General features: G+C 66.2%; 55 protein-coding genes (2 of these 55 running past the window's edge). 39 read left to right on the top strand and 16 right to left on the bottom strand.

Annotated features, from left to right (window positions below; genetic code table 11):
* Positions 1 to 243, bottom strand: partial view of a hypothetical protein gene (locus tag METLW4_RS0119405; protein ID WP_026191644.1) — the 5' portion only. Its footprint begins 348 nt before the window's first position; only the first 243 of its 591 coding nucleotides appear in the window; its start codon is at positions 241 to 243; its stop codon lies off the left edge, out of view.
* A complete protein-coding gene (locus tag METLW4_RS0119400) occupies positions 227 to 646 on the bottom strand; it encodes a group II truncated hemoglobin (RefSeq protein ID WP_018267900.1) in 420 nt (139 codons plus the stop codon). The genes METLW4_RS0119405 and METLW4_RS0119400 overlap by 17 nt, the downstream gene beginning before the upstream one ends.
* A 326-nt stretch (positions 647 to 972) precedes the next feature.
* On the opposite strand from METLW4_RS0119400, the gene groES reads away from it, so the two are divergent.
* From groES to METLW4_RS0119360, 8 genes are all read left to right on the top strand, one after another.
* Entirely contained in the window at positions 973 to 1,260 is a 288-nt protein-coding gene (gene groES / locus METLW4_RS0119395) for a co-chaperone GroES (RefSeq protein ID WP_018267899.1), read from the top strand.
* Positions 1,261 to 1,307: 47 nt separating this feature from the next.
* Positions 1,308 to 2,945: a chaperonin GroEL gene (gene groL, locus METLW4_RS0119390; protein ID WP_018267898.1), complete on the top strand. Its 1,638-nt coding sequence runs from the start codon at positions 1,308 to 1,310 to the stop codon at positions 2,943 to 2,945.
* A 187-nt stretch (positions 2,946 to 3,132) separates the two neighbouring features.
* On the top strand, positions 3,133 to 3,432 hold the full coding sequence (locus METLW4_RS0119385; protein WP_157235258.1) for a hypothetical protein: 300 nt from the start codon (positions 3,133 to 3,135) through the stop codon (positions 3,430 to 3,432).
* A 55-nt stretch (positions 3,433 to 3,487) separates the two neighbouring features.
* A complete protein-coding gene (locus METLW4_RS26650) occupies positions 3,488 to 4,315 on the top strand; it encodes an ADYC domain-containing protein (protein WP_018267896.1) in 828 nt (275 codons plus the stop codon).
* A gap of 142 nt (positions 4,316 to 4,457) precedes the next feature.
* A complete protein-coding gene (locus METLW4_RS0119375) occupies positions 4,458 to 4,595 on the top strand; it encodes an aa3-type cytochrome c oxidase subunit IV (RefSeq protein ID WP_018267895.1) in 138 nt (45 codons plus the stop codon).
* A gap of 127 nt (positions 4,596 to 4,722) precedes the next feature.
* Positions 4,723 to 5,853: a Re/Si-specific NAD(P)(+) transhydrogenase subunit alpha gene (locus METLW4_RS0119370; protein WP_018267894.1), complete on the top strand. Its 1,131-nt coding sequence runs from the start codon at positions 4,723 to 4,725 to the stop codon at positions 5,851 to 5,853.
* Between the two features lie 45 nt (positions 5,854 to 5,898).
* The gene (locus tag METLW4_RS0119365) at positions 5,899 to 6,348 is read left to right on the top strand and encodes an NAD(P) transhydrogenase subunit alpha (protein WP_018267893.1); all 450 of its coding nucleotides are present in this window, start codon (positions 5,899 to 5,901) and stop codon (positions 6,346 to 6,348) included.
* A 3-nt stretch (positions 6,349 to 6,351) separates the two neighbouring features.
* The gene (locus METLW4_RS0119360; RefSeq protein ID WP_018267892.1) at positions 6,352 to 7,749 is read left to right on the top strand and encodes an NAD(P)(+) transhydrogenase (Re/Si-specific) subunit beta; all 1,398 of its coding nucleotides are present in this window, start codon (positions 6,352 to 6,354) and stop codon (positions 7,747 to 7,749) included.
* A gap of 92 nt (positions 7,750 to 7,841) precedes the next feature.
* Here the strand turns inward: METLW4_RS0119360 and METLW4_RS0119355 are convergent, their stop codons facing one another.
* From METLW4_RS0119355 to METLW4_RS0119340, 4 genes are all read right to left on the bottom strand, one after another.
* A complete protein-coding gene (locus METLW4_RS0119355; protein WP_018267891.1) occupies positions 7,842 to 9,173 on the bottom strand; it encodes a DUF3422 family protein in 1,332 nt (443 codons plus the stop codon).
* 148 nt (positions 9,174 to 9,321) lie between these two features.
* Positions 9,322 to 9,924 carry a hypothetical protein gene (locus tag METLW4_RS27420; protein WP_018267890.1) on the bottom strand — a complete coding sequence of 201 codons (603 nt, stop codon included), beginning with the start codon at positions 9,922 to 9,924 and terminating at the stop codon, positions 9,322 to 9,324.
* Between the two features lie 71 nt (positions 9,925 to 9,995).
* Positions 9,996 to 10,433 carry a cyclic nucleotide-binding domain-containing protein gene (locus METLW4_RS0119345; protein WP_018267889.1) on the bottom strand — a complete coding sequence of 146 codons (438 nt, stop codon included), beginning with the start codon at positions 10,431 to 10,433 and terminating at the stop codon, positions 9,996 to 9,998.
* A gap of 32 nt (positions 10,434 to 10,465) precedes the next feature.
* Complete coding sequence (locus tag METLW4_RS0119340; RefSeq protein WP_018267888.1) at positions 10,466 to 11,116, bottom strand: response regulator transcription factor; 651 nt, start codon at positions 11,114 to 11,116, stop codon at positions 10,466 to 10,468.
* Between the two features lie 89 nt (positions 11,117 to 11,205).
* Here METLW4_RS0119340 and METLW4_RS0119335 point away from each other — a divergent pair, with 89 nt between their 5' ends.
* Positions 11,206 to 11,754, top strand: coding sequence for a L,D-transpeptidase family protein (locus METLW4_RS0119335; protein WP_018267887.1), 549 nt, complete (start codon positions 11,206 to 11,208; stop codon positions 11,752 to 11,754).
* Here the strand turns inward: METLW4_RS0119335 and METLW4_RS0119330 are convergent.
* Together METLW4_RS0119330 and METLW4_RS25425 are read right to left on the bottom strand one after the other, a co-directional pair.
* Positions 11,751 to 12,425, bottom strand: a complete 675-nt coding sequence (locus tag METLW4_RS0119330) for a YggS family pyridoxal phosphate-dependent enzyme (protein ID WP_018267886.1) — start codon at positions 12,423 to 12,425, stop codon at positions 11,751 to 11,753. The two genes, METLW4_RS0119335 and METLW4_RS0119330, sit on opposite strands and share 4 nt — an antisense overlap.
* A gap of 13 nt (positions 12,426 to 12,438) precedes the next feature.
* Positions 12,439 to 12,780 carry a hypothetical protein gene (locus tag METLW4_RS25425; protein WP_018267885.1) on the bottom strand — a complete coding sequence of 114 codons (342 nt, stop codon included), beginning with the start codon at positions 12,778 to 12,780 and terminating at the stop codon, positions 12,439 to 12,441.
* 112 nt (positions 12,781 to 12,892) lie between these two features.
* On the opposite strand from METLW4_RS25425, the gene leuS reads away from it, so the two are divergent.
* From leuS to holA, 3 genes are all read left to right on the top strand, one after another.
* Positions 12,893 to 15,508: a leucine--tRNA ligase gene (gene leuS / locus METLW4_RS0119320; protein WP_018267884.1), complete on the top strand. Its 2,616-nt coding sequence runs from the start codon at positions 12,893 to 12,895 to the stop codon at positions 15,506 to 15,508.
* A complete protein-coding gene (locus METLW4_RS0119315) occupies positions 15,495 to 16,064 on the top strand; it encodes an LPS assembly lipoprotein LptE (RefSeq protein WP_018267883.1) in 570 nt (189 codons plus the stop codon). The genes leuS and METLW4_RS0119315 overlap by 14 nt, the downstream gene beginning before the upstream one ends.
* 73 nt (positions 16,065 to 16,137) lie before the next feature.
* Complete coding sequence (gene holA / locus METLW4_RS0119310) at positions 16,138 to 17,166, top strand: DNA polymerase III subunit delta (RefSeq protein ID WP_018267882.1); 1,029 nt, start codon at positions 16,138 to 16,140, stop codon at positions 17,164 to 17,166.
* A gap of 35 nt (positions 17,167 to 17,201) precedes the next feature.
* Here the strand turns inward: holA and METLW4_RS0119305 are convergent, their stop codons facing one another.
* Together METLW4_RS0119305 and METLW4_RS0119300 are read right to left on the bottom strand one after the other, a co-directional pair.
* A complete protein-coding gene (locus METLW4_RS0119305; protein WP_018267881.1) occupies positions 17,202 to 17,663 on the bottom strand; it encodes an META domain-containing protein in 462 nt (153 codons plus the stop codon).
* A gap of 133 nt (positions 17,664 to 17,796) precedes the next feature.
* Positions 17,797 to 18,792, bottom strand: a complete 996-nt coding sequence (locus METLW4_RS0119300) for a 2-hydroxyacid dehydrogenase (protein ID WP_018267880.1) — start codon at positions 18,790 to 18,792, stop codon at positions 17,797 to 17,799.
* Between the two features lie 244 nt (positions 18,793 to 19,036).
* Here METLW4_RS0119300 and METLW4_RS0119295 point away from each other — a divergent pair, with 244 nt between their 5' ends.
* Positions 19,037 to 19,588, top strand: coding sequence for an SH3 domain-containing protein (locus METLW4_RS0119295; RefSeq protein WP_018267879.1), 552 nt, complete (start codon positions 19,037 to 19,039; stop codon positions 19,586 to 19,588).
* 183 nt (positions 19,589 to 19,771) lie between these two features.
* Here the strand turns inward: METLW4_RS0119295 and irrA are convergent, their stop codons facing one another.
* Positions 19,772 to 20,173: an iron response transcriptional regulator IrrA gene (irrA, locus tag METLW4_RS0119290; protein WP_036295536.1), complete on the bottom strand. Its 402-nt coding sequence runs from the start codon at positions 20,171 to 20,173 to the stop codon at positions 19,772 to 19,774.
* A 273-nt stretch (positions 20,174 to 20,446) separates the two neighbouring features.
* Between irrA and fabA the strand changes: the two genes are divergently transcribed.
* From fabA to fabI, 3 genes are all read left to right on the top strand, one after another.
* The gene (gene fabA / locus METLW4_RS0119285) at positions 20,447 to 20,962 is read left to right on the top strand and encodes a 3-hydroxyacyl-[acyl-carrier-protein] dehydratase FabA (RefSeq protein WP_018267877.1); all 516 of its coding nucleotides are present in this window, start codon (positions 20,447 to 20,449) and stop codon (positions 20,960 to 20,962) included.
* 91 nt (positions 20,963 to 21,053) lie between these two features.
* Positions 21,054 to 22,277 carry a beta-ketoacyl-ACP synthase I gene (fabB, locus tag METLW4_RS0119280; protein ID WP_026191640.1) on the top strand — a complete coding sequence of 408 codons (1,224 nt, stop codon included), beginning with the start codon at positions 21,054 to 21,056 and terminating at the stop codon, positions 22,275 to 22,277.
* A gap of 21 nt (positions 22,278 to 22,298) precedes the next feature.
* Positions 22,299 to 23,120: an enoyl-ACP reductase FabI gene (gene fabI, locus METLW4_RS0119275; protein ID WP_018267875.1), complete on the top strand. Its 822-nt coding sequence runs from the start codon at positions 22,299 to 22,301 to the stop codon at positions 23,118 to 23,120.
* Here the strand turns inward: fabI and METLW4_RS0119270 are convergent.
* On the bottom strand, positions 23,065 to 23,751 hold the full coding sequence (locus tag METLW4_RS0119270) for a response regulator transcription factor (RefSeq protein ID WP_018267874.1): 687 nt from the start codon (positions 23,749 to 23,751) through the stop codon (positions 23,065 to 23,067). The two genes, fabI and METLW4_RS0119270, sit on opposite strands and share 56 nt — an antisense overlap.
* Entirely contained in the window at positions 23,748 to 24,803 is a 1,056-nt protein-coding gene (locus METLW4_RS0119265; protein ID WP_245258474.1) for a sensor histidine kinase, read from the bottom strand. Before METLW4_RS0119265 ends, METLW4_RS0119270 begins: the two co-directional genes overlap by 4 nt.
* A 279-nt stretch (positions 24,804 to 25,082) precedes the next feature.
* Between METLW4_RS0119265 and addB the strand changes: the two genes are divergently transcribed.
* The 6 genes from addB to METLW4_RS0119235 all read left to right on the top strand — a co-directional run bounded on the left by addB (position 25,083) and on the right by METLW4_RS0119235 (position 36,588).
* Positions 25,083 to 28,199 carry a double-strand break repair protein AddB gene (addB, locus tag METLW4_RS0119260; protein WP_018267872.1) on the top strand — a complete coding sequence of 1,039 codons (3,117 nt, stop codon included), beginning with the start codon at positions 25,083 to 25,085 and terminating at the stop codon, positions 28,197 to 28,199.
* Between the two features lie 899 nt (positions 28,200 to 29,098).
* Positions 29,099 to 30,187 (top strand): MerR family transcriptional regulator, encoded by a 1,089-nt coding sequence (locus METLW4_RS0119250; protein WP_026191639.1) that lies wholly within the window; start codon positions 29,099 to 29,101, stop codon positions 30,185 to 30,187.
* Between the two features lie 249 nt (positions 30,188 to 30,436).
* Positions 30,437 to 30,775, top strand: a complete 339-nt coding sequence (locus tag METLW4_RS27935; protein WP_157235256.1) for a hypothetical protein — start codon at positions 30,437 to 30,439, stop codon at positions 30,773 to 30,775.
* Entirely contained in the window at positions 30,753 to 32,153 is a 1,401-nt protein-coding gene (locus tag METLW4_RS0119245; RefSeq protein ID WP_018267869.1) for an MFS transporter, read from the top strand. The genes METLW4_RS27935 and METLW4_RS0119245 overlap by 23 nt, the downstream gene beginning before the upstream one ends.
* Before the next feature lie 31 nt (positions 32,154 to 32,184).
* A complete protein-coding gene (addA, locus tag METLW4_RS0119240; protein WP_018267868.1) occupies positions 32,185 to 35,685 on the top strand; it encodes a double-strand break repair helicase AddA in 3,501 nt (1,166 codons plus the stop codon).
* A gap of 87 nt (positions 35,686 to 35,772) precedes the next feature.
* A complete protein-coding gene (locus METLW4_RS0119235) occupies positions 35,773 to 36,588 on the top strand; it encodes a tetratricopeptide repeat protein (protein ID WP_018267867.1) in 816 nt (271 codons plus the stop codon).
* 171 nt (positions 36,589 to 36,759) lie between these two features.
* Here METLW4_RS0119235 and METLW4_RS25420 read toward each other — a convergent pair whose 3' ends face one another.
* Positions 36,760 to 37,755: a DUF2778 domain-containing protein gene (locus tag METLW4_RS25420; RefSeq protein ID WP_018267866.1), complete on the bottom strand. Its 996-nt coding sequence runs from the start codon at positions 37,753 to 37,755 to the stop codon at positions 36,760 to 36,762.
* Positions 37,756 to 38,173: 418 nt separating this feature from the next.
* Here METLW4_RS25420 and METLW4_RS0119225 point away from each other — a divergent pair, with 418 nt between their 5' ends.
* The 3 genes from METLW4_RS0119225 (at position 38,174) to METLW4_RS0119215 (ending at position 41,300) form a co-directional block, all read left to right on the top strand.
* The gene (locus METLW4_RS0119225; RefSeq protein ID WP_018267865.1) at positions 38,174 to 39,184 is read left to right on the top strand and encodes a helix-turn-helix domain-containing protein; all 1,011 of its coding nucleotides are present in this window, start codon (positions 38,174 to 38,176) and stop codon (positions 39,182 to 39,184) included.
* Positions 39,185 to 39,319: 135 nt separating this feature from the next.
* Complete coding sequence (gene adh / locus METLW4_RS0119220) at positions 39,320 to 40,837, top strand: aldehyde dehydrogenase (RefSeq protein WP_018267864.1); 1,518 nt, start codon at positions 39,320 to 39,322, stop codon at positions 40,835 to 40,837.
* Between the two features lie 256 nt (positions 40,838 to 41,093).
* A complete protein-coding gene (locus tag METLW4_RS0119215) occupies positions 41,094 to 41,300 on the top strand; it encodes a type II toxin-antitoxin system HicA family toxin (RefSeq protein ID WP_018267863.1) in 207 nt (68 codons plus the stop codon).
* On the opposite strand, the gene METLW4_RS0119210 is transcribed toward METLW4_RS0119215, so the two are convergent.
* Positions 41,301 to 41,597 (bottom strand): type II toxin-antitoxin system HicB family antitoxin, encoded by a 297-nt coding sequence (locus tag METLW4_RS0119210; RefSeq protein WP_018267862.1) that lies wholly within the window; start codon positions 41,595 to 41,597, stop codon positions 41,301 to 41,303.
* A gap of 185 nt (positions 41,598 to 41,782) precedes the next feature.
* Here METLW4_RS0119210 and METLW4_RS0119200 point away from each other — a divergent pair, with 185 nt between their 5' ends.
* The 6 genes from METLW4_RS0119200 (at position 41,783) to METLW4_RS0119175 (ending at position 46,069) form a co-directional block, all read left to right on the top strand.
* Positions 41,783 to 42,763, top strand: a complete 981-nt coding sequence (locus METLW4_RS0119200; RefSeq protein WP_018267860.1) for an HlyD family secretion protein — start codon at positions 41,783 to 41,785, stop codon at positions 42,761 to 42,763.
* Positions 42,760 to 43,686: an ABC transporter ATP-binding protein gene (locus METLW4_RS0119195; protein WP_018267859.1), complete on the top strand. Its 927-nt coding sequence runs from the start codon at positions 42,760 to 42,762 to the stop codon at positions 43,684 to 43,686. The genes METLW4_RS0119200 and METLW4_RS0119195 overlap by 4 nt, the downstream gene beginning before the upstream one ends.
* Positions 43,683 to 44,831, top strand: a complete 1,149-nt coding sequence (locus tag METLW4_RS0119190; protein WP_018267858.1) for an ABC transporter permease — start codon at positions 43,683 to 43,685, stop codon at positions 44,829 to 44,831. Before METLW4_RS0119195 ends, METLW4_RS0119190 begins: the two co-directional genes overlap by 4 nt.
* Positions 44,832 to 45,004: 173 nt before the next feature.
* A complete protein-coding gene (locus METLW4_RS27930; protein ID WP_157235254.1) occupies positions 45,005 to 45,184 on the top strand; it encodes a hypothetical protein in 180 nt (59 codons plus the stop codon).
* A 35-nt stretch (positions 45,185 to 45,219) separates the two neighbouring features.
* Positions 45,220 to 45,645, top strand: a complete 426-nt coding sequence (locus METLW4_RS0119180) for a hypothetical protein (protein WP_018267856.1) — start codon at positions 45,220 to 45,222, stop codon at positions 45,643 to 45,645.
* A 124-nt stretch (positions 45,646 to 45,769) separates the two neighbouring features.
* A complete protein-coding gene (locus METLW4_RS0119175) occupies positions 45,770 to 46,069 on the top strand; it encodes a zinc ribbon domain-containing protein YjdM (RefSeq protein ID WP_018267855.1) in 300 nt (99 codons plus the stop codon).
* A 21-nt stretch (positions 46,070 to 46,090) separates the two neighbouring features.
* Here METLW4_RS0119175 and METLW4_RS0119170 read toward each other — a convergent pair whose 3' ends face one another.
* Positions 46,091 to 46,609 (bottom strand): TIGR00645 family protein, encoded by a 519-nt coding sequence (locus METLW4_RS0119170; protein ID WP_018267854.1) that lies wholly within the window; start codon positions 46,607 to 46,609, stop codon positions 46,091 to 46,093.
* Positions 46,610 to 46,949: 340 nt separating this feature from the next.
* Here METLW4_RS0119170 and METLW4_RS0119165 point away from each other — a divergent pair, with 340 nt between their 5' ends.
* The 8 genes from METLW4_RS0119165 to aroB form a co-directional block, all read left to right on the top strand.
* A complete protein-coding gene (locus METLW4_RS0119165; RefSeq protein WP_018267853.1) occupies positions 46,950 to 48,722 on the top strand; it encodes an acetolactate synthase 3 large subunit in 1,773 nt (590 codons plus the stop codon).
* Positions 48,723 to 48,803: 81 nt separating this feature from the next.
* Complete coding sequence (ilvN, locus tag METLW4_RS0119160; protein WP_026191637.1) at positions 48,804 to 49,355, top strand: acetolactate synthase small subunit; 552 nt, start codon at positions 48,804 to 48,806, stop codon at positions 49,353 to 49,355.
* Positions 49,356 to 49,562: 207 nt separating this feature from the next.
* Positions 49,563 to 50,582, top strand: coding sequence for a ketol-acid reductoisomerase (ilvC, locus tag METLW4_RS0119155; RefSeq protein WP_018267851.1), 1,020 nt, complete (start codon positions 49,563 to 49,565; stop codon positions 50,580 to 50,582).
* Positions 50,583 to 50,824: 242 nt separating this feature from the next.
* A complete protein-coding gene (locus METLW4_RS0119150) occupies positions 50,825 to 51,244 on the top strand; it encodes a nuclear transport factor 2 family protein (RefSeq protein WP_245258473.1) in 420 nt (139 codons plus the stop codon).
* 25 nt (positions 51,245 to 51,269) lie between these two features.
* A complete protein-coding gene (locus METLW4_RS0119145; RefSeq protein ID WP_018267849.1) occupies positions 51,270 to 51,590 on the top strand; it encodes a hypothetical protein in 321 nt (106 codons plus the stop codon).
* A 188-nt stretch (positions 51,591 to 51,778) separates the two neighbouring features.
* On the top strand, positions 51,779 to 52,684 hold the full coding sequence (locus METLW4_RS0119135; RefSeq protein WP_018267847.1) for a PhzF family phenazine biosynthesis protein: 906 nt from the start codon (positions 51,779 to 51,781) through the stop codon (positions 52,682 to 52,684).
* Complete coding sequence (locus METLW4_RS0119130; RefSeq protein WP_018267846.1) at positions 52,681 to 53,391, top strand: NUDIX hydrolase; 711 nt, start codon at positions 52,681 to 52,683, stop codon at positions 53,389 to 53,391. The genes METLW4_RS0119135 and METLW4_RS0119130 overlap by 4 nt, the downstream gene beginning before the upstream one ends.
* A 47-nt stretch (positions 53,392 to 53,438) precedes the next feature.
* Positions 53,439 to 54,886, top strand: the 5' portion of a protein-coding gene (aroB, locus tag METLW4_RS27125; protein ID WP_018267845.1) for a 3-dehydroquinate synthase. Its footprint extends 346 nt past the window's final position; 1,448 of the gene's 1,794 nt are visible here — the first part of the coding sequence; it begins with the start codon at positions 53,439 to 53,441; its stop codon lies off the right edge, out of view.

Genomic DNA, 54,886 nt, shown 5'->3' with positions numbered 1-54,886 from the left:
AGAGAGGATCCACTGCGCGAAGAAGTCGAAGGTGGGCTTGCCGGCTTCCGCCACCGCGATGACCTGATCGGAGCACAGCTCCGGCGGGCGCGCCTCATCGGCGAACTGTTGGGCGAATTTCAGGGCGAGCTTGCCGCGGAAGCCGAAGCGCCCGGCCTTCTCCGTCGGTCCCTTGTGAACCGGGCTGAGCAGCCGCTTCTGCTCTTCCAAAGTCGCAAACGCCGTTTCAGTGATGCTTGTCATGTTGATTATCCGGATCGTTACGTAGCCAATCCGCCAGTTTGGCGAAGTTCTGCTTCAGGGAGTCACGCAGTCTCACATCATCGACCACCTCATCGAGCGCGCCAGTCATGCAGGCCATCCACGCGTCGCGCTCGGCGGGTCCGATCGCGAAGCCCATGTGACGCATGCGCAGACGGGGATGTCCCCGCTGTTCCGAATAGCTCTTCGGTCCGCCCAGCCATTCGGCCAGGTAGAGCTTCAGAACCGCCTTGGTGGGGCCGAGATCGATCGCATGCATGGCGCGAATGCCCCGCGCCTGCGGCAGCTCGTCCATATTGCGGTAGAACGTCTCGACCAGACGGTCGATCGCCTCCTGGCCTCCGATGACGTCGAATGCGGTCTTTGTCGATTGCACGGCGTCCATTGTCATGCCTCGCGAACTAGCAATTCATATGCCGAAGCATGGGCCTACCACAGGGCGCGAGAGGGCGCGACGCCCCTGAGGGACAGCGCGAAAGGGCCGCCCGATTTCGGCCGCCTCCCGAGAATAAAGAGGCACGGCAAGGCGCAATTTTATGCATTCGCGCAGCCGGCGCCCGAATTTCAGTAGGACGCGCCCTTGACAGGGCCGGGGGCTGCTTCCTATGTCATCGCCAGCCTGCTGGCACTCACCCTTCACGAGTGCTAATAGGCATTTTATTCAATCTTTCGCCCGCGCGCTCCGGCCGGGCAGCAACGAAGGAAGACGAAATGGCGTTCCGTCCCCTCCACGACCGCGTCGTGGTCAAGCGCCTCGAAGGCGAAGACAAGACCAAAGGCGGCATCATCATTCCCGACACCGCGAAAGAGAAGCCCGCCGAGGGCAAGATCATCGCCGTCGGGCCGGGCGCCCGCGACGAGAGCGGCAAGCTCGTCGCCCTCGACGTGAAGGAAGGCGACCGCGTGCTGTTCGGCAAATGGTCCGGCACCGAGGTCAAGATCGACGGGGAAGACCTCCTCATCATGAAGGAAAGCGACATTCTGGGCGTGATCGCCTGAGCCGCTAGACCCTCGCACCTTTTTCTCTTCAACGGAGCCGAACGAAAATGGCAGCCAAGGACATTCGTTTTTCCTCCGACGCGCGCGACCGTATCCTGCGCGGCGTCGAAATCCTCGCCAATGCGGTGAAGGTCACTCTCGGCCCCAAGGGCCGCAACGTCGTCATCGAGAAGAGCTTCGGCGCTCCCCGCATCACGAAGGACGGCGTCACCGTCGCCAAGGAGATCGAGCTCGCCGACAAGTTCGAGAATCTCGGCGCGCAGCTCGTTCGTGAGGTCGCCTCCAAGCAGAACGACCTCGCCGGCGACGGCACCACGACGGCGACCGTGCTCGCCGCCGCCATCGCCAAGGAAGGCGCCAAGGCCGTCGCGGCCGGCCTCAACCCGCAGGATCTCAAGCGCGGCATCGACCTCGCGGTCGAGGCGGTCGTCGCCGATCTGAAGAAGAACTCCAAGAAGGTCACCTCCAACGACGAGATCGCCCAGGTCGGCACCATTTCGGCCAATGGCGACTCGTTCATCGGCCAGGAGATCGCCAAGGCGGTGCAGAAGGTCGGCAATGAGGGCGTGATCACGGTGGAAGAGGCCAAGAGCCTCGACTCCGAGACCGTCATCGTCGAGGGCCTGCAGTTCGACCGCGGCTATCTCTCCCCCTATTTCATCACCAACGCCGAGCGTCTCGTCGCGGAGCTCGAGGATCCCTACATCCTCATCCACGAGAAGAAGCTGTCGACGCTGCAGCCGCTGCTGCCGATCCTCGAGGCCGTTGTGCAGACCGGCAAGCCGCTGCTCATCATCGCCGAGGACGTCGAGGGCGAGGCTCTGGCCACGCTCGTCGTCAACAAGCTGCGCGGCGGCCTGAAGATCGCGGCCGTGAAGGCCCCGGGCTTCGGCGATCGTCGCAAGGCTCAGCTCGAGGACATCGCCATCCTCACCGGCGGCCAGGTGGTCTCCGAGGATCTCGGCATCAAGCTCGAGAACGTCACGCTTCCCTTGCTCGGCCGCGCCAAGCGCATCCGCATCGACAAGGAGAACACGACGATCATCGACGGCGCCGGCGAGAAGAAGGACATCGAGGCCCGCGTCCAGCAGATCAAGGCTCAGGTCGAGGAAGTCACCTCCGACTATGACCGCGAGAAGCTGCAGGAGCGTCTCGCCAAGCTCGCGGGCGGCGTCGCGGTGATCCGCGTCGGCGGCGCGACCGAGGTCGAGGTGAAGGAGAAGAAGGACCGCGTGGACGACGCGCTGAACGCCACCCGCGCCGCAGTGCAGGAAGGCATCTCGCCCGGCGGCGGCGTCGCCCTGCTGCGCGCCATCGCCGTGCTCGGCGACGTCAAGGTCGCCAACTCCGACCAGAAGACCGGCGTCGAGATCGTCCGCAAGGCGATCCAGGCTCCGGCCCGTCAGATCGTCGACAACGCCGGCGGCGACGGCGCGGTCGTGGTCGGCAAGCTGCTCGAGGCCAAGGACTACAGCTTCGGCTATGACGCCCAGTCCGGCGAGTATGGCGATCTGGTGAAGCTCGGCATCATCGACCCGACCAAGGTCGTGCGCACCGCTCTGCAGGATGCGGCTTCCGTCGCGGCGCTCATCGTCACCACCGAAGCGACGATCACCGAGCAGCCGAAGAAGGACTCCGGCCCGGCTCTGCCGCCCGGCGGCGGCATGGGCGGCATGGATTTCTGATCCTCGCCACCCTCGGAAGAAACAAAGAAGGCCCCGGAGAAATCCGGGGCCTTTTTCATTGCCCGAGCGCGACGTGCGCCGCCGCACGGCGAAGGGAATGCGAAAGAGCGACAAGGGCGATGTTCCGACGCTGATGCGGAACGTCAGGCGGCGGATCCCCGCCGTCGCTCATGAAAGGTTCGAGACAATGTTCCAACGCTCGATTTTCGCCCTCGGCCTCATTCTGGCGGCGGGCTCGGCCTCCGCCGAAACCGCGACCAACGGCGTTTCCCTGAATGGTCTGTCCACCAATGCGTTGAGCGAGAATGCGTTGACGCAGAACGCCGTGCAGCTGAACGGGCTCTCTCAGAATGCGCTGGTCGAGAACGCGCTCACGCAGAATTCGCTCACGCAGAATGCGATCACCATCAATGGCGCGACGATCGAGGGCGCTCAGTCGGCCCGCGGCGGCCTGCGCGCCTCATCGCTCGAGCTTCCGCAGAAGTGAAAATGAAGAAGGCGGCCGAGACTCGGCCGCCTTTCGCATTCGGAAGGAGCGCGACATGGCGAACCGCAATCTCTTTTCTCTCGCGCTCTGCGTCTTTGTCTCGCTAGCGGCGAGCGCACAGGTCCGAGCGGCGCAAATGGTCTCGCTCGACGTCGAGGGAACGCAGTTCAAGGCGACGCTCTCCGACGGACGCGTGCTCTATTCGCCCGATCTCGTCGGGGCGACGCTGACGATCGCCGGCGCTGGCGGCGAGACGAAAATCCGTATCGAAGCGGTCGAGCCGGACCCCGGCGACGCCGCCCGCGCGGCGGCCCCCTCCTCCGAGGTTCTGCTTCATACTTTCTCCTATCGGACGGCCGAAGGAGAATGGAAGAACCTGTGCGACCCCGGCCCGGACGGCCGCCGCCAGGGCTTTCCCCTCGCCGGCCGCGCGCGCGGCGACGGCACGATCGCGCCGGCCGAGCCCGGCGTCTTCGAGCTGACCTGCACCGGCGGCGCGCAGGGCAAATGCGTGCGCTTCGGCTATCATCCGTGGAAGACGCGCGACGGCGCGCCGACGGCCCGCGCGCTCTATGACGCCTGCGTGCGCCTCGTGCGCGCCGATTACGCGGGCGACGGCAGGGGCACGACGCGCAACGGCCAGCCGATCGACATTTACGATCTCGTCGGCGTGCAATCGCCGGGCAATGATCCCGCACATGAGTTCGAGGCCGGCTTCTCGCCCGAGGGCGCCGTCTGCGTGCGCCATGTCCGCGTCAGGGAAAACGCCAGCCTCGAGGCGCTGGCCGGCGGCCTGCGGCTGAAAGGGCGAACCGGCGCCATCTGCACGGAAGAATTCGCCCGCGCCAATGGCGCCATCCTCTTCGTCCGCTCGCCGCCCTGATTCCCGTCGCGCCCCGCCCGCGCCGTCGCCCCGCAGACCGCGACGATTGCGACATTGCAGGACGGCGCGCGCTCGTCTAGCATGATTCTGCTTCGCCCCTCGACGGACGGAGCGCAAACGCAAGAGCACGCGGGGGAGAGCAATGGCCAATCATCACGAGACTTCGTCAGACATTGCGGAGCATCTCGCCACCTATAACGGCTTTCTGACGCTGCTGAAGGTGGGAACGGCGGCCAGCGTCGTCACCCTGCTGCTGCTGTATTTCTTCCTCGCGCGCTAAAAAGACCCGGCGCGTCGATCGCCGATGCGCCGCTCCACAGGTTCCCTCCACAGTTTCTGACCGAATGCGAAACCGCGCGGCCATCCGGCCACGCGGACCCGACGCTCCGCAAAATGGAGTTTCGTCAATGCGCATTGCTGTTCAAGCCGAGACCGACAAGAACGAGACGCGCGTCGCCGCGACGCCGGAAACCGTTAAAAAGTTCAAGAATCTCGGCGCAGAAGTCGTGGTCCAATCGGGCGCTGGATCGCTGTCCGGCTTCTCCGACGCCGATTACGCCGCCGCCGGCGCGGCGATCGCGCCGAGCGCCGCAGCCGCCTCCGATAATGCCGAGGTGGTGCTGCGCGTGCGCCGACCGGCGCCGGGCGAGCTGTCCGGCATAGCGCGCGGCGCGGCGGTCGTCGCCATCGCCGATCCTTTCGGACATGAGAAAGAGCTCGCCGCCCTCGCCCAGACCGGCGCGACGCTCTTCGCCATGGAATTCATGCCGCGCATCACCCGCGCGCAGGTGATGGACGTCCTCTCCTCTCAGGCCAATATCGCCGGCTATCGCGCCGTCATCGACGCGGCGGCGGAATATAGCCGCGCCATTCCGATGATGATGACGGCGGCGGGCACCGTCCCGGCCGCGAAAATCTTCATCATGGGCGTCGGCGTCGCCGGATTGCAGGCGATCGCCACGGCGCGCCGGCTCGGCGGCATCGTCTCGGCGACCGACGTGCGGCCCGCGACCAAGGAGCAGGTGGAATCGCTCGGCGCGAAATTCATCGCGGTCGAGAATGACGAGTTCCGCCAGGCCGAGACTTCCGGCGGCTACGCCAAGGAAATGTCGCCGGAATATCAGGCCGCACAGGCGGAGCTGGTGGCGGCGCATATCGCCAAGCAGGATATTGTCGTGACGACGGCGCTGATCCCCGGCCGGCCGGCGCCCAAGCTCATTTCGGCGGCGGCGGCGCGCTCCATGCGCGCCGGCTCTGTCATCATCGATCTCGCCGCCGAGCGCGGCGGCAATTGCGAGCTGACCAAGCCGGGCGAAACGATCGTCGACAATGGCGTGAAAATCGTCGGCGCGGTCAATCTCGCCGGCCGCCTGCCGGCGACGGCCTCCAGCCTCTACGCAAAAAACCTGCTCGCCTTCGTCGAGACTCTCATCTCCAAAGAGACGAAGACTCTGGCCATCGATTGGAACGACGAATTGGTGAAGGCGACGGCCCTCACCCGCGACGGCGCCGTCATCGATTCGCGATTTGCGGCTTGATCGCGCCGGCCCCGCGAGGGCCGCGCGAAGAAAGGGCGTTGGCACATGGCATCCGACACGACTCAGCAAATGCTCGAAACGGCTCGCCGCGCAGCCGAGGCGACGCGGCAGCTCGCCGATCAGGCGCAAGCCTATTCCGACCAGCTGGCGCAAGTGGCGGCGGCGGCCTCCTCGCACGGTCTGACCGGCGGCGTCGATCCGGTCGTCTTCCGCCTCGCGATTTTCGCGCTGGCGGTTTTCGTCGGCTATTATGTCGTCTGGTCGGTGACGCCGGCGCTGCACACGCCGCTGATGTCCGTCACCAACGCCATCTCCTCCGTCATCGTGGTCGGCGCGCTGCTCTCTGTCGGCGTCGATACGGGCCCGGACGCTTCCGGCGGCTCCTCGGTCGCGCGCTGGCTCGGCTTCATCGCGCTCGCCCTCGTCAGCGTCAACATATTCGGCGGCTTCCTCGTCACCGAGAGAATGCTGTCCATGTATAAGAAGAAGGGCTGAGCCATGAGCGGCAATCTCGCAGTCCTTCTCTATCTCGCCGCCGGCATATTGTTCATTCTGGCGCTGCGCGGCCTCTCCTCGCCCGCGACGTCGCGGCAAGGCAATCTCTACGGCATGATCGGCATGGGCGTCGCCGTCGGTACGACTCTGCTGCTGCGCCTGCCGCCGCTCGGCGCGCTGATCCTGATATTGATCGGCGCCGGAGCGGGCGGCGGCGTCGGCGCCTATGTGGCGAAGCATGTCGAGATGACGAAGATGCCGCAGCTCGTGGCCTTCTTCCATTCTCTCGTCGGCCTCGCCGCTGTGCTCGTCGCCGGCAGCGCCTTTTTCGCCCCGCAGGCATTCGGCATAGGCGCGCCCGGCCATATAGAGGGCGGCAGCCTCTTCGAAATGTCGCTCGGCGCGGCGATCGGCGCGATCACCTTCACCGGCTCGGTGATCGCCTTCTTGAAGCTCGACGAGCGCATGAGCGGCAAGCCGATCCTGCTGCCCGAGCGTCACACGATCAATATTCTGCTCGGCCTCGCTCTGCTCGGCTTCATCGTTCTGTTCGCGACGACGGAGAGCGGCTTCTGGCTCTTCCTCATCATTCTCGTCTCATTCACGCTTGGCGTGACGCTCATCATTCCCATCGGCGGCGCCGATATGCCGGTCGTCGTGTCCATGCTCAACTCCTATTCGGGCTGGGCGGCGGCGGGCATAGGCTTCACGCTCGGCAATCTCGCGCTCATCATCACGGGCGCGCTGGTCGGCTCCTCGGGCGCCATCCTCTCCTACATAATGTGCAAGGGGATGAACCGCTCCTTCGTCTCCGTCATTCTCGGCGGCTTCGGCGGCGAGACGGCGACGGCCGGCGGCGCGGTGGAGAAGCGCCCGGTCAAGCAGGGCTCGGCGGAGGACGCCGCTTACATCATGCAGAACGCCGGCAAGATCATCATCGTGCCGGGCTATGGCATGGCGGTGGCGCAGGCGCAGCACGCGCTGCGCGAGATGGCGGACCTTCTGAAGAAGGAAGGCGTCGAGGTGAAATACGCCATTCATCCGGTCGCCGGCCGCATGCCCGGCCATATGAATGTTCTGCTCGCCGAGGCCAATGTTCCTTACGACGAGGTCTTCGAGCTCGAGGACATAAATTCCGAATTCGCCCAGGCCGACGTCGCTTTCGTCATCGGCGCCAATGACGTGACCAATCCTTCCGCCAAGACCGATCCGCAATCGCCGATCTATGGCATGCCGATCCTCGACGTCGAGAAGGCGAAGACGGTTCTCTTCCTGAAGCGCGGCATGGGCTCGGGCTATGCGGGCGTCGAGAATGAGCTGTTCTTCCGGCCCAACACGATGATGCTGTTCGGCGACGCCAAGAAGACCGTCGAGCAGATCGTCAAGGCGCTGGCGCATTGATCGAAAGAAACGAAAGCGCCCCTTGTCTCGCTCGCTGATGCAGGCGAGACAGGGGGCGATGGTTTCGCCAAAGCTCTGAGGCCGATCCGCCGTCAGCTCACCTTCTCTTCTTCCTGCGCCTTGGCGGAGAGGCGCTTCACGCGCTGCCAGAAAGACCAGGCGCCGAGAATGACGAAGGGCATGGCCGCCGCGGCCGCCTCCTCGCCGGTGAAGCCGAAGGGCAGAGCGCCGGCGTCCTTCAGGCCCTTGAAGAAATAGAGCGAGAGGCCGGCGACATAATAGCTGAGCGCCGCGATGGAGAGGCCGCCGACCAGCTTTTGCAGGCGCATCTGCAGCCGCGCGCGGCGATTCATATCGTCGAGCAGATCGCGGTTCTGCTGCTCCATCTCGAAGGTGATGCCGGTGCGCATCAGATCGGTGGCGCGCTCCACCTGCCGCGCGAGGCGCGCCTGCCGCGTCTCGAATGCGTTGCAGGTCTCGATCGCCGGATCGAGCCGCGCGCTGAAGAAGGCCGATATGGTCGTATATTGGCTCTCCTTCGCCTCCTGCAGGAGGTTGAGGCGGTTCTTGACGATGGCGTGATAGGCACGGCTCGCGCCGAAGCGAAAGGCCGTGCGCGTCGATAGCGCCTCACTCTGCGCCAATAGATCGCTGAGCCGCTTCAGCAGATCGCGGCTGGTGCGCATGTCCTGGGTCTGGCTCAGCGCCTGGGTGATGTCGGAGATTTCGCGCTCCATGGCGCGCAGCTCCGGCCCGGCGCTGCGCGCCTCCGGCAGGCCGAGCAGAGCCATCGTCCGATAGGTCTCGATTTCCAGCACGCGCTGGATCAGCCGCCCGGTCTCCAGCGCGCCAATGGCGCTCTCCTTCACCAAAAGTCGTGTGAAGCCGAATGGATCGACCGCGAAATCGGTCATCACATGGGCGGCGCCCTTGGCCGCGCGAATGACGCAGAGGCTCTGCGAGTTGAACAGTCCGACATAGGGCTCGTGCGAATGGCCGCTCTCGAGCGCGCAGAGATGGGTGGCGACGATCAGCCGGCCCGGCGCGCGAAAGGCGATCTCGCCGGTCCCGATGGGATCGGGATGGGTGAAGGGCTCGCCGGAGTCCTTGTCCGTCGACCAGGTGTAGGTGGTGAATTCCGTATGCTGCTCCCAGCGCAGCCGCCAATCGCCGATCGAGAGGCGCTGGAACTTGGCGTCTCCGGGGCGCGGAACCAGCATATGGGCGCGGCAGAGATCTGCGAGGGCGGCGCGGTCGGCGCGCGCTTCCTCCTCATTGGTGGCGAAGGCGAAATGATAGACGCGCTGCGGCAGCGTGATCGGCAGGAAAGGCCGGGCGTGCAGCTCGGCGAGGACGGCCGCGCGGGCCTCGTGCTCGGCGAAGCGCCCGGCGATGGGCGCGCCGCTCTCCTGGTCTGACGCCATTTCTCTCTCTTTCGTTTCGTTTCGCTTTTTCCCGGCGGGCGCGGGCCTCGCCGAATCGCTTTCGAGAATAGCGAGGGAGCCTGCCGCGGGAATGCGACAAAACGAACGAAAAGGCGAGGCGTCGCCGCCTCGCCGTCAGAGTGGCCGTTCAGCGATGATGGAAGCCGCCGCCGAAGCCGCCATGATGGAAGCCTCCGCCGCCCCATCCGCCATGACCGAAGCCGCCGTGGCCGAAGCCGCCGTGACCGAAGCCGCCGTGACCGAAGCCGCCATGGCCCCATCCGCCGCCCCAGCCGCCGACGCGATGGTAGCCGCCGCCCCATCCGCCGAAATAGCGCGGACGATAGCCCCAGCCGCCGCCATAGACGACCGGCCCGCCGCCCCAGCCATAGCCGTAATAGGGATAGCCGTAGCCATAGTCGTAAGGATAGGGATAGGCGTAATAGGGCGAATAGGCGCCGGCGGCGACGAGGCCGACCGCCGCCGAGGTGACGACCGCCGCCGCGGGATCATAGCCGCGGTAATAGCGCAGCGCATGATGCCGGCGGATCGGCCGATAATGAGTCGTGTAACGCACGTAATGTCGATGCGGGCGGCGGCTGTAATGCGCCTCCTCTATCGCGCTCTGCGGCGCGACGATGGATTTGCTCGCGACGCTGGTGACGCCGGCGAGCGCGCCTCCCGTGGACAGGGCGAGGGTGAATGTCACGCCGAGCGCGGCGAAAAGCCCGGATTTGAACGGATCACGCATTTTCTCCTCCTTACTTCGACGCAAAAGAAACATTTGCCAATGGCAGCGCGCGGGCGCCGTGCGACGACCGCTCACGCCTCGAATTTCAGCTCCTGCGCCAGCTGCGTCAGGCGCGTGGCGACGCGGGCGCGCACGCGCGTCGCCGTGTTGGGAAACTCCTCCAATATGCGCAGGAACAGCGCGCGGGTGATTTTGAGGATGGTCGCCGGCTCGCGCGCTATTGCCGTGACCGGACGCGTCGTCTCGGTGATGAGCGCAGTCTCGCCGATCAGCGCGAAGGGCCGCAGCACTTTCTCGGCGGGGCGTCCGTCGTCGTGCTTCTCCAGCGCGATCGAGCCATTGGTGAGAATATAGCCGCCGTCGGAGGCCTCGCCGCGGCGGAACAGCGCGTCGCCGGCGCGCAGCAGTTTCGTCTCGGCGCTGAAGGTCAAAAGGCGCAGCGCCTCGACCTCGAAATCCTCGAACAGGGGAATGCGCCTCAGATTGGCGATATCGTCGTCGAGAGCCATGTCCCGGCTGCTTTCCTCGGGGCGCCGCGCGGTCAACGCGCGGGGGAGAAGACCAGCCGATAGCCGTTCTTTTCGGTGAGAAGAAGGCGGGCCTCGGCGGGGTCGGTTTCGATCTTGCGGCGCAGCCGGCTGACATGAGTCTCCAGCGTGCGGGTCGTCACCGTCGGATGATAGCCCCAAACCTCGCGCAGCAACATGTCTTTCGTCACCACCGCGCCGCGCGCCGCGGCGAGGCGCGTCAATATTTCGGCCTCCTTCTCGGTGAGCGGCAGGCGCTTTTGCGCGGCGTCGGTCAGCTCGAAGGCGCCGGGACGGTAGCGGAAGGCGCCGATGGCGACGAGGAGCGGCTCGCGCTCCCCCTTCGCCCGCAGCCGCGCGAGAAGATGGGCGAAACGAAACGGCCGCGCGATATAATCGCAAGCGCCGGGGATGCTCGGCGCGCCGATGAGAAGGATCGCGCCATGGAAGCGCTCGCGGACGTCATGGGCGAAAGCCTCGCCGATCTCCGCCTCGGCCAGCACGATGTCGTAGCCGCCTTCGTCCAGCAGGCGCGTCGCCTCCTGCGCGGAGGCGGCGGGCGCGACGGCGAATTCGGGATAGCGGGCGAGCTGCTCCGTGAGCGAGGCGCGCAATCCCGCGCCGGCGAGGAGCAAAATGTTGCGCGGCGTCGGCGCTTCCGTCATTGGCGCTTCCGGGAGTGGGCTCTCGCGCCCATGATCGGCCAAGGACGAGCGCCGTTCAAGGCGCGGCGCGCGCGGGGAAGGATTAGCGCATGATCGAGGGTTTTTCCCGCCATCATGGCGGGGTGTCGACGCTGAAGGTCGCGCGGCGGATCGGCGGCCGCCCGCATGAGGGCCGGCTGATCGCCGGCGATCTCGTGCTTCCCTGCGCGCTCGGCCGCTCCGGGATCACGCGCCGCAAGCGCGAGGGCGATGGCGCGACGCCGGCCGGGAGCTTTGCACTGCTCTCCGTCTATCTGCGGCGCGGGCGGGCGGCGGCGCCGCGCCTCGTCGCGGCGCGCTTCACGCGCCCGGATGATCTCTGGTGCGACGACGCTTGGTCCTTCCTTTATAATCGCCCACTGCGGGGGAAGACGCCGCTCGGCCATGAGCGGCTCTGGCGGTCCGACCGTCTCTATGACGTCGTCGGCGTGCTCGACTACAACATCCGCCCGCGCGTGCTGGGGCGCGGCAGCGCCATTTTCTTCCATATAGCGACGGAGACGCTGAGCCCGACGGCCGGCTGCGTGGCGCTGCGGGCGCGCGATATGGCGCGGCTGCTGCCGCGTCTGGCGAAGGGCGCGCGGATCGTGGTGGGTTAGGGCTTCGAATAGTCGCGCTCGCCCATGATGGCCGAGCCGATGCGCACATGCGTGGCGCCGAGCTGAATGGCGAGCTCGTAATCCGAGCTCATGCCCATGGACAGCTCCTTCAGCCCGTTGCGGGCGGCGATCTCGGCGAGCAGAGCGAAATGCGGCGAGGCCTGCTCGCCCACCGGCGGCACGCACATCAGCCCGGCGATCTCCAGCCCATGCTTCTGCCGGCACTCGGCGATGAAAGCGTCGGCGTCCTGCGGCAGCACCCCGGCCTTCTGCGGCTCCGCGCCCGTGTTGACCTGCACGAGCAGGCGCAAGCGCTTGCCCTGGCGGCGCATCTCCTCGGCGAGGGCCTCGGCGATCTTGGGCCGGTCGACGCTCTCTATGACGTCGAAAGTCTCGACCGCCTCGCGCGTCTTATTGGATTGCAGCGGGCCGATGAGATGCAGCTCGACGCCGGAAAAGCGCTGGCGCAGCTCGCCCCATTTGGCGCGCGCCTCTTGCACTTTATTTTCGCCATAGACGCGATGGCCGGCTTCGAGCAGCGGAACCGCCGCCTCGGCCGGAAAGGTCTTGGTGACGCAGACGAGGGTGATCTCGGCCGGATCGCGGCCGCAATCGCGGGCGCGTGAGGAGATGGCGTCCTTGGCGGCGTTCAGCCGGTCGACGACGGTCATGGAAGATGCGGCCTCAGCGGACGAATTTCAAAATTGTGAAAATGGCGCCGATGAGAACCAGATTGAAGCCGAACACCCAGCGGAGAATATCCGTCTTGGTCTGAGAGACTTCCAGCTTCACGCGGCCTTCCACCTCGATGAGCTCTCGCTTCAGCCGCCCCTCGACTTCGGCGAGATCCCGCTTCAGCAATTCCATATCGTGCCGAACATCGCCGATGTCCGCCTTTGTGGCCACGCTCTCGGAGAAGGCCGTCTCCAGCGCCTCGGCGGAGGCGCGCGCCTGCTCGGGCGAGAAGCCGCCGCGGGTGAGGCGATCGATATAGGCGAGGGGGTTGAAGAGCACTTGCGCCGACATGGCCCGGATATAGCACGCGCCCCGCTTCGCGGCGAGAGGCGCCTTTGACAAGCCCCGCCCCGCCCGGCATTACAGGCGAAACTCCGCAATTCGATCAGGACCGCTCGGACCCATGAGACCAGAACGCTACGACTTCGCCGCGGCCGAGCCCAAATGGCGAAAGATTTGGGACGAGCGGCAGGTTTTCACCTCCGGCGACGCGAAGAAGCCGAAATATTACGTGCTGGAAATGTTCCCCTATCCGTCGGGGCGCATCCATGTCGGCCATGTGCGCAATTACTCTATGGGCGACGTCATCGCCCGCTACAAGCGCGCCAAGGGCTTCGACGTGCTGCATCCCATGGGCTGGGACGCTTTCGGCCTGCCGGCGGAGAACGCCGCCCAGCAGAGCGGCTCGCATCCGGCGACCTGGACCTACGCCAATATCGCCAGCATGCGGACGCAGCTCAAATCCATGGGGCTGTCGCTGGACTGGTCGCGCGAGATCGCCACTTGCGACCCCGCCTATTACAAGCATCAGCAGAAGCTGTTTCTGGATTTTCTGGCCGGCGGCCTCGTCGATCGCAAGCAGTCCAAGGTCAACTGGGACCCGGTGGACATGACCGTGCTCGCCAATGAGCAGGTGGTGGACGGGCGCGGCTGGCGCTCCGGCGCGCTGGTGGAGCAGCACGAGCTGACGCAATGGTTCCTGCGCATCGGCAAATATGCCGACGATCTGCTGACCTCGCTCGACACGCTCGATCGCTGGCCGGAGAAGGTGCGGCTGATGCAGCGCAATTGGATCGGCCGCTCGGAAGGCCTGCTGGCGCGCTTCGCCATCGCCGGCGATCCTGCGGGCGAGATCGAGGTCTTCACCACGCGGCCGGACACTTTGTTCGGCGCAAAATTCGTCGCTCTGGCGCCCGACCATCCGGTCGCGCGCGCAGCGGCTTCGAGCGACCCGGCGCTCGCTGCCTTTGCCGAAGAGTGCCGCCATATCGGCACGTCGGTGGCGGCGATCGAGACCGCCGAGAAGAAGGGCTATGACACGGGCCTGCGCGTCGTGCATCCCTTCGATCCGTCTTGGACGCTGCCCGTCTATGTCGCCAATTTCATCCTGATGGATTACGGCACGGGCGCGATCTTCGGCTGCCCGGCGCATGACCAGCGTGACCTCGATTTCGCCAATGCTTACGGCCTCGGCGCGACGCCGGTCGTCTGCCCGGAGGGCGTCGATCCTGCGACTCTCATCGTCGATGAGACCGCCTTCGACGGCGAGGGACGGCTCGTCAACTCGCGCTTCCTGGACGGGCTCACCGTCGCGGAAGCGAAGGAGGAGGTCGCCAAGCGCCTCGAGGCCGCGCAGTTGCACGGCCGTCCGCAAGGCGAGCGCAAGGTCAATTACAAGCTGCGCGATTGGGGCATTTCGCGGCAGCGCTATTGGGGCTGTCCCATCCCCATCATCCATTGCCCGGATTGCGGCGTCGTGCCCGTGCCGGACGCCGATCTTCCTGTGAAGCTGCCGGAGGATGTGACATTCGACCGGCCGGGCAATCCGCTCGACCATCATCCGACATGGAAGAATGTCGCCTGTCCGAAATGCGGAGCCGCCGCGCGGCGCGAAACCGACACGATGGACACTTTCGTCGATTCGTCCTGGTATTACGCGCGCTTCACCGATCCGCACAATGAGAAGGCGCCCGCCGCGCCGGAGCAGCTCGCGCGCTGGCTGCCGGTGGATCAGTACATAGGCGGGATCGAGCACGCGATTCTGCATCTGCTCTATTCGCGCTTCTTCTCGCGCGCCATTCGCGACACGGGCCATGGCGGCGTCGCCGAGCCTTTCGCCGGCCTCTTCACCCAGGGCATGGTGGTGCATGAGACCTATCGCGCCGCCTCCGGCAAATGGATCGCGCCCAGCGAGCTGCGTTTCGAGACCGGCGACAAGGGCCGCCGCGCCTTCCTCATCGAGGGCGGCGAGGAGGTCGTGATCGGCGCGATCGAGAAAATGTCCAAGTCGAAGCGCAACACGGTCGACCCGGACGATATTATCGCCAGCTATGGCGCCGACACGGCGCGTCTCTTCGTGCTCTCCGATTCGCCGCCCGACCGCGATGTCGTGTGGACGGAGGAAGGCGTGCAGGGCGCTTGGCGCTTCGTGCAGCGCGTCTATCGCCTGGCCGGCGAGTTGGCCAATGCCGCGGCGCCCGTCGGCGCCGCGGCGCCGGCCGAATTCGGCGCGGCGGCGCTGGATGTTCGCAAGGCGACGCATCGCACCATCGCCGCCGTCGGCGACAATATAGAGCGCCTGCGCTTCAACACGGCGATCGCCCGCATTCGCGAATACGCCAATGAGCTGACCGCCGCGCTCGACAAGGTGGAGACGGTCCCGGTCTCCGCCGATCTCGCCTTCGCCTTCCGCGAGGCGGCGGATGTCTTCGTGCAGCTGATCGCGCCGATGACCCCGCATGTGGCGGAAGAGTGCTGGAGCGATTTCGGCCATTCCGAGATCGTCTCGCTGGCGCCCTGGCCAGAGGCCGATCCTACTCTCGTCGCGCAGGACATGATAAGCTTGCCGGTGCAGGTGAACGGCAAGAAGCGCGCGGAGATTCTCGTGGCCCATGACGCCGATGAGGCGACGATCCGCGAGGAGGCGCTGACGCAGGAGGCCGTGCTGCGCGCCATGGAAGGCAAGCCGTTGAAGAAGTTCATTCTCGTTCCCAAGAGGATCGTCAATGTGGTCGTTTGAACGGCGCGCCAGGACCGCGAGCCTTCAGGCTCGCGGCGCGAAGAGCGAGCCTGAAGGCTCGCGGTCCAAGCCACTGGTCGCCGCCATCGCCGCTCTGGCGCTCTCGGCCTGCACGGTGCAGCCGCTCTATGGCCCCATCGGAACCGACTCGCCGCTGGCGGCGGAGCTGCAGGCGGTCGCGGTCGATCCCATTCCCGACCGCATCGGCCATTACGTCCGCAATGAGCTGATCTTCGCCCTGAACGGCACAGGCTCGGACGTTCCGCCGCGCTATCGGCTCAAGGTCGAGCTGAAAGAGCGCGTGCAGACGCCGATTCTCGATACCGTCACCGGCCGCGCGACATCGGCGACGGTGATCGTCGACGCCGAATATAAGCTCATCAATATCGCCGACGAGCAGATCATCACCAAAGGCGTCGCTTTCGGCGTCGCCAGCTATGACCGTTTCAGCAATCGTCTCGCCAATGTGCGCGCCGCGCGCGACGGCGAGATTCGCGACGCCAAGGTCATCTCCGACATGATTCGCACGCGGGTGTCGACGGCTTTGGCGAAGTGAGAGGAATAGCGAATAGGGAGTAGCGAGTAGAGCTATTCGCTACTCCCTATTCGCCATTCGCTCGCGCACGCCCATGACCGCCATCAAGACCCGCGACGCCGAGCGCTTCGTGAAGGCGCCACCGGCCAATATCTTCATGTTCCTGCTCCACGGCGCCGACTCCGGCCTCGTGCGCGAGCGCGCGCTCGCCATTGTCGCGCAGCGCGTCGACGATCGGCATGATCCGTTTCAATGCGTGGAGATGAGCGGCGACGCAGTGGCCGCCGATCCGCTGTCGCTGCTCGACGAGGCCAATACGATTCCGCTGTTCGGCGGCAGGCGCGCGATCATCGTCGAGACGGGCGGCAAATCCATCGTCTCGCCGCTCGAGCAATTGCTCGCCGCGCCGCCTGTGGATTGCGCCGTCGTGCTGACCGCCGGCGCACTGAAGCGCGACGCGCCGCTGCGCAAGCTGATCGAGCCGTCCAAGATCGCCGCGGCGATCGAATGCAATCCAGACGATGAGCAGGATCTGCATGCGCTGATCGACAATAGCCTGCGTGAGGCGGGCTTTTCCGTCACGCCGGAAGCGCGGCTGCTGCTGCAGGCGGCGCTCGGCGAGGATCGCCGCATGAGCCGTTCCGAGCTCGCCAAGCTGATGCTCTACAAGCATGGCGCGCGCGCGATCGAGGCCGGCGATGTCGAGGAGATCGTCGCGCACGCCTCCAATATCGCCTCCGATCGCCTGGTGCTGGACGCTTTCTCGGGGCAGGCCGACGCCGCGGGCGACGCTTTCGACAGAGCGGTCGCCGGCGGCGGCGACGCTGGGCAGCTACTGAACGGCGCGCTGCGCTACGCCATGGCGCTGCATCGCGCGCGGCTCACCGTGGATCGCGAGGGGCGGCCGGATTTTGGGATCACGATTTTGATGCGCAGCGGCTTCGGCTTCTCGCAGCGGCCGCAGCTAGAGCAGCATTTGCGCATCTGGTCCGCGGCGAAAGTGGCGGCTCTGCTGCCCGCGCTACGCGACGCCAATCATCGCGCCCGCGCCAATGCCGCGCTGGCGGAGATGGAGGCGGGACGCGCGCTGCTACGCATCGCGAGTCAGGCCGGGCGGCGCTGAGCCGCCGCCGGAGCGGGATTGAACGGCCGGCTCTTTCAGAGCGAGCGGGTGAAGCGCAGCACGCCGCCCTTGGCGCCCTTGAGGACGAGGTCCGAGCCCTGCAGGTCCCAGAAGGGGCCGGACAGCATCACCTGCCAGAAATCGCGCTCGATCGCCTGCAGAGCCGGATCGCATTTGGCGTCGGCGACGGCGGGCATGGCCTTGGGGCCGAGCCGATTGCCGCCGACGACGAAAACGCCGGACCATGACTTGCAGCCCGAGAAGCCCGAGCCGCGCATCGTCGTGTCGATGCGAATCCAAATGTCGGCGGGCGGCGCCTTGCCGTTTATGTCCTTGAGATTGAAAATATAATTATGCGGGAACGGCTTGTAGTTCGGCGGCGGCTCCTGCGCGGTCGCCTCCTGCTGATCCTTCTCCTTTTGCGCCGGCTTGCCCTTGGCCAGCGCGGGGCCGCAGGCGGCGAGGCCGACCAGAAGCGCGGTCAGAAATCGTCTCATCCTTCGATCCTTGTTGAGAGCGACCCTCGAGCGAATCGCTTCAGGAGAATGGCGCGCGTCTTGTGGTTTTTTTCCGAACGGAAATGCGCCGGAAAGCTCCGACGCGCGCGGGGAGAGGAGCGGAAACGCGCCCTCACAACATGCTGGGCAGAACGCGATCCGGCGGGCGGTGCCCGTCCATGAAGGTCTTGATGTTGATGATGACTTTCTCGCCCATGTCGACGCGGCCCTCATTGGTGGCCGAGCCCATATGCGGCAGCAGCGTGACCTTGCCGGCCTTGGCCAGCTTGACGAGCTTGGGCGAGACGGCCGGCTCATGCTCGAAGACGTCGAGGCCGGCGCCGGAAATCTCCTCCGCCTCCAGCATGCGGATCAGCGCGTTCTCGTCCACGATCTCGCCGCGGGCGGTGTTGACGATGATGGCGTGCGGGCGCAGCTGCTTCAGCCTGCGGGCGGAGAGCAGATGATAGGTCGCCGGCGTATGCGGGCAGTGGATCGACAGAATGTCGATGCGCGCCAGCATCTGGTCGAGCGATTCCCAATAGGTCGCCTCGAGCTGGTCCTCGATCTCGACCGGCAGGCGGCGGCGATTGTGATAATGGATGGAGAGGCCGAAAGCGCTGGCGCGGCGGGCCAGCGCCTGGCCGATGCGGCCCATGCCGACGATGCCGAGGCGCTTGCCGGTGATGCGATGGCCGAGCATCCAGGTGGGCGACCAGCCGCCCCAGGAGCCGTCTGGAATGGTGCGCGCGCCCTCGACGAGGCGACGCGCCACGGCCAGTATCAGGCCCATTGTGAGATCGGCCGTGTCCTCGGTGAGGACGCCGGGCGTGTTGGTGACGGTGATCGAGCGGCGCAGCGCCGAGGCGACGTCTATGTGATCGACGCCATTGCCGAAATTGGCGATGAGCTTGAGCTGGTCGCCGGCCTGGCCGATGAGGCCGGAATCGATGCGGTCGGTGATCGTCGGCACCAGCACATCCGCGGTGCGGACGGCCTCGACGAGCTCCTCATGGGTCGCCGGCCGGTCGCTCACATTGAGGCGCGTATCGAAAAGCTCGCACATGCGGGTTTCGATCACCTCGGGGAGCCGACGTGTCACCACGACGAGCGGCTTCTTTTTCGCCATCTTCCCCTTCGTCCTCCCGCCTCGCGCGACTAAGCTCTCCGGCGCGCCCGAAGGCCCGTTCCGCCGATCGAGCCTTTGGAGCGGTTTCGACGTCTCTTCAACCAGGTCTTAACGACGATGGATGAAAAGAGCGTTTCGCCGCCCGCGCCCCTTTCCCATCGAACTTCCTAGCAGATGGCGGGACAAAGACAAGACGAGGCGTCGTTCGCATCTGCGAAGGGCGCGCTCCGGGAGAAGAGTAGAAATGGACGCAAAGCCCCTTTTGAGCCGACGCGCGGCCGCCGCGATCCGCCGCCTCGCCGTCGATCTGCTCGCCATCGCCGCTCTGCTCGCCGTCGCGCCGGCGCGCGCCGACGCGCAGCAGCAGCTCGGCTCGGCGTCCGGCCTTCCCCTGCCGCGTTATGTCAGCCTCAAATCGGACCGCGTCAATCTTCACGAAGGGCCGAGCAAGGAGCATCCGACGCTCTGGGTCTTCGAGCGCGCCGGCCTGCCTGTCGAAATCACCGCCGAATTCGAGACTTGGCGGAAAATTCGCGATTCGGAAGGAACCGAGGGCTGGGTGCTGCATTCGCTGCTCTCCGGCCGCCGCACCGCCCTCGTCGCGCCCTGGAAGAAGGAGCCGATTCTCGCCTACGCCAGCGATCGTGCGACGGCGGTGGCGAAACTCGCGCCCGGCGTCGTCGCCAGCCTGCGCCGCTGCGACGGAGCCTGGTGCCGCGTCTCGGGAGAAGGTTTCGACGCCTATGTGAAGCAGGAAGGCCTGTGGGGCGTCTATCCGGGCGAGAAGATAGAGTGACCAGCCGATAGGCTCACTCGGCCGAGGACGCGAAGGCCCCCTCCCTCACCCTCCCCCGCTTCGCGGGAGAGGGCGGCGGCAGGCGTGTCGCGAAATTTCGATGAAGCGCCGCATCTGCTCCCTCTCCCGCGAAGCGGGGGAGGGCTGGGGAGGGGGCGCGAGCGAGTGAGATGGCGCCCTCGCTCAGTCCTCGTCCTTGCACAGGCGGACCACCACATCGACGCGGGCGATTCTCATGCCCGGCGGCGGCGGCGGCAGGCTGGCGACGTCCACATGGGCGCCGGGGATATCGACGAGCCCCTCGCCCTCGACCAGGAAATGATGATGCTCCGACACATTGGTGTCGAAATAGACGCGCGCGCCGTCCACCGCGATCTCGCGCAGCAGGCCGACATCGGTGAATTGATGCAACGTGTTGTAGACGGTGGCGAGCGAGACCGGCAGATCGTCGGCCAGCGCCTCCTCGAAGAGCTTCTCGGCCGTCACATGGCGGTCGCCCTTGCCGAACAGCAGCCCACCCAGCGCCACGCGCTGACGCGTCGGCCGCATGCCGGCCGCCATCAGCCGGCTGCGCAGCCGCCGCATGGCGTCGCTCGGCGCCCGCTCGGAGGTTTCGACCGTGAATTGCTCGACCGTCATTCGCCCGTTCTTCCCGCCCCGCATCATGTCTCTTTCGTTACAATAGGGAAGCTCGGCGGCAGAGACAATCTTTTCCTCCGCGGGCCGCTGTGGACCGACGAAACCGCTCTCGAGGCCGCGCGCCCCCTTTGACCCGGCGGGCGCCTATGTTAACGAATGCGGCTTCTGGTCCGCAGCGCGGCCGGAAATCGTCACGTCGCAGACGCAAGAAGGAACATCATGAGCGAACGGCGCTCGTCTTTCGGATATGAGGATCTGCTCGCCTGCGCGCGGGAAGAGCTTTTCGGCCCGGGCAACGCCCAGCTTCCGCTGCCGCCCATGCTCATGTTCGACCGAATCACGGAAATTTTCGAAGAGGGCGGCGCCCATGGCAAAGGCTATGTGCGCGCCGAGCTCGACATTAATCCGAGCCTCTGGTTCTTCGACTGCCATTTCAAGGGCAATCCGGTGATGCCGGGGTGCCTCGGCGTCGATTCGCTGTGGCAGCTCACCGGCTTTTTCCTGGGCTGGCTGGATCTGCCCGGCCGCGGCATGGCGCTGGGCGTCGGCGAGGTGAAGTTCAGCGGCCAGGTGCGGCCGCACAACAAGCTCGTCCGCTACGGCGTCGATTTCAAGCGCGTGTTCAAATCCAAGCTCGTCCTCGGCATCGCCGACGGCTGGGTGGAGGTGGACGGCGAACGTATTTACGAAGCGAAAGACCTTAAGGTCGGTCTCGCCAAGCCGGAAGCCGCGTGACGGCCCGACGGCGCGCCGATCGCGGCGCGCGAGACAATCGCCAAACCAGACGGGACAAAGCAAAAGCCCGCCGGCGCGAGGGAGTTCGGACATGAGAAGAGTGGTCGTGACCGGCATGGGCGTCGTTTCGTCCATCGGCAACAATACGCAGGAAGTCGTCGCCTCTCTGCATGAGGCGAAGTCGGGCGTCGTCAAGGCGGACAAATACGCCGAGCTCGGCTTCCGCTGCCAGGTGCATGGCGCGCCGACCCTCGACCCGTCGACCATCCTCGACCGCCGCGCCATGCGCTTCCACGCCATGGGCACGGCCTGGAATCACGTCGCCATGGATCAAGCGATTCTCGACTCCGGCCTCGCGCCGGACGAAATCTCCAATGAGCGCACCGGCATCATCATGGGCTCCGGCGGCCCTTCCACCAAAGTCGTGGTCGAATCCGCCGATATCGCCCGCACCAAGGGGCCGAAGAAGGTCGGCCCCTTCGCCGTGCCCAAGGCCATGTCCTCCACCGCCTCGGCGACGCTCGCCACCTGGTTCAAGATCAAGGGCGTCAACTATTCCATCTCCTCGGCCTGCGCGACGTCGAATCATTGCATCGGCGCGGCCTATGAGCAGATTCAATGGGGCAAGCAGGACATTATGTTCGCCGGCGGCTGCGAGGAGCTGGAGTGGGAGCTCTCCGTGCTGTTCGACGCCATGGGCGCCATGTCCTCCTCCTATAACGACCGGCCGGCGACGGCCTCGCGCGCCTATGACAAGAACCGCGACGGCTTCGTCATCGGCGGCGGCGCCGGCGTGCTGGTGCTGGAAGAGTATGAGCGGGCCAAGGCGCGCGGCGCGAAAATCTACGCCGAGCTCGCCGGCTATGGCGCGACCTCGGACGGCCATGACATGGTCGCCCCTTCCGGCGAAGGCGCGATGCGTTGCATGCGCCAGGCGCTCGCCGGCGTGAAGACTCCGATCGACTACATCAATCCGCACGCCACCTCGACGCCGGTCGGCGATCTGAAAGAGATCGAGGCGATTCGCGAGGTCTTCGGCCGCGGCGACAAATGCCCGCCGATCTCGGCGACGAAATCGCTGACCGGCCATTCGCTCGGCGCGACCGGCGTGCAGGAGGCGATCTATTCGCTGCTGATGATGCAGAACGGCTTCATCTGCGAGAGCGCCAATATCGAGGAGCTCGACCCCGAATTCGCCGATATGCCGATCCTGCGCCAGCGGCGCGACAATGTCGCTCTGCGCGCCGTGCTCTCCAATTCCTTCGGCTTCGGCGGAACCAATGCGTCGCTGGTGTTCAAGCACCCGGACGCCTGACGAGAATAGGACCATCCAAAGATGACGGTTTCAACGGGCCTCATGCAGGGCAAACGCGGCCTTGTCATGGGAGTCGCGAATGATCATTCCATCGCCTATGGCATAGCGCGAGCGCTGGCGCGGCATGGGGCCTCGCTCGCCTTCACCTATCAGGGCGAGGCGCTCGGCAAGCGCGTCCGCCCGATCGCCGAGGAGCTCGGCTCCAATCTGGTGATCCCTTGCGATGTGGAAGATATCGCGTCCCTCGATTCCGTCTTCGCGCGGCTGCAGGAGGAATGGGGCGAGCTGGATTTTCTGGTCCATTCGCTCGCCTATTCCGACAAGAGCGAGCTGAAAGGCCTCTACGCCGACACATCGCGCGAGAATTTCATCCGCACCATGGTCATCTCCTGCTTCTCCTTCACCGAGGCGGCGAAACGCGCGGCGGCGATGATGAAGAATGGCGGGACCATGCTCACCGTCTCCTTCGGCGGAGGCACGCATGTGATGCCTAATTACAACGTCATGGGCGTCGCCAAGGCGGCGCTCGATTCCTCCGTGCGCTATCTCGCGGCCGATTATGGCGCGCGCGGCATTCGCGTGAACGCCATCTCGCCCGGCCCGGTGCGGACGATGGCCGGCGCCGGCATCACCGGCGCGCGCGCCATGGGCGCCTTCCAAAAGGCGCATGCGCCTTTGCGCCGTATGATAACGCTGGACGAGATCGGCGGCTCGGCGCTCTATTTCCTGTCGGAGCTGTCGGGCGGCGTGACCGGCGAGATCCACGTCGTCGACGCCGGCTACAACATCATGCTGCAGCCGCGCCCCGAAGATTTGAACGGCGGCGCCGCAGCGGCGGATTAGGCTCGCGTCCCTCGCTCGCCTTGACGCTGGCGGCGATCACCGAGAGCCGCGCCAGCTCGACCAGCGTGCCGATATTGGCCTTGGCCATGATATTGGCGCGGTGCAGCTCCACCGCGCGCAATTCGAGGCCGAGCCCTTCCGCTATGTCGCGGCTCGGCCTTCCTTTGGCGACGCCCGCCAGCACACGGCGCTCATCTTCGCTCAGCGCGCCGAAACGCGCGAGAACGGCGCGCGTCTCAGCGTCGCTCTCGGCCTCGCCGCGCCGAGACGCCAGCGCCCGCCGCACCGAGGCGAGCAGCGCCTCGTCGTCGAAGGGCTTTTCCAGAAGATCGCTGGCGCCGGCCGCCATCGCCTCCACCGCGAGGGAGGCGCCGGCGCAGGCGGTGATGATGACCACGGGCGGCGTCGCCCCGGAGGCGCGCAGCCGCCGCGTCAGCTCGACGCCGGTCATGTCCGGCAGCCGCATATCGGCGACGATGCAGCCCGATGTCTTCGGCCCCGCCTCGGCGAGACATTCCTCCGCCGCGCGATAGGCGCGCGAGCGAAAGCCGCGCGAGCGGAACATCAGCGTCAGCGCGTCGCGGATCGCCGGATCATCGTCCACGAGGTGCACGAACGGCGCTGGTCTCATAGGCTGGCCCTTTCCGCGAGAGGAAGCGTGAAGCTGAAAATCGCGCCGCCGTGAGGATTGGGCTCGGCCCATATGCGGCCGCCATGCGCCTCGACAATGGAGCGGGAAATCGAAAGCCCTATGCCCATTCCGCTCGCCTTGCTGCTGCGGAAGGGCTGAAACAGCGCGCTGGCGCCATCCTTCAGACCATGGCCGGTGTCGGCCACGTCGAGCCGCGCATAGCCGTCGGCGGCGGAGGTGGAGAGCGACAGCTCCCGCCGCGGCGCGCCGTCCATCGCCTCGACGGCGTTGCGCATGAGATTGACGATGACCTGCTGGATCTGCACGCGATCGGCGAGAACCTCGTCATTCTCGGCCTTGGCGGCGACGCTGATCTGCGCGCCGACCTGCCGCGCGCTGGCGACGCCCAGCGATTTCGCCTCCTCGACCAGAGCGCTGAGGCTCTGCACCGTCTTCACCGATTCGCCGCGGGTGACGAATTCGCGCAAGCGCCGCACGATGTCGCCGGCGCGCATCGCCTGCGCCCCCGCCTTGTCCAGAATATCCTCGACCTCGCTGCTCTGCTTGGGCTTGCGCTGCAGCAGCCAGCGCGCGGTGCGGACGTAGGTCGCGATGGCGGAAAAGGGCTGGTTGATCTCATGCGCGAGCGCCGCCGCCAGCTCGCCCATCGCCGCGAGCCGCCCGGCATAGGCGAGCTCCGAGCGCAGCTCGCAGAGCAGCGCCTCGGTGGCGCGCTCCTCGGTGAGATCGCGAATCACGGCGATGCGTTGGCGAAGCGCGCCGCGCGTCTCGGTCACGGTGAGCGCGGCCGGGAAGGCGGAGCCGTCCGGGCGCCGCGCCAGCGCGTCCGATCGCCGCTCGGCGGCGGCGAGGCGGCATTCGGGCAGCAGCTTCGCGGCCTCGACGCCCAGCAGCGCGTCGCCCGCGCAGCGGAACATCTGTCCCGCCGCGGCGTTGGCGGCCGCCACCACGCCTTTCGCGTCGATTGTGAGCACTGCGTCCGACAGAGAGTCGAGAACGGCCTCGAGCCGCGCCGTATCGGCGAGGCGCAAATCCTCCCCGCCCCCGGCCGCACGGCGCGAAGGCCGTGTCGACGCGGAAGTCTCTCGGAGCTCGGCGTGCGAATCGCTCGACGATCGGTCCATCGGCGAGTTCCCTCGAAACCCATTCGCTCTCGAAAAAGCCGGCGCGCCGCCAAACCATCGCCACGGTCGCCGCCCCGGAGTATTCTCCTCTACCGGCGGGTTTCAATTCCGCAATCACGCGCAATACACAGAATTCAGATGTGAATTGCTCCGCTCATGCTTTCTTTCCACCCGCCGAGTAGAGAAATGGCGCCTCGCTACGTATTTTCCATAGCCCCTGGCGCCCCCTTTCTGGGCGCCTTCACGCGGGCCCTGCTGGATGGCGCGATCATCCCCAGCCTCTCGCGCGAGAGCGGGCCGCTGGCTCTGGCCGCTACCACCATTTATGTGCCGACACAGCGCGCCGCGCGGGCTTTGGCGGCGCAATTCTCCACGGCGATCGAGGCGCCGGCGGCGCTGCTGCCGCGCATCTTGCCGCTCGGCGATCTCGACGAGCAGGAGGCCGCCGCGCTGTTTCATGTCGATCTCGACTCCGGCGAGGCGGCCCAGGAGCAAGCGCTGGCGCCGGCGATAGAGGAGCTGGACCGGCGGCTGATCCTGGCCGAGCTGACGCTGCAATGGGCGCGCGCGCTGCGCCACGCCATCGTCTCCATCGATTCGACCGGCGCGGTCGAGCACGACCCGCGCGAGATGCTGCTGATCGCCCCCTCCCCCGCCAGCGCCTATGCGCTCTCCGGCGAGCTGGCGCGGCTGATCGACGAATTCGCGATCGAGAAGCTGGAGGCGAGCGCGCTCGCCGGCCTCGCGGAGGAGGCCTATGACCGCTTCTTTGCGATCACCGCCAATTTTCTGAAAATCGCGCTCGAGGATTGGCCGAATATTCTCGGCGCCCGCGGCCTCATCGACCGCGCCGCGCGGCAGACCGCGCTGATCGAGGCGCAGATCGCGCATTTGGAGCGCGGCGGCGCGCGCGGCCCGGTGATCGCGCTCGGCTCCACCGGCGCGCATCCGGCGACGGCGCGCCTTTTGGCGGCGATCGCCCGGCTGGAGCGCGGCGCGGTGATCCTGCCCGGCCTCGATCTCGAGCTGGACGAAGCCGCCTGGCGCAGGGTCGGCGACGATGGCGAGAGCGAGCGCGACGAGCCGAGCTTCACCCATCCGCAGACCTTGCTGAAGCGTCTCCTCTCCACGATCGGCGTCACGCGCGAGGAGGTCCGCCCCATCGGCTCCGCTCCGCCCGTGCTGCAGGCGCGGACGCGGCTGCTGGCCGAGGCGCTGCGCCCCGCCGATTGCACCGATTATTGGCGCGACTTCCGCGCCGCCGCGGCCGAGGGATTCGCCGAAGCGCTCGCCGGCGTCTCCTTCATCGAGTCGGCGGACGAGCGCGAGGAGGCGCTGGCGCTCGCCCTTTCCATGCGCGAGGCGCTGGAGACGCCGGGCCGCACGGCGGCGCTCATCACGCCCGACCGTGACATCGCCCGCCGCGTCTGCGCCGAGCTGGCGCGCTGGGGCGTGGAGGTCGACGATTCGGCCGGCCGACCGCTGGGCGCGACGCCGATCGGCGCTCTGGCGCGGCTCATCGCCGCCACGGCGGAGGACGGCGCGTCGGCGATCGACGCCGCCGCTCTGCTCGCCCATCCGCTGACGCGCCTCGGCCTCGAGCGCGCGGAGATCGAGCGCCTCGCTCCGCTGGTCGAGATCGCCGTGCTGCGCAATGTCGAGAGCGGCGGCTCCTTCGCCGCCATGGCCACGCCGGCGCGCCAGCTCGCCGAAGAGACGCACGCCCATCCGGCGCTGAAGCGCATTCGCGAGGAGGACTGGCGCGCGATCGACGACCTCCTCGCCCGCCTCGACGAAGCGCTGCTGCCGCTCGCCGCGCTCACGCCGGAGGCGCGCCTCGGCGAGCGCGCGCGCGCCCATGCGCTGGCGCTGGAGAAAATCGCCGGCGAAGAGCCCGCCGGCGAGGGCGTCGAGCAATTGCTGCAGCTCTTCGACGCGCTGGAGGCCGCAGGCAGCGCGCTCGTCTTCGACGCCGCCGGCTACGCCTCCTTCTTCGACCGTCTCGCCTTCGAGGCGAGCGCGCCCTCCCCGAAACGCGCGCATCCGCGCCTCAAGATTCTCGGCCTGCTGGAGGCGCGCCTTCTCGACGCCGATCTCGTGCTGCTCGCCGGGCTCGACGAGACGATCTGGCCGCCGCAGGCCGAATCCGGCGCCTTTCTCAATCGCGCCATGCGCCGGCAATTGGGCCTCTCGCCGCCGGAGCGCCGCATCGGCCAGACGGCGCATGACTTCTCCATGGCCTTCGGCGCGGCGGAAGTCGTCGTCAGCCGCGCGAAAAAGCGCGACGGCGCGCCGACCGTGGCGTCGCGCCTCATCGCGCGATTGGCGGCGCTCTCGGGCGAGGCTTTCGCCGCCTGCAAGGCGCGCGGCGATGAAAAATGCGCGCTCGCCGCCGCGCTGGATCGCCCACAGGAGATTCGCGCCATATCGCGCCCGCTGCCGCGCCCGCCCGTGGAGCTGCGGCCGACGCGGCTCAGCGTCACGCGCATCGAAAAGCTGCGCCGCGATCCCTATTCCGTCTTCGCGGAATCTATTCTGCGCCTGCCGCCCTTGCCGCCGCTCGGCGCGCCCAAGGGCGTGCGCGAGATCGGCGTCGCGATCCATGCGGCGCTGGCGAAATTCCAGGAGGCGCATCCCAAAGGCCCGCTGCCCGAAGACGCCCGCGCGCTGCTCGTCGAGATCGCGCGCGCCGAGCTCGGCGAGTTCCTGGACAATCCATCCTTCCTCGCCTTCGACTGGCCGCGCATAGAGGCCGGGCTCGATCATGCGCTCGCCTTCGAGCGCGAGCGCCGCGAGCAGGCGCGCGAGATTTTCATCGAGAAAGGCGCCGGCTGGAAGCTGACGCTCGCCGACGGCAGCGTCTTCACCCTCTCCTGCGTCGCCGATCGCATAGAGGTGGATGCGAGCGGCGAAGCTTTCGTCTTCGATTACAAGACCGGCAATCCGCCGACCGCCTCACAGGTCGGCGCCGGCTTCTCGCCGCAGCTCACATTGGAGGCGGCGATGATCGAGGCCGGCGCCTTCGACTCCGTCGGCGCGCCGCGCGTCGCCGGCGCCGCTTATGTGCGGCTCGGCGGCAAGAGCGGCGGCGAGACGCAATGGCTGAAATTCAAGGACAAGGGTTTCGGCGACGTCGTCGCCGAGCATCGCGCCAATCTCTTCGTGCTGCTGAATCAGTTTCGTCTCGCCGACACGCCCTATCCCTCGCGGCCATGGGTCGAGTTCGCCTCGCGCTACAGCGATTACGACCATCTGGCGCGCGTGAAGGAATGGTCGCGCGAGGGCGGCGGTGGTGAAGAGTGACGCTTCACCGCGAAGCTGCGAAGCGTTCACCCTGTTCTTTGACGCTTCGGCAAGGAATCGGCGGCCGATTTTCGGCGCTCCCGATTCGGACGCGGTTTGTGCGCGTCCCGTGCCGCAATTCCACTTTCGGGACCACGCGAAGAGGCCGACGATTCACCACTCGCTAAGCCTGTGAAGGCGGCGACGGGCCGAGCTGCGAAGAGACCGCATTTACGAAGCCTTCGCCATGATGATTGACGCTTCGGCAAGGAATCGACGCCTCATTTTCGGCGCCCCCGATTCGGACAGGGTTTGTGCGCGTCTCGTGCTACAATTCCACTTTCGGGACCACGCGAAGAGGCCGACGATTCACCACTCGCTAAGCCTGTGAAGGCGGCGTCGCGCCGAGCCGCGAAGAGACAGCATTTACGAAGCGTTCGCCATGATGATTGACGCTTCGGCAAGGAATCGACGTCCCATTTTCAACGCCCCCGATTCGGACAGGGTTTGTGCGCGTCTCGTGCTGCAATTCCACTTTCGGGACCACGCGAAGAGGCCGACGATTCACCAATCGCTAAGCCTGTGAAGGCGGCGACGCGCCGAGCTGCGAAGAGACCGCATTTACGAAGCCTTCGCCATGAAGATTGACGCTTCGGCAAGGAATCGACGCCCCATTTTCGGCGGGCCCGATTCGGACAGGGTTTGTGCGCGTCTCGTGCCGCAATTCCATTTTCGGGACGGCGGAAGCGGCGCCGCATTCACTTTTCGCTGAGCCTATCGACGCGACATGCCGCGCCTTGCGCACGCCGGCGACGCCGGACACGGGGGCCTCGCGCCGCGCCGCTTCCGATGTCGCAAAATGACGCTTGCGCCGTCCCTTGGGTCATAGATTAGACCCGAGAAACAGGAGGGCTCGTCCAGTGAGAGAGTCGAAGCGCAAGGACGTGTTGCTGACCGCGGCGGAATGTGCGGAGCGCATCGGCGTCACCGTTCGCGGTCTCCGAACCTATGAGCAGCGCAGCCTGCTGACGCCGGCCCGTTCGGCGAAGGGCTGGAGGCTGTACGGCGAAAAGGAGATCGCCCGTCTCCACGAAGTGCTCGCTCTGAAACGCTTCGGCCTCAGCCTCTCGCGCATCGCCGCGCTGCTCGAGGGGCGCGCGGTCGATCTCGATCGAACACTGGAAATGCAGCAGTCGGCGCTCGCCGAACAACGCCAGCGCATCGACGAGAAGCTGGCGCTCGTCGGCGCCGCCCGAACGAAGCTCTCCAAGGGTGGGACGCTCTCGCTCGACGAACTCATAACGCTCGCAAAGGAGACCACCATGACGCAGACATCGCTCGACCTGATCGCGCAGCGCCGCTACGAGCAGGCGCGCCCGCGCAAGACGACGCCCGTAAATCCAGAAATCTATGATCGCTATGTCGGCGCCTATCGCTTCGACGCCATCGGGGGCGTGATAAAAATCACGCGCGTCGACGACCGGCTCTTCGGTCAGGTGACCGGGCAGGCCGCCTATGAGATTTTTCCAGAAAGCGAGACCGAGTTCTTTCTGAAGGTCGTCCCGGCTCAGCTCGTCTTTTCCATAGACAGCGATCAATCAGTGAATGCGCTGACGATCCATCAGAACGGCGTCGAGCTGGTCGCGCGGCGGATCGACGAAGCGGAGGCCGAGCGTGCGGCGGAGGAGCTGACGCGCAGAATCCGCGATAATCGGCCGCAGCCGGACAGCGAAGAGGCGATCCGCCGAACGATCGACGACGCCCGGCGCAGAGAGATCGACGCCGCGCGCATGACGGAGCCGCTCGCCACATTGGCGCGCGAGCGAGCGGAGGCGGTCGCGGAGGAGCTCTCGGCGAAAGGCGCGCTCGGCGAGATTCGCTTCGTCGGCGTCGGCGTGGACGGCTGGGACGTCTATCGCGCACAATTCGAAAAAAACGAGACCGAATGGCGCATCGACCTCGCTCCCGACGGCCGGGTCAGGGGTCTTTTCTTCAGCACTCTGCCCTGAGAGGCGCTTGAGCCGCGCCGCCAGGACGGCGGCGCGGCCACGGCGACCGCGGCGTGGTCGCGGCCGAGACGCGGCGTTCACCATGATGATTGACGCTTCGGCAAGGAATCGGCGGCCGATTTTCGACGCTCCCGATTCGGACTTGTATTGTTCTCGCCTCGTGCCGCCGCTCTCACTTCGGGACGACGGACACGGTCATCGGATTCACTTTCGGCTAAGCCTATCGACGCGGCTTCCCGCGCATCGCGCATGGCGACGAATGAAAATCGAGGACACGAAGTCTTCACCACACTTCTTGACGTTTCGGCAAAGAATCGGCCGCCGATTTTCGGCACCCCCGATTCGGACGGGCTTTGTCCACCTCTCGTGCCATTCTTCCCGCTTCGGGACGACGCCGCGCAGCCGAAGATTCACGTCTCGCTAAGCAAAAGATCGGAGCCGGGGGCGGCGACCGCCTTCGATAGCGGTCAAACTACATTTCTTGTATGGTTTCCCGAAACGGCCTTCGATCCTCATAAACGCCGGATCGACGCGCAGCATTCGAACATGGGCGAGGAATTTGAAAATGGCTCTCGAAGGGTCGGATAAAAGCTATCGCTATCGCAATCGCATCATCTTCGCGAGCCTCGTCGGCACGACGATCGAATTCTTCGATTTCTACATCTACGCCACCGCCGCCGTGTCGGTGTTTCCGCTCTTGTTCTTCCCCGCCGGCGCGGGCAGCGCAGCGCTGCTCGCCTCCATGGCGACATTCGGCGTCGCCTTTGTCGCGCGGCCGATCGGCTCCGTCCTCTTCGGCCATTTCGGCGATCGCGTCGGGCGCAAGGCGACGCTCGTCGGCTCGCTGCTGCTGATGGGCCTCGCCACTTTCGCCATCGGCCTTCTGCCGACCTATCATCAGATCGGCCTGTTCGCGCCAGTCCTGCTCACTATTTTCCGTTTCAGCCAGGGCGTCGGCCTCGGCGGCGAATGGTCCGGCGCGGCGCTGCTCGCCACCGAAACCGCCGATAAGGGCAAGCGCGCCTGGGCCGCCATGTGGCCGCAGCTCGGCGCGCCTTTCGGATTCATTCTCGCCAATGGATTCTTCCTTACGCTCACCATTCTCTTCGCCTTCGATTCGACGCGCGCGACGCCGGACGAGCATTTCCTCGCCTGGGGCTGGCGCCTGCCCTTTCTGCTCTCCATTCTGCTCGTCACGCTCGGCCTCTATGTGCGCTTGAAGCTGCATGAGACGCCGGTCTTCGCGCGCGCATTGGAGCGCGGCGAGAAATTGAAATCGCCGCTCGCCCATGTGTTCCGCAACAATGCGAAAGAGCTTTTGCTCGGCACTTTCATCATGGTCGCGACCTATGGTCTCTTCTATCTGATGACGACATGGATTTTGTCCTATGGCATCGGCAAGGTCGCGCTCGGCAATCTCGGCATAGGCTATCGCGATTTTCTCGTGCTGCAGCTCATTTCGGTGCTGTTCTTCGCCGGCTTCATCCCCGTCTCGGGGCATCTCGCCGACAGGATCGGCCGCCGCAAGCTGCTGCTGATCGTGACGAGCGGCATCGTGCTGTTCGGCCTCTCCTTCCGCTTCTTCCTCTCCAAGGATCTCATCGGCACGGGCGAGAGCGCCAATCACGGGCTCATATTGGTTTTCCTCAGCATAGGCATGTCGCTGATGGGCCTCACCTTCGGGCCCATGTCGGCGATATTGCCGGAGCTTTTCCCCACCAACACGCGCTATACGGGCTCGGGCGTCTCCTATAATCTCGCGTCGATACTCGGCGCGGCGCTGACGCCCTTTGTGGCGACATGGATCGCGCAAAATTACGGAGCGGAATCGGTCGGCCTCTATCTCGCCGCGCTCGGCGCCTCGACGATCATCGCGCTCCTCTTCACCAAAGAGACGAAGGCGACCGATCTCGACAGCATGATCGACGAGGTCGTGGCCGAGAATATCGAGAAGACATCGCCTTAGAGCGCTTTCCTTCGCTCTGAATGGAAATTGGATGAGCGACAGACGCCCCATCGCCAAGGACACGCGGGAACGGCAGCGGACCGCTTCCGACCCCGCGCAATCGGCCTGGGTGGCGGCCCATGCGGGCTCGGGCAAGACGCATGTTCTATCGCAGCGCGTGGTGCGTCTGCTGCTCGCCGGCGCGCCGCCCTCGCGCATATTGTGCCTCACCTACACAAAGGCCGCGGCCGCAAATATGGCGGCGCGCATTTTCGATATTCTCGCCGGCTGGGCGCTGCTCGACGATGAGGCGCTGACCGCCGCGATTCTCGCCACCGGCGCGCCGCAGCCCTCGCGCGCGGAGCTCGTCTTCGCGCGGCGCCTATTCGCGCGCACAGTGGAGACGCCGGGCGGGCTGAAGATTCAGACCATCCACGCTTTTTGTGAAAGGATTCTGCATCTCTTTCCCTTCGAGGCCAATGTCGCGGCGTCCTTCCGCGTGCTCGACGATCTCGAGCGCGCCGAGCTTTTGGAGCGCGCGCGGCGGCAAACGCTCGCCCGCGCCGTGCTGGACGAAGGCGAATTGCGCGCGGCGCTGGAGACGGTGTCGCGGCTCTGCTCCGGCGGCGGCTTCGACGAGCTGATCGCGGAATTGCTCGGCCATAGGGCGGCGCATCGCAATCTCTCTTCCGGCGATTATGCGGAATTGCTGCGCGAGCGCTTGGGGCTGCGCGAAGGCGAGACGCTCGAGGCGGTGGAGCGGGCGATTATCGAGGGCGGGATAGCGCCGCGCGATTGGAATGGAATCGCGCAAGCGCTGCGCGGCGGCGGCGCGAATGATGGAAAGCTCGCGACGCAATTGATGCTCGCCGCGGGTCTGGCAGGCCCCCTCCCCGGCCCTCCCCCGCTGCGCGGGAGAGGGGGCGCGAGCGATCGACATTCGGCGTGTGTCGAAGAGTATTTGGCGGTCTTCTTCAAGAAGGATGGCGAGCCGCGCGGGCTCGGCAAGCAGAAGATCATTTCCGCCGCTTTGCAAAAGCAGCAGCCGGCGTTGCTGGCGCGGCTCGAGGAGGAGCGCGATCGGCTCGTCGCGCTGGTGGAAAAGCGCAAGGCCGCCGCCGCATTCGATCGCTCCATAGCGCTGGCGCGGATCGGCGACGCCATTCTCTCGGCCTATGAGCGGATGAAGAGCAATCGTGGCCTCTTCGATTTCGACGATCTCATCGAGCGCACGCGCCGGCTGTTTCAAAGCTCGAGCCCGTCCTGGGTGCTCTACAAGCTCGATTCGCGCATCGATCATATTCTCGTCGATGAGGCGCAGGACACGAGCGCGGCGCAATGGGACATATTGGCCGCGCTCGCCGATGAATTCTGCGCCGGCGCCGGCGCCACGCGGCGCATCCGCACCTTTTTCGCCGTGGGCGACGAGAAGCAATCGATCTTCTCCTTTCAAGGCGCCGCGCCGGAGAAATTCGACGCCATGCGCCGCGATTTCGAGCGCCGTTTCCGCGACGCCGAGCTCCGCTTCGAGCCTGTGCGGCTGACGCGCTCCTTCCGCTCCTCGCCGCAAGTGCTCGGCGCGGTGGATATCGTCTTCTCCGTCGAGGAGAACAGGCGCGGCCTCGCGGCGGATCGCGAGGAGCCCGCGCCCGTGCATGAGGCGTGGAAGAGCGACGTGTCCGGCCTCGTCGAGATATGGGAGCCGGAATCGTCCCAGGGCGCGGAGACGCCGGAGGATTGGCGCCTGCCGCTCGATTATGTGAACGAGGCCGGCCCGCCTGCGCGGCTCGCGCGAAAGATCGCGCGCAAGGTGATGGCCCTGCTCGCGCCGCAGAATGGCGAATGCGTCGAGGACAGAGGCGCGATGCGCCCCGTGCGGCCCGGCGATGTGATGATATTGGTGCGCAAGCGCGACGCTTTTTTCGAAGGCGTCATTCGCGCGCTGAAGGCGGAGGCGATTCCCGTCGCCGGCGCCGATCGTCTCGATCTCTCCGGCCATATTGCGGTGATGGACCTCGTCGCGCTCGGCCGCGTCGCGCTGCTGCGCGAGGATGATCTCACTCTGGCGACGCTGCTGAAATCGCCGCTCTTCGGCTTCACCGATGATGATCTCATCGCCCTCGCGCCCAAGCGCGAAGGCGCGCTCATCGATGCGCTCGCCGCCTCGCCGGAGCCGGCGCATAGAGAGGCGGCGGCGCGCGTCGAAGCTTGGGCGCGCGAGGCGCGCACGCGCGCGCCATTCGATTTCTACAGCCATATTCTCAGCGCCGGCGGCGGCCGCGAAAAACTGGTCGGCCGGCTCGGCCAGGAAGCCAATGACGCGATCGACGAATTCTTGCGCCTCGCGCTCACCTTCGAGCGCGAGCAGGCGCAGGGTCTCGCCGGATTTTTGGCGAGCGTCGAGAGCCTGCAACTCTCCGTCAAGCGCGACATGGAGGCGGCCGGCGACGCCGTGCGCGTGATGACCGTGCACGCCTCCAAGGGCCTGGAGGCGAAGATCGTCTTTCTGCCGGATACGTGCGGCGGCCCCTCCGGCCGGCACGATCCGAAGATATTCCGGCTCGGCGAGGACGACGGCGCGACGCTGGTCTGGTCCGGCGCTATGGCCGCCGATCCGCCCGCCGTCGCCGACGCCCGCGAGGCGCTGCGCGAGGCGGCGCGAGAGGAGCATCGCAGGCTGCTCTATGTGGCGCTGACGCGCGCCGAGGAGCGGCTCTATGTCGGCGGCTTCCATGGGCCGGCGGGGCGCGGCGCCGGCTGCTGGTACGACGCGATCCGCAACGCGCTCGAGCCCGCCTGCGACAGCGCGCCGGACCCGCTGGACGAGACGAAGCAGATTTTGCGCTATGGCGTCACGGCGCATGGCGCGACAGCCGCGAAAGAGACGCGAGAGGCCGAGCCGATCATCGTCCCACTTTATGCGCGCGCGCCGGCGCCGGAGGAGCGCGCGCCGGCCCCGCCCTTGCGGCCGGCGACGGCGCTGGCGGCTGCCGATCCTTTCGCCGGCGAGGAGACCGCAGCGCCGACGCGGCGCGACCGCGAGCGTCTGCTGGTCGGCCGGCTCACCCATGCGCTGCTGCAACGCCTGCCGGACACGCCGCCGGAGCGGCGCGTCGAGGCCGCGCTGCGCTTTCTGGAGCTGCGCGCCGCCCCGCTCGACGCCGCGCAGCGCCAGGGGCTCGTCGCCGCCGTGCTCGCGGTGATCGACCACGCCTCGCTCGCGCCTTTATTCGGCCCGGGCTCGGCGCCGGAGGTGGAGATCGTCGCGAAGCTCGACAGCCCGCGCGGCGAGATCGCCATTTGCGGCCGCATCGACCGGCTCGCCGAGACGGAAACCGACGTCATCGTCGCCGATTTCAAGACCGGCGCGCCGCGCCATCCGGCGACGCCCGCGCAATTGCGCCAGCTCGCCGTCTATCGCGCCGCGGCGCGGCGGCTCTATCCGCACAAAAATGTGCGCTGCGCGCTGATCTTCACGCAGAGCGCGACGATAGAGGAGCCGGAGCCCGAGGCGCTGGACGCCGCGCTGGAGGAGATTTTGCGGGAGGTTTGAGACGAGGGAAAAGCCGGACGCGCTTTCGCCGCGATTTCACGCTAGCTTTCGTCACAATTGTCGACGCGCGCATTGGGACGATAGACCATGGAGATCGACCGCGGGGACCGCATCGCCCCGCCGCCTTCGCCGGAAAGGAGCCGCGTCTGGATCGGCGCGCTGGTCGCGATTTCCGCGGCGCTCGGGCTCGCTGTCGTCGTCGCGCCCGAGCTCGGCGATTTTCTGCGCCGCGAGGCCTATACGGCGGCGGAAGCCGTCGGCGCGCCGACCCCGGCCGACGAATATGCGCCCCTCTACGCCCGGCTCGAGATGGAGCCTTTGCGGGCGGGCCTCGTCGCCTCGCCCAAAATCTCCGCGCCGCTCGCCAAGCTTTTGCGCGAGCCCTGCGACAAGCGCGCGATCGCCGCTCTCGCCGAGGCGCTGATCGTCGAAGGCGAGGAGCGCGTCGCCGCGCGCGGCTACAGCGGCTTCGCGGCGGCCTGCCCGGACAGCGCGATCGAGAAGGGCCGCGCCGGCGAATTGTTCCTGCGCATCGGCGATGCGGAGGGCGCGCTGAAGATCGCCGACGCGCTGATCTCCGAGCAGCCGATCCAGCCGGATTTTCATTATCTGCGCGCGCGGACGCTGTTCGCGGCCAAGCGCTATGACGCGGCGATCGGCGAATATAAGACGGCGATCGAATTGTTCCACGATCGCGCCAAAGTGCATGAGCGATTATTCGTCGAGCTGGCCAACGCCTATGTCGCCGTGGGCAAGCCTTGCGACGCGGCCTTCACGCTGTTTTCCTGGATCGCGCTCGATCCGACGCGGCGCGGCACGCCGGGCGCGCGCAAGCGCGTCGAGGAATATGGCGCGCTCGGCTGCCGCAATCTGCCCGCCTTCGACGAGCCGAAGAAATTGTAAGGGATTTCGGACGCGGGAACGATCGAAATGAAATTTCCCTCATGCCGAGCGCCTGAAAGGCGCGTCTCGAAGCACGAGGGAAATTTCACGCGACGCCTTCTGGACCCCCCTCGTGCTTCGAGACGGCCGCTTCGCGACCTCCTCAGCATGAGGGGAGAGCGTTGCTTTTGCTTACAGCTTGCCGACGACGACGAGACGCTTGATCTCGCCGCGCTCGAAAGCGCGCAGGAAGGCGGCGTAATTCTTGAACGACACGCAGCCATTGGAGTCGCCGCGCGGGCCGAGCATGTAAGTATGCGCGAGCAGGCCGGCGCGGCCGAAGATCGCGCCCTCGCCGCCGACCGGCGTCAAGCGGATCGCGCGCACGCCATGGAACAGGCTCTCGCGGAAGGTGAGATCGTAAGTATGCGGCGGCGTGACGCCGCGCATGCGCACATGGGCGAAGCGCGGATCGTCGAATTTGTCGCCGAGGCCCGAATGCGCCTCGAGACGCGTGCCGTCCGGCAGATAGACCGTATGCGCGCTGATGTCATAGACGGCGGTCTGATTGTCATAGGCCGTCGTCGGATTGCTGCGCGTCACATTGCGCAGACCGTCGAAGAGCCCGGTCTCCGGCGCAGCATAGGCGAGCGCCTTGCCGGTGGGCCGCAGCGGGCCGAAGACTTTCTCGAAGAAGGAGGGGCTGCTCTCCTCTTCCGCGGACGACGCGGAGGCGGTCTTGCGCGCGCTGCGAATGGTGGGCAGATGGACGCGCAGGCCGAATTCGGAGGGGCGCGGCGGCGGCAGCGGCGCGCTGTCTTCTTCCTCTTCCGCGACCTGCTGCTCGAGGCCCGCGTCCTTGCGGGCGGGCGGCGTCGGCGCGGCCACGGGCGCCAGCGGAGGCGTCGGCAGGGATTTCGGCGCCTCGAGCGCGGCGACCACCGTCTTGGGCGCCGCATGGGAGCGCAGATCGCCGACCAGCACGCCGAAGGGAATGGAGAAGGAGGGCGACTCGATCGAGGCCGTCGTCTCCTCGGGGCTGTCTATCGTGAGCGCGGCGGCTGCGGGCGGCTCGGGCTTCTGCTCGGCGCTGCGCATCGCGAGACCCGCCAGACCGCCCACGGTGAGGGCGCCGGCGAGAAAAAGAGTCGAGAGCAGAATGCGGCGAGAGATTTCACGGCGAGGCAATGAATTGGAAGAGCATCGTTCACCGGGATTCTTACGCATCCACCCCCACTTTCGGAAGGACTTCCGTTACGCACACTGTCGAAGCGTCTCCAAGAGCGAGCCGCTCGACTACGCCACACGCGCCCGGAACGAAGCTTCTTCTCTCCGATCCCGAGCATTGTTCGAGAAACTGAAGTTACAATTTGGCGGTTTTTTGTCCGCGCTACGTAGCTTCAGCGCAAGTATTCGCGAGCTCGACTTCTCGAACCTTGCGGTTCGACCAACGCGAGCTTCACTGACCATGGCGGTGAATTACGCCGCAATATAGTAAAGATTTTCGTAAATCCTTCGCATAATCTCGCCGGCCGGAATGCGACGCGGCGACGCGTGCGCCGGGCGCGCTTTCCCTCTATAGTCTCGGCGACAAAGGGAGCTTCGCATGAGCGGAGACATCGCCAATTCGCATTTGGCCAATTCGCATTTGGACCGCGTGCGCTCGGTGGTCGCGGACGAGACCGCGCCGGCGCGCTCGGCGGTCGCCGCCTCCTGGCGCCGCTGCGTCACGCTGCATAAGCTCGATCCGGCGGCGAGCCTCGCGCCCGCCATTCTCACCGCCGCCGAATTGCGCGAGTCGCGCGAGAGGCTGGAGCCGCTGGCGCGCGTCGCGCAGAGCGTGATGGAGCGGCTCTCGGCCGCCATAGGCGATCTCGGCTGCTGCGTTCTTCTGGCCGATGCGCGCGGCGTTCCGCTGGAGCGCCGCGGCGCCCCTGCGGACGCCGAGATTTTCGACCGGCGCGGATTGCGGACCGGCGCGCGATGGAGCGAGGCGCATCAGGGCACCAACGCCATCGGCGCCTGCATCGTCGAGGAGCGCGCGCTGACGATCCATCGCGACCAGCATTTTCATGCCCAGAACACCGGGCTGAGCTGCACCGCCGCGCCGATCTTCGATCATTTGGGACGGCTGGCGGCGGCGCTCGACGTCTCCTCCTGCCGCGAGACCTTGGCCGACGGGCTGACCAATCTGCTCTCCGTCGCCGTCGTCGACGCCGCGCGCACGATAGAGGCGCTGAACTTCCGCCGCGCTTTCGCCGAGGCGCGCATCCTGCTCTCGCCGCAGGCCGATCGAAACTCGGCCTCGCTGATCGCCGTCGATCGGCACGATCTCGTCATCGGCGCGACGCGCGCGGCGCGGCTCGAGCTCGGCGTCACCGATGCGCGCATAGCGGCGCAGCTGGCGGCGGCCGATCTGCTGAGCGGCGCCGGCGAGACCGAGCTGCAGAACGGAGAGCCGCAGCGAAGCGAGCTGGAAGACGCCGAGCGCGGCGCCATTCGCCGCGCCCTCGCCCGCGCCAATGGCAATGTGACCGCCGCCGCGCGCCTGCTCGGCGTCAGCCGCGCCACTCTGCATCGCAAGCTCGGGCGGCTCGGATTGTCGCAGGGACATTAGAAACCGCCGCAGGTGTCGCAAATTTGCGACACCTCTCGCTCCGTCATGCGTTCCCCCCTCTGGCGCCGCCGACCGCGCGGGCGGATGATCTCCCCCGACGCCGCAAAGGCGCAGAGACACTAAAGGGGAAACGTCATGACGAGGCCCGAATTCCTCCGCTCCACGACGCCGAAGTTCGAGGCGCGCTACGAGAATTTCATCGGCGGCCGCTGGATCGCTCCGCGCGCCGGCCGCTATTTCGAGAATGTGACTCCGGTCAATGGACAGATTCTCTGCGAGGTCCCGCGTTCCGACGCGACCGACATAGAGCTCGCGCTCGACGCCGCCCATGCCGCCAAGGACGCTTGGGGCCGCGCCAGCGTCGGCGAGCGTGCGCGCGTTCTCCTCGCCGTCGCCGATCGCATGGAGCAAAATCTCGCGGCGCTGGCGGAAGCCGAGAGCTGGGACAATGGCAAGCCGATCCGCGAGACGACGGCCGCCGACATTCCGCTCGCCATCGATCATTTCCGCTATTTCGCCTCGGCGATCCGCGCGCAGGAAGGCGGCATATCGGAAATCGACCATGACACGGTCGCCTATCATTTCCACGAGCCGCTCGGCGTCGTCGGCCAGATCATCCCGTGGAACTTCCCGCTGCTGATGGCGGCGTGGAAGCTCGCTCCCGCGATTGCGGCGGGCAATTGCGTGGTGCTGAAACCGGCCGAGCAGACGCCCGCCTCCATACTCGTATGGGCGAAGATCGTCGGCGATCTTCTGCCGGCCGGCGTCGTCAATATCGTCAATGGATTCGGCCTCGAGGCCGGCAAGCCGCTCGCCTCCTCGCCGCGCATCGCCAAGATCGCCTTCACCGGCGAGACCAGCACGGGACGGCTGATCGGCGAATATGCCGCGCGCAATCTCATCCCCACGACATTGGAGCTCGGCGGCAAATCGCCCAACATATTCTTCGCCGATGTGGCGGCGGAGGACGACGCATTCCTCGACAAGGCGCTCGAAGGCTTCGCCATGTTCGCGCTCAATCAGGGCGAGGTCTGCACTTGCCCGAGCCGCGCTCTGGTGCACCGAAGCATCTATGACAAATTCATCGAGAAGGCGGTGAAGCGCGTCGGCGCCATCGTGCAGGGCGACCCGCTCGACGCCAAGACGATGATCGGCGCGCAGGCCTCCAAGGAGCAGATGGAGAAGATCCTCGGCTATATCGACATCGGCCAGAAGGAAGGCGCGGACATATTGATCGGCGGCGGACGCGCCGAGCTCGGCGGCGATCTTTCCGGCGGCTATTATGTGAAGCCCACAGTGCTCGCCGGCAATAATAAGATGCGCGTGTTCCAGGAGGAGATTTTCGGACCCGTCGTGTCGGTGACGGTGTTCGACACGGATGAAGAGGCGGTGGCGATCGCCAATGACACGATCTTCGGCCTCGGCGCCGGCGTGTGGACGCGCGATATCAACCGCGCCTATCGCGTCGGCCGCGCCGTGCAGGCGGGACGCGTGTGGACCAATTGCTATCATGCCTATCCGGCGCATGCGGCCTTCGGCGGCTACAAGCAGTCCGGCATCGGCCGCGAGAATCATCGCATGATGCTCGATCACTACCAGCAGACGAAGAATCTGCTGGTCAGCTATAGCCCGGACAAGCTCGGCTTCTTCTGAGCGTCCGGCCGGGGCGGCCGTTTCCCTCCCTGCGGTCGCCCCGCTCCCTTTCCTTGAATAAATCAGTAGTGCATTGTCAATTGCGGCGACGAGCGCTCGAGCGAGAGGACAGATTTTCTACTTGTGAATATTTGATTTTACGTCGCGGCCAGAGCCTCACATGGGATAAACCGGCGAAGTCGACCACTTTTGACGCTTTTTGCAATTGACGCGAATTGGCTTGCGGTATCCTCCAGCCTCTTCACTGGAGTGATTCATGCTCACCGACAGCCGCGCCGACAGCCGCGAGATCATCCGTCGTCTGGAACGCGAAGGCTGGCTGCTCGTCCGCTCCAAGGGCTCGCATCGGCAATACAAGCATCCGAACATCGTCGGACGCGTCACCGTCGCTCATCCAAAGAAGAATATTCCGCCGAAGACCGCCGCCGACATTTATCGTCAGGCCGGCTGGCCGAAGGACTGATTATTCCGCCGCGCGCGAGAGCCTGTCCCAAGGGGCTTCGATGGCGATGATGAAGGCGGCTCCTTCGAAGCTCTCCGCCCATTCTGGGTCGTCTCTCAATTTCGATAGCTCGCGCGGCTCGGGGATCGGCGCGCCGTCCTCGCGCATGCCGTCCGCCCAAAGCTCCAGCGCCTCGGTCGCCATGACGAAGAGATCGTCGAGCTCGTCGGCCGCCGAGAAGCAGCCTGGCGCGTCGGGAAAGCTCACGCCATAGGCGCTGCCCTCTTCCTGATGGACGATCGCGATATAGGGTTTCATGGTCGGCCTGCTTTTCGAAATCGTCGACAATATAGCTCATACGCCGGATTTGGCCACGCCCTTGCGACGCCAGCAGGGTCTTGACCGCGCCCTCCGCGCGACTTAACAGCCTGACGCGAGGGGGAGGCTCGGATCGAGCATATCGGGCGCGCCGGCCCGCTCCGTCCGCCGTTGCGAGGACGGAAATGAGACGCTGGCTCCTGCTCGTCCTGCTGATCCCCGTCACGCTCGGCCTATGGCGGATGCGCGGCGACGCCTATGGCTCCGGCGCCTTCCTCGGCTATGTCGAGGGCGAGCTTCTCTATATCGGCCCGGTGGAGGGCGAGCGTCTCGCCCGGCTCGACGTCGAGGCCGGCAAGGAGGTCGCGGAAGGCGAGCCTCTCTTCTCCATGGCCACGCCGGTGCTGGACCGCCAACGCGCGGAAGCCGCCGCGCGGCTGGCGCAAATGCAGGCGCAGCTCGAGAATCTGCGCGCCTCGATGAATCGTCCGCAGCAGATCGCCGTGCTGCAAGCGGCCGTCGAGGCCGCGCGCGCCTCGGCCGCGCTCTCGGCCGCCGAATATGAGCGCAAGCGCATTCTCTACTCGCATGGCAATGCGCCGAAATCGGCGCTCGATCAGGCGGTGATGGCGCGCGATCGCGACAAGGCCGCGCTCGCCGAGGCGGAACGCCAGATCGAGGTCGCGCGCCTGCCGAGCCGCAATCAGGAGATCGACGCCGCGCAATCGGCGATCGTCATGGCGCGCGCGCAGATCGAGCAGCTCGACACGCGCATCGCGCGGCAGAAGGTCGTCGCGCCGGCGGCGGGCGTGGTGCAGGATATTTTCTTCCGCGCCGGCGAGATGGTGGCCGCCGGCCAGCCGGCGCTCTCTCTGCTGCCGCCGCAAAATCGCAAGGTGCGCTTCTATGTTCCGCAGGAGCGGCTCGCCGCGGCGAAGCTCGGCGCCAGCGTCGCCGTCGAATGCGACGGCTGCGAGAAGGGGCTTTCCGGCCGCATCAGCTTCATCGCGCAGCGGGAGGAATATACGCCGCCGGTGATCTTCAGCGATCAGGAGCGCGCCAAGCTCGTCTTCAAGGCGGAGGCGCGGCTCGAGGACAGAGCGCTGCTGCTGCCGCTCGGCCTTCCCGTGCGCGTGCGCCTTTCCGCCGAGAGCGCGGCGCCGTGAGCGGCGTCGAGATCGCCATCGAGGCCGAGGGGCTCACCAAATCCTTCGGCGCCCGCAAGGTGGTCGACAATCTCACCATGCGCGTCGAGCGTGGCCGCATTCACGGCTTCCTCGGCCCCAATGGCAGCGGCAAGACGACGACGATCCGCATGCTCTGCGGATTGCTGACGCCCGATTCCGGCCGCGGCTCCTGCCTCGGCTATGACATTCGCACGCAGCAAAACGAGATCAAGCGCCGGGTCGGCTATATGACGCAGCGCTTCTCGCTCTACGCCGATCTCTCGATCCGCGAGAATCTCGAATTCGTCGCGCGCATCTACGGCCTCGCGCGGCCCGTGGAGGCGGCGCGGGAGGCGCTCATTCGCTTAGGGTTGGACAAGCGCGCCGAGCAGCTCGCCGGCGAGCTCTCCGGCGGCTGGAAGCAGCGCTTGGCGCTCGCCGCCTGCATATTGCCCGGCCCTGCGCTGCTGCTGCTCGACGAGCCGACGGCGGGCGTCGATCCCAAGGCGCGGCGCGATTTCTGGGACGAGATTCATTCGCTCGCCGCGCAAGGCCTCACCGTGCTCGTCTCCACCCACTACATGGACGAGGCGGAGCGCTGTCACGAGATCGCCTATATCGCCGACGGACGCCTTTTGGCGCAGGGAACGATCGCCGAGATCGTCGCCCGCTCCGGCCTCTCCACTTACATCGTGACCGGCCCCGACCTCGGCGCGCTCGCCGCGCGGCTGAAGGCGACCGAGGGCGTGGACATGGTCGCGCCTTTCGGCATGGCGCTGCATGTCGCCGGCCGCGACGCCGCGCGCCTCGCGGAGATCGTGCGCGCGTTCGGCGAGAACGCGCCGCAGCAATGGACGCGCGGCGAGCCTTCGCTCGAGGATGTGTTCATCGACCTCATGACGCATAGAGAGGCGCGCGCATGAGCGTCCCGCCGAACATACGCGCCGCGCTCGGGCGCCTCTATGCGATGTTCGTGAAGGAGCTGATTCAGCTGCGTCGCGACCGCGTGACGTTGGCGATGATCGTCGGCATTCCGCTCATTCAGCTCTTGCTGTTCGGCTACGCCATCAACGCCGATCCCAAGCATCTCGCCACGGCGCTGTTGGTGCAGGACGACGGGCCGCTGGCGCGCTCCTTCGTCGCGGCGCTCCGCACGACCGATTATTTCGACATCATCGCCGCGGCGACGGACGAGAGCGACGCCGAGAAGCTGATCCTCTCCAATCGCGTGCAATTCGTCATAGAGGTGCCGCCCGATTTCGGCCGGCGCGTCATTCGCGGCGAGCGGCCTCCCGTGCTCGTCGTCGCCGACGCCACCGATCCCACGGCGACCGGCGGCGCCGTCTCCGCCGTGACGGCCGCGGCCGCGAGCGCGCTGGACCGCGAGCTGACCGGCCCGCTCGCGCATCTCGCGCAAGGACCGCCGCCTTTCGAGGTGCGGGTGCATCGCCGCTACAATGCGGCTGGCGAGACGCGCCGAAACATCGTGCCCGGACTCGTCGGCACGATTCTCACAATGACCATGCTGATCTACACCGCGCTCTCGGTGACGCGCGAGATCGAGCGCGGCACGATGGAGGCGCTGCTCGCAATGCCGGTGCGGCCGACCGAGATCATGCTCGGCAAGATCGCGCCTTATGTCGTGGTCGGCGGCGTGCAGATGGGCATTATCCTCATCGTCGCGACGCTATTGTTCGGCGTGCCGATCGTCGGCTCGCTGCTCGCGCTGGCGCCGCTGACGCTCTTGTTCATCACCGCCAATCTCTCGGTCGGCTACACATTCTCGACGATCGCCGTCAATCAATTGCAGGCGATCCAGATGACCTTCTTCTTCTTCCTGCCCAATATGCTGCTCTCGGGCTTCTTCTTCCCCTTCCGCGGCATGCCGCAATGGGCGCAATATGTCGGCGAGGCGCTGCCGCTCACCCATTATCTGCGCATCGTGCGCTCGATCATGCTGAAAGGCTCGAGCTTCGGCGACCTGACCAGCGACACGCTCGCGCTCGGCGTCTTCACTCTGGCGGCGATGGGCGTCGCGGTGATGCGCTTCCGCCAGACACTGGACTGATACGGCTTCGCCGATTGGTTCGCGCGGCATTTGCCGCCTTCCTTCTCCCCGCATTGCGGGGAGAAGGGGGAACGCGCCCAACCATTCAGCCGGACGCGCTTGACCCCGCCATACGCAAGCGCCAGGATGACAGGGTGGAAGGCGTCGGGCCGCATCGGCGCGAAAGGGCGATCATGAACGCTTTTAGTCGCAACATGCTGCTCGCGCTCGGCGTCGCAGGCTTCGGCTATTTTCTGTGGTCGCTCTTCGTCGCCAGCCGCTATCAGGCGCTTTGCGAAATCTCCTATTGGTCCGCGACCGAGGCGCAATTGCGCGCTTGCGACGAGATGCGCTCCTCCCTGCCGAGAAATTGACGAGGCCGCGCCGCGCGCGCATTGCGGAACATGGAATGAACGCCTCACTCTACGCCCTTGCTTCCTTCGCGCTGCTGCTCGCGCCGCACGCCCTCGCCTCAGAAATTCATCTCGATTGCGGGCGCACGAATCGGACGGTCGCGATCGACATCGACACCGGCCGGCGCTTCGTGCAGCTCATTTGGGAGGACGGCGTCGCCGAGGAATATCGCGACGGCGATTCCTATGTCTCCGGCGCGAGCGGCTCCAGCGAGACGCAAAAGGTCACTTATGCGGTCAGCGTCGACAAGGATGCGGTGAGCTTCGGCCAGGACCGCGTCTGCGTCGCCGCGAATGGCAAATGCCACGACCAGCATGTTCGCAACCTGCTCGACATAGCCGCCGGCACGCTGAAATATGACGATGGCGGCGTCATCGCCGTGATGAAATGCGCGCCCGCGCCGCCGGGCCGCCGATTCTGAGAGGCGGCCGGCCCGACAATACCATCGCAGAGCTTCACCTTGCGCCGAGGCGGCGCGGTCGCCTAAGAGAGCGCATCCCGATGCGCGGCTCTCGCGCGCGGCGTTCAATCGAAAAGAGGTTCGCGTGGCCGACGACGAAGACTATGTCTATGACGAAGCGAGCGGCGAATGGGTTCCGGCGTCGCAGCTCGCCGCGGCGGCGGCGCAGGCGAAAGTCGTGAAGGATTCGGCCGGCAATGTGCTCGCCGACGGCGACTCGGTCATCCTCATCAAGGATCTGAAGGTGAAGGGCGCCAATCAGACCTTGAAGCAGGGCACTGTGATCAAATCGATCCGCCTCACCGACGATCCCGAGGAGATCGACTGCCGGCACGACGCCATCAAAGGTCTGGTGCTGCGCACGGAATTCGTGAAGAAGCGCTGAGCCGGCCTCTTGGCCCGCTCGTCAATGCCCGTTGACGTCATGGCTCTTGCCATGGCCGTTCGCGAGGCGCTCCGACAGAGCGAAGGCCAGCGTCGAGACGACGAACACCATATGAATGCCGAGATAGAAATACAGCTCCCGGTCGTTGGTGTGCGGCACGTCCATGAAGGCTTCGAGCAATTTGATCGCCGATATGGCGACGATGGTCGAGAGCAGCTTCAGCTTCAGCTCGGAGAAATCGATCGAGCCCATCCAGTCCGGCCAGCCGGGCTGGTTCTTCGTATCGACTCTCGAGACGAAATTCTCGTAGACCGACAGCATGACCGTCACCACGAGCGCGCCGGTCAGCGTCATGTCGATGAGGTCCAGCACCAGCAGCGTCATGTCGGATTCGGCGGCGGTGAGGAGATGCGCCGTCGCCTCGTAGAGACGTACGCTCGCCTTATAGAGCAGCTCCAGCAGCCCCACCGCCAGCATGACGAAGAAGGGCGCGAGCAGCCAGCGCGACATGAACAGGAAGGATTCGAAAAAGCGCTTCATCTTCGACTCGTTCTCGTGGGGAGGCGACGGAGCCGTACACGAATTCGCCGCGCCGGCCAAGCTCAGGAGACCGGCGCGCGCGCCGATCGCCCCTATGCCCGCGGAATCGCCTTGACCCCTGCGGTCGTCTCCCGTAACGTCTGCTCCGTTATTTCACCTGGAGCGGGCCGTGAAGGGCATTCTTCTCGTAGGCAGGGCGCTGGAGACGGAGCGGGTCTGATCCCGAGCTTCCGCCGCTGGCGCTTATCCGAGGCCCTCCAGGGGGCCTTTTTTATTGCCTATGGGGGCGCGCCCGCGCGGCCCTACGTCTCGAGGGTCGAGGAAAGCGGAGCTGGAGAGAATGGCGAAGCAAATGACCGGAGCGGAAATGGTGGTCGAGGCCCTGAAGGACCAGGGCGTCGAAGTGCTTTTCGGCTATCCCGGCGGCGCCGTCCTTCCGATCTATGACGTTCTCTTCCACCAGGAGAAGGTGCGGCATATTCTCGTGCGCCACGAGCAGGGCGCGGCGCACGCCGCCGAGGGTTACGCCCGCTCCTCCGGCAAGCCGGGCGTGCTGCTGGTGACATCCGGCCCCGGCGCCACCAACACCATCACCGGCCTCACCGACGCGCTGATGGACTCCATTCCGCTGGTCTGCATCACCGGCCAGGTGCCGACGCATCTCATCGGCTCCGACGCCTTTCAGGAATGCGACACGGTCGGCATCACCCGCCACTGCACCAAGCATAATTATCTGGTGAAGAATATCGCCGATCTGCCGCGCATTCTGCACGAGGCTTTCTATGTCGCCTCCAGCGGGCGGCCGGGGCCGGTCGTCATCGACATTCCCAAGGATGTGCAATTCGCGTCGGGGGCCTACACCGGCCCGCGCAATGTGCATCACAAGACCTATCAGCCCAAGCTCGACGCCGACACCGACGCCATTCGCCGCGCGGTGAAGATGATGGCCGCCGCCAAGCGGCCGATCTTCTATACGGGCGGCGGCGTCATCAATTCCGGCCCGGCCGCCTCGACGCTGCTGCGCGAATTGGTGTCGCTCACCGGCTTTCCGATCACCTCGACGCTGATGGGCCTCGGCGCCTATCCGGGCTCTGGGCCGAACTGGCTCGGCATGCTCGGCATGCACGGCACTTTCGAGGCCAATAACGCCATGCACGACTGCGATCTGATGATCGCCGTCGGCTCGCGCTTCGACGATCGCATCACCGGACGGCTCGACGCCTTCTCGCCCGGCTCGAAGAAAATCCACATCGATATCGATCGCTCCTCGATCAATAAGAATGTGAAGGTCGATCTGCCGATCGTCGGCGATTGCGGCCATGTGCTCGAGAGCATGGTGCGCATCTGGCGCGCCGAGGCGATGCACGCCGAGAAGCAGCCGCTCGACGCCTGGTGGAAGAAGATCGACGAATGGCGCGACCGCAAGTCGCTGGCCTTCCGCAACTCGGACAAGGTCATCAAGCCGCAATACGCCGTGCAGCGGCTCTATGCGCTGACCAAGGATCGCGATCCTTACGTCACCACCGAGGTCGGCCAGCATCAGATGTGGGCCGCGCAGCATTATCATTTCGACGAGCCCAATCGCTGGATGACCTCCGGCGGGCTCGGCACAATGGGCTATGGCCTGCCGGCGGCGATCGGCGCGCAGCTCGCGCATCCCAAATCGCTGGTCGTCGATATCGCCGGCGAGGCGTCCATTCTGATGAACATTCAGGAGATGTCGACGGCGATCCAATATCGGCTGCCGGTCAAGATCTTCATCCTGAACAATGAATATATGGGCATGGTGCGCCAGTGGCAGGAGCTGCTGCACGGCGGACGCTACTCGCACTCCTATTCCGAGGCGCTGCCCGATTTCGTGAAGCTCGCCGAGGCCTTCGGCGCCAAGGGCATTCGCTGCTCCGATCCCGCCGATCTCGATCGCGCCATTCAGGAGATGATCGACTATGACGGGCCGGTGATCTTCGACTGTCTCGTCGAGAAGGGCGAGAATTGCTTCCCGATGATCCCCTCGGGCAAGGCGCATAACGACATGCTGCTCGCCGATCTCTCCGACGACGCCGGAGTCGAGCTCGGCTCGATCATCGACGAAAAGGGCAAGATGCTGGTGTGAGCGAATAGCGAAATAGCGAGTAGCGAATAGAGCTACTCGCTATTCGCCACTCGCCACTCGCCACTCGCTGGAAACGGACCCATGAACGCTCCCCTCTCGCCACCCTCGCCCTACTCGTCCCCGACGTCGCGCTCCAATGTGGAGACGCATACGCTCGCCGTGCTGGTCGACAATGAGCCGGGCGTGCTGGCGCGCGTCGTCGGCCTGTTCTCCGGGCGCGGCTATAATATCGAGAGCCTGACGGTGGCGGAGGTCGCCCATGGCGAGCATCTCTCGCGCATCACCGTCGTCACCTCCGGCACGCCGGAAACGATCGAGCAGATTCAGCATCAGCTCGAGCGGCTGGTGCCGGTCCACAAGGTCACCGACCTCACCGTCTCCGCCCGCTCGCTGGAGCGCGAGCTGGCCATGGTGAAGGTCAAGGGCAAGGGCGAGGAGCGCAACGCCGCTCTGCAGCTGGCCGAGGCTTTCCGCGCCCGCGTCGTCGACGCCACCATCGAGAGCTTCATCTTCGAGCTGACCGGAAAGCCCGACAAGATCGACGAATTCGTCGATCTTTTGCGCCCGATCGGCCTCGTCGAGGTGTCGCGGACGGGGGTCGCGGCGATCTCGCGCGGGCCGGACCCGATCTGACCGCGCAAATCCTTAATTTTTGACCTTCGCGCGCCGGACGCGTAGAAAGGTCGGCGAAATACGCTCTCGTCCTGCGGTTCTTCCCGAGACGAGAGAAAAGCCACGTAAAATCAATCAGGAAACCGACTCCACCGGCGCGACCGGCGGTTGCGGCGCTCTTGAAGACTAGCGACGGCCGACTGTCGTCCTGCGGGGGAAAGCGAGAATATGCGCGTCTATTACGATCGGGATGCCGACATCAATCTGATCAAGGGCAAGAAGGTCGCGGTGGTGGGCTATGGCAGCCAGGGCCACGCCCATGTCCTGAACCTCAAGGATTCCGGCGTCGGCGAGGTCGCGGTCGCGCTGCGCAAGGGCTCTGCCTCCGCCAAGAAGGCCGAGGGCGCCGGCGTCAAGGTGCTGGAGGTGGCCGAGGCCGCCAAATGGGCCGATGTCGTCATGATGCTGACGCCGGACGAGCTGCAGGGCGAGATCTACGCCGCCGAGCTCGCGCCGAATCTCAAGCCCGGCGCGGCGCTGCTCTTCGCCCATGGCCTCAACATCCACTTCAATCTCATCGAGCCGCGCGCGGATCTCGACGTCATCATGGTCGCGCCCAAGGGCCCCGGCCATACGGTGCGCGGCGAATATCTGAAGGGCGGCGGCGTCCCCTGCCTCATCGCCGTGCATCAGAACGCCTCCGGCAATGCGCTCGAGCTCGGCCTCTCCTACGCCTCGGCGATCGGCGGCGGCCGCGCCGGCATAATCGAGACCACCTTCCGCGAGGAATGCGAGACCGATCTCTTCGGCGAGCAGGTCGTGCTCTGCGGCGGCCTCGTCGAGCTGATCCGCAATGGCTTCGAGACGCTGGTCGAGGCTGGCTATGCGCCGGAAATGGCCTATTTCGAGTGCCTTCACGAGGTCAAGCTGATCGTCGACCTCATCTATGAGGGCGGCATCGCCAATATGAACTATTCGGTCTCCAACACGGCCGAATATGGCGAATATGTCACCGGCCCGCGCATCGTCACCAAGGACACCAAGGCCGAGATGAAGCGCGTGCTCGAGGACATTCAGTCCGGCAAGTTCACCCGCGACTGGATGCTCGAGAACAAGGTGAGCCAGACGTCCTTCAAGGCCACGCGCGCCCGCAACGCCGCCCATCCGATCGAGGAGGTCGGCGGACGCCTGCGCGCGATGATGCCCTGGATCGGCAAGAATCGGCTGGTCGACAAGGACCGCAATTAGAGCGCGTTCCGATCGAGCGGAATCGCTCGATCGATCAGAATTCGCTCCCAACGAATGTTTCGAGAGCGCGAGCCGAGCCGATCGGATCGCGCTGTCGTCGAGCGCGATGGAGGGGGCCATAGGGAAGTTCAGCTCGGATCGAACGCAACGTCGAGACAGGAGCGGCCGAGACGCCGCCCCTACGACGGAGAGGCGCGATGCAGCCGAAAATCGACGCGCCTGACGAAGAGGAACGTCGCAAGTTGAGACACAATGTCTTCGAGATCACGCGCCTGCGCATGTCGGGCCAGATCGAGGAGATGTTGCGTTATTTTGCGCCGGATGTGATCGTTCGCTATCACGCGACCAAGGAAGGCTTGTTTCTTCCCGGCGTCCTACATGGCCGCGAGGCGTTTCGCGAGAATATTCGTCTCACCGACGTCGACTATGAGCCCCTCGGCAGCGAGGTGCTGGACATATTGGTGGACGGCGACATGACGGCGGTGCGGTGGCGCAACTCCTGGCGGCATCGCAACTCCGGCCGCACGGCGACCATGGACATGGCGCATTTCCTGTCCTGGCGAAACGGCATGGTCGTCGAAGTGTTCGAATATCTCGATTATCACGGCTGGAATCCCTTCAGCGACCACGAGCTCATCGAAAGGGACGAGCCCCGCCCCTGAGAAGAAAGCGCGAATCGAGGCGCCCATGACCGATATCGAAGAGCTTTTCGCCCATCGCCCGCCGGGGCTGGAACGCGACGAAATCCGTCGCCGCCTCGATCTGATCGCCTCGCAGCCGGCCGAGAACGGCGATTTCAGCGTCATCCACGAGTTGTTCTCGCCGGATGTCGTCTGCGAGTTCGTCGGCGACAAGACGCGCATTCCCTATGCCGGCCGGCATACGGGCGTCGATGCGCTGCTCAATATTTTGCGCGCCATCAACATAGACTTCTGCCAGTCGGAGCCGATGATCGACGATGTGGTCATCGACGGCGGCCGCGTCGCGCTCCGGCGCAGCGTGCGCTGACGGCATCGCGGCACCGGCCTCGAGGGCCGCGTCGACCTCGCCGATTTCGTGCGTTTCGAGCACGGGCTCATCGTCGAATTGATCGAGTTCCGCGATTCGATCAGCATTCTCAACATTCAGGGCGAGCCCTCCTGGCCCTGAATGTCGGCCCTGCCCCTTTTGGCCCCAGCCGAGCCTCCGCCCTCCCCATGCGATTGCGCTTTTTCACGCTCGACGTCTTCACGACGCATCGTTTCGCCGGCAATCCGCTCGCTGTCGTGCTCGGCGCGGACGGGCTCGACGGCGCGACGATGCAGACTATCGCGCGCGAGTTCGCGCTCAGCGAGACCGTCTTCGTGCTGGAGCCGCGCGACCCGGTGAACACGGCGCGGCTGCGTATCTTCACGCCAGCGCGCGAGCTGCCTTTCGCCGGCCATCCGACCATCGGCGCGGCGATCCTCCTCGCCACACAGCGCGCGCCGGAGATGCTGACGCGCAATGGAATCGTCATCGCGCTCGAGGAGGAGGTCGGCCTCGTCCGCTGCGATGTGGTGAGGGACGCCTCCCGCGCCGTTCTCGCCCGCTTCGCCGCGCCGCGCCTGCCGCTTCCCGGAGCGCCGGCGCCAGAGGCCGAAGCGCTGGCCCGCGCGCTCGGCCTCTCGGCCGCGGATATCGGCTTCGCCCGCCATATTCCTTCGCGCTTCTCGGCCGGAGTGGAGTTCGTCTTCATTCCGCTCTCCACCCGCGCGGCGCTGGATCGCGCGCGGCCGGACCCGGCGCTCTTTCCGGCCGTCATGGGCGAGGCGGTCGGCGCCTATCTCTACACCAGCGACACGGTGGAGCCGGCGAGCGCGGTCTGCGCGCGAATGTTCGCCAATGGCGTCGGCATTGGAGAGGACCCGGCCACGGGCTCGGCCGCCGCGGCCTTCGCCGGCGTCGCCCACGCCTTCGAGGCGCCGGAGGACGGCGAGCACGAATTCGTCATCGAGCAGGGCTACGCCATGGGCCGCCCCTCCCGCATCATCCTCGGCTCGCGGATCGAGGCGGGCCGGCTCGTCACCGTCACGGTGGCGGGCCATGCGGTGGAAATGCAACGCGGAGAATTGGAATTATGAGCGGCGAGATCGAGATCGCCGACGCCGCCGCCCTGCATTGCGTGCTCGAGCCGCATGACTGGGCCTTCGATCGGTTGCGCGGCGCGGAGATCGACGCCCATTGGGCCGCGCGCCGCGCCCTGGTCCCCTCGCTCTATGACGGGCCTGTGCTGCTCGCCCATGGCGTCTCGCGCGGGGAGAATGGGACGCTCGGCGTCAAATTCTTCGCGACGCGCTTCTCGCGCTTTCTCGCCTGGCGGGATTTCGGCTTTCCGGGCGGCGGCGTCCACAATTGCTTCTCCATGCCGGCGCTGCGCTCGTCCGACGGCGCCTTTCTGCTCGGCGAGATGGGGGCGGATCATTCCGCTCCCGGGGCGATCTATTTCCCCGCCGGCACGCCGGACCCGAGCGACCTGCGCGACGGGATCGTCGATCTCGAGGCCAATCTGCTCCGCGAGCTGGAGGAGGAGACCGGCATTGCGGCGCATGAGGTGCGGCTTTCGCCCGAATGGACCATCGTCTTCGCCGGGCCGCGCGTCGCCTGCATGCGAATCGCGCAATCCTCGCTCTCCGCCGCCGCGCTGGAGGAGCGCGTGACCGCCTTTATCGCCGCGCAGAGCAAGCCGGAGCTGGCCGGCGTGCGCATGGCCGCGCGGCAAGCCGACCTCGCCGAGCCACGAATGCTTCACTTCATCCGCCGTTTTCTCGAGCCGCTGCTGCCCACATGAGCAAATGGGGGCTGAATTTCCTGGCGGCGCGGTGTAGATTGTACCTCATGAGCAAAGTGCAAGCGATCGGCGGCCATGCGGCGCGGCCGGGCGGACAGACTCCGCCCGAGGACAGCGCGCGCGCCATTCGCGGCGCTCTGCTCGGCCGCTCGCTGGTGCTCGTCGGCATGATGGGCTCGGGCAAGACCTCCATCGGCCAGCGCTTGGCGCAGCGTCTCGGCCTGCCGTTCAAGGACGCCGACGCAGAGATCGTCGCCGCCGCGGCCGGCATGTCGATCCCCGATATTTTCGCCAAATATGGCGAGGCGCATTTCCGCGATTGCGAGCGCCGCGTCATCGCCCGCCTGCTGGCCGGCGAGCCCTGCGTGCTGGCCACCGGCGGCGGCGCCTTCATGGACGAGGCCACCCGCGCGCGGGTGAAGGAGCGCGGCGTCTCGCTGTGGTTCGACGCCGCGCATGACGTGCTGCTGCGCCGCGTGCGCCGCAAGGGCGACCGGCCCCTGCTGCAGACCAGCGACCCCGCCGCCGTGCTGCGCCGGCTGATGGACGAGCGCTATCCGGTCTACCGCCAGGCCGACATCGCCGTGCTCTCCCGCGACGTTGCGCATGAGGTGATGGTCGAGGAGACCATCGCCGCGCTGCTGGCCTTTGCGCATGGAGCGCCGGAGAGCGCGACCACACGAGGATTCGACAGATTCATGACGTCACGAACGCCGCCCGCCCCCGTCGAGCCGCAGACTGTCGAGGTGGGGCTCGGCGACCGCGCCTATGACATCATCATCGGCGCCGGGCTGCTCGAGCAGGCGGGCGAGCATCTCGCGCGCGTCGCGCCGGGCGCCGCCTGCGCCATCGTCACCGACGCCAATGTCGCGCGGCTGCAGCTGCCCGTGCTGCGCCACAGCCTCGAGAAAGCCGGGATACGCACGGTCTCGATCATCGTCGAGCCGGGCGAGGCCTCCAAATCCTTCCCCGTCTTCCAGCGCGTCTGCGAGGAGATTTTGGAAGCCCGCATCGAGCGGCGCGATGTGGTGCTGGCGCTGGGCGGCGGCGTCGTCGGCGATCTCGCCGGCTTCGCGGCGGCGAGCGTCAGGCGCGGCTCGCGCTTCGTGCAGGCGCCGACCACTCTGCTGGCGCAAGTCGACTCCTCCGTCGGCGGCAAGACCGGCATCAACACGCCGCAGGGCAAGAATCTCGTCGGCGCCTTCTATCAGCCCTCGCTGGTGCTGGCCGATGTCGACGCTCTGGCCACTCTGCCGCTGCGCGAGTTCCGCGCCGGCTACGCCGAGGTCGTGAAATACGGCCTCATCGACGACGCCTTCTTCTTCGAATGGCTGGAGAACAACGCCTCCGCCGTCTTCGCCGACCGCGCCGCGCGCGTCGAGGCGATCTCGGTGAGCTGCCGCTCCAAGGCCAAGATCGTCGCCCGCGACGAGACCGAGCAGGGCGATCGCGCTCTGCTCAATCTCGGCCATACTTTCGGTCACGCCCTCGAGCG

It is taken from the genome of Methylosinus sp. LW4 (genome assembly GCF_000379125.1).
In the GTDB taxonomy this organism is placed as follows: Bacteria; Pseudomonadota; Alphaproteobacteria; order Rhizobiales; family Beijerinckiaceae; genus Methylosinus.
Note: the sequence above shows the minus strand (reverse complement) of the source record. Positions and strands in the feature narration are given on the sequence as shown.

What these genes read in the sequence shown, in the direction of transcription:
- METLW4_RS0119400 (WP_018267900.1), bottom strand. Translation starts at nt 646, where the DNA reads ATGGACGCCGTGCAATCGACAAAGACCGCATTCGACGTCATCGGAGGC.
- groES (WP_018267899.1), top strand. Translation starts at nt 973, where the DNA reads ATGGCGTTCCGTCCCCTCCACGACCGCGTCGTGGTCAAGCGCCTCGAA.
- groL (WP_018267898.1), top strand. Translation starts at nt 1,308, where the DNA reads ATGGCAGCCAAGGACATTCGTTTTTCCTCCGACGCGCGCGACCGTATC.
- METLW4_RS0119385 (WP_157235258.1), top strand. Translation starts at nt 3,133, where the DNA reads ATGTTCCAACGCTCGATTTTCGCCCTCGGCCTCATTCTGGCGGCGGGC.
- METLW4_RS26650 (WP_018267896.1), top strand. Translation starts at nt 3,488, where the DNA reads ATGGCGAACCGCAATCTCTTTTCTCTCGCGCTCTGCGTCTTTGTCTCG.
- METLW4_RS0119375 (WP_018267895.1), top strand. Translation starts at nt 4,458, where the DNA reads ATGGCCAATCATCACGAGACTTCGTCAGACATTGCGGAGCATCTCGCC.
- METLW4_RS0119370 (WP_018267894.1), top strand. Translation starts at nt 4,723, where the DNA reads ATGCGCATTGCTGTTCAAGCCGAGACCGACAAGAACGAGACGCGCGTC.
- METLW4_RS0119365 (WP_018267893.1), top strand. Translation starts at nt 5,899, where the DNA reads ATGGCATCCGACACGACTCAGCAAATGCTCGAAACGGCTCGCCGCGCA.
- METLW4_RS0119360 (WP_018267892.1), top strand. Translation starts at nt 6,352, where the DNA reads ATGAGCGGCAATCTCGCAGTCCTTCTCTATCTCGCCGCCGGCATATTG.
- METLW4_RS0119355 (WP_018267891.1), bottom strand. Translation starts at nt 9,173, where the DNA reads ATGGCGTCAGACCAGGAGAGCGGCGCGCCCATCGCCGGGCGCTTCGCC.
- METLW4_RS27420 (WP_018267890.1), bottom strand. Translation starts at nt 9,924, where the DNA reads ATGCGTGATCCGTTCAAATCCGGGCTTTTCGCCGCGCTCGGCGTGACA.
- METLW4_RS0119345 (WP_018267889.1), bottom strand. Translation starts at nt 10,433, where the DNA reads ATGGCTCTCGACGACGATATCGCCAATCTGAGGCGCATTCCCCTGTTC.
- METLW4_RS0119340 (WP_018267888.1), bottom strand. Translation starts at nt 11,116, where the DNA reads ATGACGGAAGCGCCGACGCCGCGCAACATTTTGCTCCTCGCCGGCGCG.
- METLW4_RS0119335 (WP_018267887.1), top strand. Translation starts at nt 11,206, where the DNA reads ATGATCGAGGGTTTTTCCCGCCATCATGGCGGGGTGTCGACGCTGAAG.
- METLW4_RS0119330 (WP_018267886.1), bottom strand. Translation starts at nt 12,425, where the DNA reads ATGACCGTCGTCGACCGGCTGAACGCCGCCAAGGACGCCATCTCCTCA.
- METLW4_RS25425 (WP_018267885.1), bottom strand. Translation starts at nt 12,780, where the DNA reads ATGTCGGCGCAAGTGCTCTTCAACCCCCTCGCCTATATCGATCGCCTC.
- leuS (WP_018267884.1), top strand. Translation starts at nt 12,893, where the DNA reads ATGAGACCAGAACGCTACGACTTCGCCGCGGCCGAGCCCAAATGGCGA.
- METLW4_RS0119315 (WP_018267883.1), top strand. Translation starts at nt 15,495, where the DNA reads ATGTGGTCGTTTGAACGGCGCGCCAGGACCGCGAGCCTTCAGGCTCGC.
- holA (WP_018267882.1), top strand. Translation starts at nt 16,138, where the DNA reads ATGACCGCCATCAAGACCCGCGACGCCGAGCGCTTCGTGAAGGCGCCA.
- METLW4_RS0119305 (WP_018267881.1), bottom strand. Translation starts at nt 17,663, where the DNA reads ATGAGACGATTTCTGACCGCGCTTCTGGTCGGCCTCGCCGCCTGCGGC.
- METLW4_RS0119300 (WP_018267880.1), bottom strand. Translation starts at nt 18,792, where the DNA reads ATGGCGAAAAAGAAGCCGCTCGTCGTGGTGACACGTCGGCTCCCCGAG.
- METLW4_RS0119295 (WP_018267879.1), top strand. Translation starts at nt 19,037, where the DNA reads ATGGACGCAAAGCCCCTTTTGAGCCGACGCGCGGCCGCCGCGATCCGC.
- irrA (WP_036295536.1), bottom strand. Translation starts at nt 20,173, where the DNA reads ATGCGGCGGCTGCGCAGCCGGCTGATGGCGGCCGGCATGCGGCCGACG.
- fabA (WP_018267877.1), top strand. Translation starts at nt 20,447, where the DNA reads ATGAGCGAACGGCGCTCGTCTTTCGGATATGAGGATCTGCTCGCCTGC.
- fabB (WP_026191640.1), top strand. Translation starts at nt 21,054, where the DNA reads ATGAGAAGAGTGGTCGTGACCGGCATGGGCGTCGTTTCGTCCATCGGC.
- fabI (WP_018267875.1), top strand. Translation starts at nt 22,299, where the DNA reads ATGACGGTTTCAACGGGCCTCATGCAGGGCAAACGCGGCCTTGTCATG.
- METLW4_RS0119270 (WP_018267874.1), bottom strand. Translation starts at nt 23,751, where the DNA reads ATGAGACCAGCGCCGTTCGTGCACCTCGTGGACGATGATCCGGCGATC.
- addB (WP_018267872.1), top strand. Translation starts at nt 25,083, where the DNA reads ATGGCGCCTCGCTACGTATTTTCCATAGCCCCTGGCGCCCCCTTTCTG.
- METLW4_RS27935 (WP_157235256.1), top strand. Translation starts at nt 30,437, where the DNA reads ATGGCGACGAATGAAAATCGAGGACACGAAGTCTTCACCACACTTCTT.
- METLW4_RS0119245 (WP_018267869.1), top strand. Translation starts at nt 30,753, where the DNA reads ATGGCTCTCGAAGGGTCGGATAAAAGCTATCGCTATCGCAATCGCATC.
- addA (WP_018267868.1), top strand. Translation starts at nt 32,185, where the DNA reads ATGAGCGACAGACGCCCCATCGCCAAGGACACGCGGGAACGGCAGCGG.
- METLW4_RS0119235 (WP_018267867.1), top strand. Translation starts at nt 35,773, where the DNA reads ATGGAGATCGACCGCGGGGACCGCATCGCCCCGCCGCCTTCGCCGGAA.
- METLW4_RS0119225 (WP_018267865.1), top strand. Translation starts at nt 38,174, where the DNA reads ATGAGCGGAGACATCGCCAATTCGCATTTGGCCAATTCGCATTTGGAC.
- adh (WP_018267864.1), top strand. Translation starts at nt 39,320, where the DNA reads ATGACGAGGCCCGAATTCCTCCGCTCCACGACGCCGAAGTTCGAGGCG.
- METLW4_RS0119215 (WP_018267863.1), top strand. Translation starts at nt 41,094, where the DNA reads ATGCTCACCGACAGCCGCGCCGACAGCCGCGAGATCATCCGTCGTCTG.
- METLW4_RS0119210 (WP_018267862.1), bottom strand. Translation starts at nt 41,597, where the DNA reads ATGAAACCCTATATCGCGATCGTCCATCAGGAAGAGGGCAGCGCCTAT.
- METLW4_RS0119200 (WP_018267860.1), top strand. Translation starts at nt 41,783, where the DNA reads ATGAGACGCTGGCTCCTGCTCGTCCTGCTGATCCCCGTCACGCTCGGC.
- METLW4_RS0119190 (WP_018267858.1), top strand. Translation starts at nt 43,683, where the DNA reads ATGAGCGTCCCGCCGAACATACGCGCCGCGCTCGGGCGCCTCTATGCG.
- METLW4_RS27930 (WP_157235254.1), top strand. Translation starts at nt 45,005, where the DNA reads ATGAACGCTTTTAGTCGCAACATGCTGCTCGCGCTCGGCGTCGCAGGC.
- METLW4_RS0119180 (WP_018267856.1), top strand. Translation starts at nt 45,220, where the DNA reads ATGAACGCCTCACTCTACGCCCTTGCTTCCTTCGCGCTGCTGCTCGCG.
- METLW4_RS0119170 (WP_018267854.1), bottom strand. Translation starts at nt 46,609, where the DNA reads ATGAAGCGCTTTTTCGAATCCTTCCTGTTCATGTCGCGCTGGCTGCTC.
- METLW4_RS0119165 (WP_018267853.1), top strand. Translation starts at nt 46,950, where the DNA reads ATGGCGAAGCAAATGACCGGAGCGGAAATGGTGGTCGAGGCCCTGAAG.
- ilvN (WP_026191637.1), top strand. Translation starts at nt 48,804, where the DNA reads ATGAACGCTCCCCTCTCGCCACCCTCGCCCTACTCGTCCCCGACGTCG.
- ilvC (WP_018267851.1), top strand. Translation starts at nt 49,563, where the DNA reads ATGCGCGTCTATTACGATCGGGATGCCGACATCAATCTGATCAAGGGC.
- METLW4_RS0119145 (WP_018267849.1), top strand. Translation starts at nt 51,270, where the DNA reads ATGACCGATATCGAAGAGCTTTTCGCCCATCGCCCGCCGGGGCTGGAA.
- METLW4_RS0119135 (WP_018267847.1), top strand. Translation starts at nt 51,779, where the DNA reads ATGCGATTGCGCTTTTTCACGCTCGACGTCTTCACGACGCATCGTTTC.
- METLW4_RS0119130 (WP_018267846.1), top strand. Translation starts at nt 52,681, where the DNA reads ATGAGCGGCGAGATCGAGATCGCCGACGCCGCCGCCCTGCATTGCGTG.